Genomic DNA, 47,962 nt, shown 5'->3' with positions numbered 1-47,962 from the left:
GGGGCGTTTGCCGGGGCGGTCGTCGCGGTCGCGGCGGTGGAGCACGGAGCCGGGAAAGATGGTCACGCGGCGGTCGTTGGTTGCCTTGTAGCCGCCGTTTTCGTCGTCGCGGCAGGCGATGTTGCCCAAGAGTCCGGCGAGGATGCTGCGGTGTATGGCCCGGTAGGCGGGGGTGCCGAAGGCGAGTGGGTCGGCGGAGGAGGCGGGTTGTTGCAGGCCGTCGTGGACAGAGGTGAGGCGGAAATCGCGGCGCTGCTCCAGCACGTCGAGGAGTTGCGCGTGGACGTCGCGCCATTCGCGCAGGCGCGTGTAGCTGAGGAAGTGTTCTTTGCAGAAGCGACGGAGGCGCGATTGCGAGAGGCGCTCAAATTCGTCGTGAAAGGCATCCCAAATGTTGAGCAGGGTGAGGAAATCGGAGTCGGGATGGGCAAAGCGGCGGTGGGCGGCGTCGGCTTTTTCGCGGGCGTCGAGCGGACGTTCGCGCGGGTCCTGAATGGAGAGCCCGGCGGCGATGACGAGCACTTCGCGCATGGATTTTTCGATACGCGCCTGAAGGATCATACGCCCGACGGTCGGGTCCACGGGCAGACGGGCGAGTTCGCGCCCGAGCGGAGTGAGCGTGGTGGTGGCGCCAGCGGGGGGGGGGGGGGAGGTGGTGGAGGGTTTTTCGAGCGCGCCGAGTTCGTCGAGCAGCGCGTATCCGGCGCGAATGGACTTGGCCGCCGGCATGTTGATGAAGGGGAAGCGCTCAATGTCGCCGAGACCAAACGCCTTCATGCGCAGGATCACGTCGGCGAGATTGGCGCGCTGGATCTCCGGCTGCGCGAAACGCGGACGCTCGTTGTAATCTTTTTCCGAATACAGGCGGATGCACACGCCTTCGGCCACGCGGCCTGCGCGGCCCTTGCGCTGGTCGGCGCTGGACTGGGCGACGGGTTCGATCGGAAGCCGCCGCGTGCGCGCCTGCGGCGAGTAGCGGCTGACGCGCGCGAGGCCGGTGTCGATTACGAAGCGGATGCCGGGCAGAGTCAGCGAGGTTTCGGCGATGTTGGTGGCAACGATGATCTTTCGCCGGAGCGAGGGGGCGAAGACGCGTTGCTGGTCGGCGTTGGAGAGCCGCCCGAAGAGCGGCACCACCTCGCAGTTGCGCAGTTTGCGGCCTTCGAGGAGTTCGCGTATTTCCCGGATATCGCGTTCGGCGGGCATGAACACGAGAATATCCCCCCCCTCCCCTGCCCTGCCGCCGTCGCTTGCGCGCACGATGCGTTCCACGGCCTCCACCGCGCCATCAATATAGTGCAGCGCCTCGGCGCGCGATTCCGGTTCGTCGCCCTCGGCCGAGTCGTCGCCCAAGCCATCAAGCGGCTCGTAAATAACCTCCACCGGCCAGGTGCGTCCGGAGACTTCAACGATGGGAGCGTCATCAAAGGCCCGGGAGAAGACCTGAGTATCGATCGTGGCCGACGTGATGATGATTTTGAGTTCAGGCCGCTTGAAACGAAGATTGCGCAGATGGCCCAGGAGAAAATCGATGTTGAGCGACCGCTCGTGCGCCTCGTCGAGGATGATCGTGTCGTAGGCACGCAGCATGGGGTCGCTCTGCACCTCGGCCAGCAACATGCCGTCGGTCATGAACTTGATGATTGTGTCGCGTGAGGTGCGGTCATCGAAACGGATCTTGCAGCCAACCTGCCTGCCCCACTCGACATTAAGCTCCTCAGCCACGCGCCGCGAAATCGAGAGCGCCGCCACGCGCCGCGGTTGCGTGCAAGCGATGAGTCCGGCTTGGCCACGCCCTGCGGCGAGGCACATTTTGGGGATTTGCGTCGTCTTTCCCGATCCCGTTTCCCCGGCAAGGATCAACACGGGGCGGCTCGCGATCAGATCGGTTATCTCACTGGCACGCGCGCTGATAGGAAGCTCTGGAGGAAACTCGATTCGAAACGCAGCCACGGGAAAACAGATAAAAATGCGGACATGACTGGCAAAAATCCCGGCATGCAATTAAATAGTGGCATAAAACAAGCACATGTACGACCAAACAAATCTGTGCGCATGAGCACTCCTGATTGCTTAATTGGAAAAATTGAATTTTATAAATAACTTCAGGCGTATGAAAAAATTAAAGTGAATTTTCTGCTTTTTTTTCTTTCCTGACCGCACAACCAAACCTCCGCTAACACCACCATGACTCCAATCATCGACAGCCGTAAGCTGCTCGCCTTTATCACGCTCACCCAAGTCGGAAGCTTCACCGCCGCCGCTCGTGAGCTCAACCTCACTCAATCTGCCATCAGCCATGCAATAGCAGGGTTGGAGCGCGATCTTGGCATCCGCCTGTTCAATCGTTTGGGCCGCACCGTGACCATCACCGAAGCAGGCACCAAGCTAAGGGAACACACTCTCCGTATCGTCGAGGAGATGGGCAGAGCGCGGGAAGCTCTGGCACTGCTCGCGCAGGCGCAAAAGAAATAAGGATGTTCGGACCGACGACGGCCCCCGAACGACAAAAGGGTTAACCCTCCATGCAGCCTGCCATGTGCAGGCTGCAATTTAGTTTGGCATCGTTGCTTTCCGCCCCGTCCCGCCAGATGGCAGAAATTAAAACTCAGGACTTGCCACGCCTCTCCAAGTTCTTTTCGTGAGCGACTCTTCCCACGCCCAGGTGGTGGAATTGGTAGACACGCAGGTCTCAGAAGCCTGTGCCTCACGGTGTGCGGGTTCGAGTCCCGCCTTGGGCACCAATTTGATTGGATCGGATTTGATCGAATCGAATTGGGAACACAAAAAGACCGCCGCAATTACCGGCGGTCTTTTTGTGTATTCCACCGGGATGCATTTTGTCTCATCCACAACCGCATCCTTTCATGAAGTCTTCCAAAACACACATCCACGACCTCATTGTGATCGGCGGTGGCTCGGCGGGATTTAATGCCGCCCGCGTCGCCAGCGGACTCGGCAAAAATGTCGCCATCGTCGATGGCGCGCCCGACCTCGGCGGGCTCTGCATCCTGCGCGGATGCATGCCCTCCAAAACTCTGCTCCACGCCGCCGACGTCCTCCATCACGCCCGGCACGGTGGCAAACTGGGCATCCGCGCCCCCGGTGCCTCCATCGACATGAGGGCGCTCCACCGCTGGAAGAAAAAGGTCATCGGTGAATTTTCCGACTATCGCGTGCAAGCCATGCAATCGGGCCGCTACACACTTCACCGCAGCCATGCCCGGTTCATCGACTCGCACACGCTGAAGCTCGACAACGGTGATTCCCTCCGTGGCCAAAAGATCCTCATCGCCACCGGCTCCCGCGTGAGCGTGCCGCCCATCCCCGGTCTGGACGACACACCGCACTGGACGAGCGACGACGTGCTCGACCTCGATTACGTGCCGGAGAGCGTCATCGTCCTCGGCGGCGGCATCGTGGCGTGCGAACTCGCACAGTTTCTCAATCGCATCGGCAGCAAGGTGACTCTTATTCAGCGCAGCCCCCACCTGCTCCGCGAGCACTCTCCCGAGGCGGCGGATGTCGTTGCCCAAGCCTTCCGCGACGAAGGCATCCGGTTGCATACCGGGACGCGCATTCTCTCCGTGAGCGGCGAGAACGGACGCCAGGTGCGCGTCGTATTTGAGCATCCCCACCTGAACAAAACCCACACCTGTCGCGCCCGCCATCTTTTCAACGCGCTGGGCCGCGAACCCGCCACCGATGGACTCAATCTTGATGCCGCTGGAGTCGCGCTCGACGAGCGGGGGCGCATCCGAGTCAACCGCTGGCAACAGACCACGCAGCCCCACATCTACGCCGGAGGCGACGTGTGCGGGCCACACGAGATCGTCCATCTAGCCGTCGCGCAGGGCGAACTCGCCGCCCGCCACGCCTTCGGTGCCCGTCTGCCAAGCGGCAAGCCGCTCAAACCGATCGACGAATCCCTGCTGCTGGGCGTTGTGTTCACCGACCCTGCGCTCGCCACCATCGGCTGGCAGGAACACCTCTTGCGGAAACGCGGACAGCCTTTTGTCGCGGCTTCGTATCCCTTTAACGACCACGGCAAATCCATCGTCATGGACGCCACTTACGGCCACGTAAAAGTCATTGCCGATCCCGTTCGCGGTCGCCTGCTGGGGGCGGAAATCGTTGGGCGCGACGCAGGCGAATTGATTCACGCCTTCAGCGGTCCGCTCGCCATGCGCGCGACGGTCCACGATCTGTTGCGCGCCCCGTGGTATCATCCCACGCTGGCTGAGATCATCACGTATCCGCTGGAGGAAATCGCGGACCAGCTCAAATCGTGACAGCAAGAGTAAGAAATGGCATCAGCCGTTGTCGCGGAAGCGCCGGGGTTCGATGGCGAGCGCTTTGACTCGCAGGCCCATGGTGCGCTCGGTGATGCCAAGCTGACGGGCGGCGCGGGCCATGACGCCGTGATTGGATTTGAGGGCTTCGACAATCATCTCCCGCTCAACCGAGGCGAGCGTGTCTTGCAGGGTTTGCGGCGAGGCGGTGCCGGATGACTCGGCGGTCTGCAACGTCGGCGGCAAGTGATACCCGTGGATCACGCCGTCCTGCGCGAGCAGCACGGCGCGCTCGATGATGTTCTCCAGTTCACGCACGTTGCCGGGCCAGTGATACGCCATGAGCATGTCGATGGCGGGCGTGCTGATGCGGACCACGCGCTTGCCGTTCTGTCGCGAGTATTTCTCCAAAAAATGATCGGACAACTCCAGCAGGTCGCTGCGACGCTCGCGGAGCGGGGGCACGTAGATGGGAAAGACGTTGATGCGGTAGTAGAGGTCGAGGCGGAATTTGCCCTGTTCGATCATCTCTTCGAGGTTGCGGTTGGTTGCGGTAATGACGCGCACGTTGACCGTGACCGGCTGCGTGCCGCCGACGCGTTCAAAAACGCCCTCCTGCAACACGCGCAGGAGCTTGGCTTGGGTGGCGAGGGAGATTTCGCCGATCTCGTCAAGGAACAGCGTGCCGGTGTGGGCGAGTTCGAAACGGCCTTTGCGCAAGGCGAGCGCGCCGGTGAAGGCACCTTTTTCGTGTCCGAAAAGTTCGCTCTCGATGATGCTCTCGGGGAGCGCGGCGCAGTTGACGCGGACGAAGGGTTTGTTTTTGCGCGCCCCGCCCTGCCAGATGGCTTGCGCGATGCGTTCCTTGCCGACGCCGGTCTCGCCGCGAATGAGGACGGTGGTCTTGCTGTCGGCCACCTGATCGACGTGGTAATAAACCATGCGCATGGAGGAGGATTTGCCGATCATTCCCTCGGGAATGAAGCTGCGTTTGATCTGCTCCTGGAGGCGTTCGTTTTCCTGACGCAGGGTGTCGATCCGCTCCTGCGTCACCTGACGGAAGCGCACGGCAAGGCCGACCTGGCCGGCAACGAGCGCGAGGAAGCGCAGGTCGTTGTCGATGATGACGTCAGGCGCGGGCGAACGGACGAAGCTCAGGGTGCCGAGCACTTCCTCGTCATGCTTGATGGGCACAATGAGCAGGGTCGCGGGGCCGGGGGGGGGGGGGGGGCTGGAAAACCAGTTTTTTTCCCACGCGCTGAAGGATTCGGGCGGCAGGGCGTGGAGGTCGGGAATGCTGCGCGCGCGTTTTTCAGCGAAGGCGCGGCCAATGATGCCCTGACCAACACTACCCGTGTCGGCGGTGCGCGTGGTGCGGGGGGGGGGGGGGAGGCTGGGTTCGGTGTCGAGGGCCTCGATCAAGAGGTTGCCCGTCTCGCGGTTGAGGATGGTGAGCAGGCCGCGCCGCAAGTGTCTGGTGTCGGCGAGTCTGGCAAATATGCGTTGCGCCGCCTGATGCAGTTCATGCCCTTCGCTGAGGGATTGGACGATGTCGTGCAGTAATTCGAGTTCGTTGACGAGGCGGCACGATGGGGGCGAGGGCAGGCCACGCCCGGAACCGGTCGTTTCGGGCGGCATCGCGGCGTCGCTGTTTTCCGCGCAAATCTGGCAATTGGTCACGCCAATCCGTGAGCACGCGATATGCCACGAGGAGAGGACCGGCTGGATTGGCCGGGGTCTGGTGAGAAGAAGACAAAAAGGGCGGAATCGGTTTCCGCTCAATCCATCCCGAACGCCTTGCGCAACTCAGCCAGCGCGTCGTCGGGCATGGGGGCGAGCGGGCCGAGCGGACGGCCCAGCAGCAGGGCCTCGGAAGTCGCTTCGAGCACTTCGAGACGGTCAAAGGCTTCGAGCACGTTGCGACCGATGACCAGCGCGCCCTCGTTTTCGATGAGGACGACAGGGCATTTTTTGAGGTCCATGCAGGCGGCGATTTTCGGCGCGTCCTCGACAATGCGGGCAAAGGGCACCTTGGGCGCTTCGTGGAGCACGATGTAGCTTTCGGGGATGGTGCGCGTGGTGAGCGGCGTTCTGGTCATGCAGAATGCCGATGCGTGCGCGGGCTGCGCGCTGATGATGGCACCGACTTCCGGCAACCGGTCATAAATGAGCGAGTGCAGGTGCGCGACACGGCTGGGACGTTGCCCGGCGGAGCAGGCGTGGCCCTTGGCGCGGACGAGGCCGGCGGGTTCGAGTTCCAGACGGTCGCGGCGGCGCGGGGTGACGAGGAATTCGCCCTTGGCGTCGAGGCGCGCCGAGAAGGCTCCAGCCGTGCTGATGAGCAGGCGTTGCTCGTAGGAGCGGCGGACGAAGGCGCAAATTTGCGAGCGCAGTTCCTTCTCGCGGTTGGTCAGCGGGGCGGGAGGCAGATCCTTCCACTCGGGCACGGTCTCGCGGATAAGGGATTCGGGCGGCAGGTATTGCACGTCGCCGAGACCCGATGCCTTGACCAGCGTCTGCGCGGCAAACTCCAGCGTTTCGAAGCGCTGAAACGCGTCCTGCAAGTCCGAGCCGCCGATGACCACGCCGTGGTTTTCGAGCATCACGCAGTCGGCGCCGGTGGCGAAGGCATCGGCGATGTTTTTGCCCAGTTCCTCGCTGCCGGGGCAGGCGTAGGGGGCGTAAACGATCTTGCCGCACACGTTAAAAACGTGGGTTTGCACGCGGGTGTCGGGGATGAGACGGCAGATGCTGAACGCCACGAGCGCGCCGGGATGCGCGTGGACAATGGCCTTGATGTCGGGCCGGCGCTTGTAGATCTCGCGGTGGAAAGGAAATTCGGAGGACGGCGGGTGCTGGCCTTCGCGTTTGCCGTCGGGGAGCATGCGCACCACGTCGGAGGGCGTGAGGTTGCCCTTGTCCACGCGGGAAGGTGTTATCCAGATGCTCCCATCGGGGTCGATGATGGAGAGGTTGCCACCGGATGTCGTCGTCATGCGGTAGCGATAAATGCGGTGCATCGTCTGCACCAATTCGTTGCGTGGATGAAGCCAGCGGGAGTCCATGACCGGTCATCGATGCAGATTGGCTGCGAGTGGTCAAAGCCGCAGGAACAGCCTGTTGGGAAAAATTGTGGCGCTGAAATCTGAAAGACTGTCTGTGTTCGACAATTAAAAGGTTCCTGTTTCCGCTTTTCAGCTTTTCAGTTTTCAGCTTTTACCAGCAATCACATGTTCTCGCTCAAATCACTGTTCGGAAAAGACGAGAAGTTCTACGATCTTCTTGAGGCCAGCGCCGAGGAGGCGCTTACCAGCACCCGACTCCTTGCCACGTACCTGAAACGCAGCGAATCGTTTACCTCCACGGGCGACCTCGACGATTTTATCCAAAGCCGCCGCAAGGACAAACGCATCACCCAGCAGATCACCGAGGAACTTTGCAAAACCTTCGTCACCCCTCTGGAACGCGAAGACATCGAGGAACTCTCTCGCGCCCTCTACCGCATCCCCAAGATCACCGAAAAACTCGTGGAGCGCCTGTCCATTTATCCCGGCCACTTCCCGCGCGAAGGATTCCAACGTCAGGCCGACCTGCTGGGCCAGGCCGCCGAGGCCGTCGTTTTCATGGTCAAGCGCCTGCGCAAGGGCGACAAACTCGACGGCATCAAGGAGGCCAATGAACGCCTCCAGTACGCCGAGGGTCAGGCCGACAAGGTCATGCTCGGCCTCATCAAAGAACTCTACCACGGCCCCTACGACGCCAAGGAAACCGTCATTCTCCAGGAACTGTTCGAAATGGCCGAAAAGGCCATCGACCGCTGCCGCGACGCCGGCAACGTCGTCGTTCAGATCGTCCTCAAGTATTCCTGAGTCGCAGCCCTCCAGCCCATTTTACCCAATACCGATGACTCTGTTTCTCGTGGTTCTGGTGGCGGCCTTGGTGTTTGAATACATCAACGGCTTTCACGACGCAGCCAACGCCATCGCCACGGTCGTCTCGACCAAGGTGCTCACGCCGCGCCAGGCGATCATGATGGCCGCGTTCTTCAACCTCTTTGGCGCGCTCATGGGCACCGCCGTCGCCACGACCATCGGGCGCGGCCTCGTGGACGCCCACGCCATCACCATGGTCACCGTGTTCGGGGGCCTGTTTGCCGCGATCGTCTGGGGCTTGTTTACCTGGTGGCTCGGCCTGCCCTCCAGTTCCAGCCATGCGCTCGTCGGCGGACTCTGCGGCGCCGCGCTCTCCACGGCCAAGGGCGACTGGAGCGTGCTCAAGTGGTCCCTCTACAACCCCGAGCATCACGCGCAGGAAGGGCTCTGGCCCAAGATCGTAATGCCGATGTTTGCCTCGCCGGTCATCGGGTTCGTTGCCGCCGCGCTGTTCATGCTGTTTCTCTACGCGATCCTCAAAAAAACCTCACCCCGCTTCGTCAACCGGGTGTTCGGCAAACTCCAGCTTGTGAGCGCGGCTTGGATGGGATTCAGCCACGGTTCCAACGACGCGCAAAAAACCATGGGCATCATCGCCCTCGCCCTCTTCACCGGCACGCAGGCCGGCGCCTTCAATAATCTCCCCGACTGGCTCTCCTTTCTGCACACGCCCGAGTTCACGGTGCACAAATGGATCATGATCACCTGCGCCCTCACCATGGCGGCGGGCACGGCGGGCGGCGGCTGGCGCATCATCAAGACGATGGGCCACAAGATGGTGAAACTCCAACCCGTGCACGGCTTCGCCGCCGAGACGACCGCCGCGCTCATCATTCACAGCGCCTCGCATGTGGGCGTGCCGCTCTCGACCACGCACGTCATCTCGACCTCCATCATGGGCGTCGGCGCCACCAAACGCCTCAGCGCCGTCAAGTGGGGCATCGTTTCGCGCATCCTCTGGGCATGGGTGCTCACCCTGCCCGTAACCGGCCTCATCGGCTGGCTCACCTCCGAACTCATGCACAAGTGCGGCCTGTGACAGAATCCACAGGAAACGGCCAAAAACAGGCCAAAATCAATTTTCAGAACAGCGCGACGATCACGCCGAGCGACACTGCCGAGGCCAGCGTGCTGAGCACGATGGTCCCCGCCGCCATCGCCTCGTCGCCGCCGAGTTGTTGCACCATCGTGTAGGACATGATCGCAGTCGGCGCCGCCATATAGACGAGCATCACCGTCAGGTCGTTGCCCTCCACGCCCAGCAGCCGCGCCACGCCGTATCCAAGAAGCGGGCACACCCACGCCTTGCCCAGCGCCGAAAGGACCGACAGCCGCAGGTTGCCGCGCAACGGCAGCGTCACCAGCGCCGAGCCGATGCAGATCAGCGACACCGGCACCACCATGCCCGCGATCAACCTGAGCGTCCCCAGCACCGGCGCCGGGCATGTGAGGCCCGACAGGTAGAACAATCCGCCCGCCACGCTCGCCAAGATGATCGGGTTTTGGACGATCCCCAACACCAGCGCCTTGACCACGCCCCGCCCCATGCCGTGCTGACTCGCCAGCAATGCCGACACCGCCAGCACATTGTAAACGATCATGAGCGGCGCGATGACCAGCATGGCCACCGTCGGCGACACCTGCGGCAACGCCACCAGCACGGGCAGCCCGACAAAGGCTCCGTTGCCGCGAAACACCCCTTGGACAAACGTTCCCTGCGTCGCCCCCGGAATGCGCAACGCCCAGGCTCCCGCCCAGCCCAATCCGGCCATAAGCACCGTTGCGAGAACGAGCGCGAGGAAGAGTCGCACGGGTTCGTTGCCCGAGTGTTCGGCGGAGGCGAGCCCGGAGAAAATCAAGGCGGGCAGTCCCACGAAAAACGCCAGCCGGTTGAGCGCCGGCACCACGCCCGCGCGGAAAAACCCATATTTCTGCAATGCCGCGCCAAGCGCGATAATCAGAAAAATCGGAAGGATTGAGGTCAGGATGGCGTGCATGAGGGAAATGATGAATTATGAACTGATGTTACGCGGACGTCCTTGAAGTGGCGCGGGCGTCTCGCCCGCTGACGGATCGTCAGTAAAGCGTCGCCCGGAAATGCGGGCGGGACGCCCGCGCCACGACGCTCCGCGTAACTTCAATTTGTAATTCAATCCGTCACCTCCACGACCAGTTGCACCTCGGTTGTGGCATTGCGGGGCAGGCCCGACACGCTGACCGCGGCCCGGGCGTGCTTGCCCGCCTCGCCCAGCACGGCCACCAGCAAGTCGCTCGCGCCATTGATCACGGCCGGGCTGTCAGAAAAACCGGATACGCCGTTGACGAAACCGTTAAGCATCACCACGCGCTTGATCTTGGAGAGCGAGCCCGTGGCGGCGTGGATGTTGGCCAGTGTATTCAAAAGGGCGATGCGCGCGGATTCATAACCAGTCTGCACCGTTTGCTCCTGACCCACCTTGCCCGCGTGCGTGATCTGGCCGTCCAGCACGGGCAGCGTGCCGGCGCAGTAGAGCAGATTTCCCGTGCGCACCACGGGCACGTAATTGCCGGCGGGCGCGGGCACCTTGGGAAGTTGCAGGCCGAGTTCAGCGAGTTTTTGTTCAGGAGTCATCCCTCGAACATCGAACATCCGACGCCGAACATCCAACATCGAATTTCTCAATTCCCTGAAAAGCATCATGACAACACCCACGACAGCCCGCTACATCGGACGCCTCGCCCCCTCGCCCACGGGACTGCTGCACCTCGGGCACGCGCGCACCTTTTGGATCGCCGCCAGCCGCGCCCGCGCCGCCGGCGGACGCCTGCTCCTGCGCAATGACGACCTCGACCGCGCCCGCTGCCGCCCCGAGTTTGTCGCCGCCATGATCGAGGACCTGCGCTGGCTCCTCGGCGACGACGCATGGGAGGAGCCGATGATCTCGCAAAGCGAACGCCTGCCCCTCTACCGCGAAGCCCTCGCCCGCCTCCATGCCGCGCGTCTGATATTTCCCTGCCGCCGCTCGCGGCGCGATGTCGCCGAAGCCATCGGCGCGCCCCATGAAGGCGCACACGACGAGCCGCTTTATCCCCGCGAATGGCGTCCCCCTGCCGACGCCCCGCTGCCACCGCTCGACACGCAGGGACTGAAAACCAACTGGCGTTTTCGCGTGCCCGACCCCGACGGCAACGCCGACAACGACGCCCGCATATCATTCGTTGACGGACACGCCGGCCCTCAGCAGGCCGTCGCGGGCCGTGACTTCGGCGACTTCCTTGTGTGGCGCAAGGACGGCCTCCCCAGTTACCAACTCGCCTGCGCCGTGGACGACCTTGCGCTCGGCGTGACGGAGGTGGTGCGCGGTGCCGACCTCATACGTTCCACCTTCCGCCAGCTTCTGCTCATGCGCGCCCTCGCCCCTCGCGACACCTCCCCCCCCCCCCCCTCCCCTGCCCTGCCGCGCTATTATCATTGTCCGCTCATGACCGACGAGACCGGCCAACGTCTCGCCAAGCGCCACGACGCGCTCGCCCTCCGCACGTTGCGCGCAGACGGCACGACGCCGGACGAACTCCGCCACCGGTATTTCGACGAGTAGATCCGTCGCTTCGTTGGCGCAAATAATGCCGCGAGCCACTTGCAATGCCGCAAAAGTGACACATCGGTACGCCCGTCACCCACAGCACGTGCCTCGCACCGCGTCTCATCTACCACGACGCATGCGAACCGCGCCCACCGGAAGAGCCATCCACGGACAGGCACAAGGCAGGTGCGGACAAAGGACAGGCAGGCCAACAGCAAATGAAACGACGACGCAGGAAAATCACCACCAACAAACGACTCATCGCCATCGCAGGCCTCCTCGTGGCGGCGACACTGATCGAGGTGTTTGTCATCGCCCCCCGGCTGGGCGACAACTCGCCCGCCATCGGCATCTGGCGCTCGGTGCTCACCCTGCTGCTGGCCGTGGGCCTGGCGCTCGGCCGGAACCTGACGCGCTTCGTCGTGGCGGGGGTGGCGGCGCTGGCCGGCATCTGGGGCATCATCCATACATCCTATCAAATGCTCGCGGCGAGCACGGCCTCCACGTTCTCGCTCCAAGTATTTCTCTGGATGTTTTTCCTCAGCATCGGCTATCTGCTCATCGCGTGGCACCTCACCTACTCGGACGCCATCAAACGCGAATTTCGGCGTTCCGCGCACTGGCAGCGCAAGCGGGCCTAGCCCGGCCGGAGTCGGGCACCAAGGAAAGGGGGCACTTTCGCCCCCCGCCGCTTGCCTCGGCGGCGCTGCTGTGAAGGTTCCTGCCCATGTCGCAAAAAATTGCCTTCGTCGGAGTCGGTCGCATGGGCGCCAACATGGCGCGCCGCCTCAAGGATTGTGGTTGCACAGTCGCATCGGTGTACGACGCGCACGCCCCTTCCGCCGCCGCCCTCGCCGCCGAGATCGGCGCGATCCACGCCACCACGCTTGCCGCAGTGACGGCCTCGGCCGACGTTATTTTCACCGTGGTCACCGACGATGCCGCGCAACTCGCCGTGTTTGCCGTGGACGGCGATTCGCTGCTGAGCGGCGCGGCGGGCAAAATCTTTGTCAACTGCGCCACGATCACACCCGCCACGCACGTCGAAGTGGAACGCCGCGCCCGCAACGTTGGGGCCGCGACGCTGGAAGGCTGCATGGCCTCCTCGATCCCGCAGGCCCGCAACGGCACCCTCTACCTGATGTGCGGCGGCGACCGGGCAACCTTTGACGTCCTCCAGCCTCTCCTTTCGCACCTCAGCGCCGCTCCCCGCTACATCGGCCACACCGGGCAGGCCGCCCAAGTCAAGGCGCTGGTCAACATGGTCATGAACATCAACACCGTCGGCCTCGCCGAAGGGCTCGGCCTGGGGCACGCCCTCGGACTCGATCTCGACATGCTGCGCGAGGTGTTTGCCCAGACAGGGGCCGGTTCCCAAGTTCTCAAAACCGACGGCGAAGACATGCAGGCACGCTCCCACGATTGTTTTTTCTCCGCCGCCCACGCCGCCAAGGATTCCGGCATCGCCCTCGGTCTGGCCCGCGACGCCGGACTCACACTGCCTCTGGCCACCGCCACCAAGGCGCAATACGACCGCCTCGTCGCCCTCGGTCTCGGCGGGCTGGACAAAAGCGGCGTCGCAGAACTGACCTTTAAAGGCAGGCTGGGCGCGTCCTGACGCCTCCCCTCCCCCCCCCCCCCCCCGGCGTCCAAATGTTAGATTGAAAACCCGCCTGCCCCCGCCAACGTCCGCATCCGTGGACAAAACAGCCAAGGAAGACGCCGCGACTTCATTCGAAACCGCCATGAACCGCCTGGAAACCATCGTCGAGTCGATGGAAACCGGCGACGTGCCTCTGGCCGAGTTGCTCACCCGTTACGAAGAAGGCAGCAAGCTGCTCAAAGTCTGCGAAGCGCGGCTCAAGGATGCCGAACTCAAGATCGAACAACTCAAAAAACAACGGGACGGGTCCCCCCTCCTCGAAGAGTTCCCCCTTGAACGCAATGCCTGACGCCGCCGACACCGCCGCTCACCTGCCACCTGTCGCCAGTCCACCCGCCCACCCTCCGGCTCGTTTCCCGATTCACTTTTCATCGATGCATCCTCCCGCCGAGACCTCGGCCTTCGCCACTCCCGCCGCTCCATCGTCCCCCGCCCGCCCCCGCCTGCTGCCCGGCATCCAGTCCCCCTCCGATGTCAAGGGGCTCGCCTTCGGCCAACTCCCGCAACTGGCGCAGGAAATCCGCGACGAAATCATCGCCGTTACCTCGCGCAACGGCGGCCACGTCGGCCCCAACCTCGGCGTCGTGGAGCTTTGTCTGGCCCTGCATCGCGTGTTCGACACCCCGCGCGATTCCTTCGTGTTCGACGTGGCCCACCAAGGCTACATCCACAAACTGCTCACCGGACGCGGCGGCGAATTTTTCCGTAACCTGCGCCAGACCGGCGGCGCCAGCGGCTTCCTCTCCCGCGCCGAAAGCGAGCACGATGCCTTTGGCGCCGGTCACGCCGGCACCGCCCTGAGCGCCGCCCTCGGCATGGCCACCGCGCGCGACCTGCGCGGCGGCGACGAACACGTCGTGGCCCTGTGCGGCGACGCCGCCTTCACCTGCGGCGTCACTCTGGAGGCGCTCAACAACACCGTCAGTTCCACCAAACGCCTCATTGTCATCCTCAACGACAACGAGTGGTCCATCGCCCGCAATGTCGGCGCCATGGCCCGTTACCTCAACCGCCTCAGCACGCACCCCACCTACAACAAGATCCACGGCGACCTCGAAAAATTCTTCACCAGCCTGCCCGGCGGCCCCGACATGCACCGGCTCTGGATGAAGTGGAAACGCGAGACGAAGGACTTTTTTGTCGAGTCCAGCCTGTTTGAAAAATTCGGCCTCCGCTACCTCGGCCCCATCAACGGCCACAACCTCGAAGAGCTGATCAAAAACCTCGAATTTGCCAAAAGCTGCGACGTGCCCGTGCTCGTCCACGTGCACACCAAGAAAGGACTCGGCCTGGAGGTCGCCATGAAGTCGCCGGAGAAGTTTCACGGCGCCACGCCCTACGACCCCACGACGGGCGCAAACCTGCGTCCGGCAGGTGGCGGACGTCCCGCGTATCAGGAAATTTTCGGGCAGGCGCTGCTGCGCTTCGCCCGCGCCGACAAACGCATCGTGGGCATCACCGGCGCGATGCCCAGCGGCACTGGCCTCTCGTTGCTCGCGACGGAGTTGCCCGGACAATTTTTCGACGTCGGCATCGCCGAGGAACACGCCGTGATCTTCGCCGCCGGCCTCGCCACCAAGGGCATCCGTCCCGTGGTCGCCATCTACTCCACTTTTCTCCAACGCGGCTACGACCAGATCATCCACGACGTGGCCCTGCAAAACCTTCCCGTCACCTTCTGCATGGACCGTGCCGGTCTCTCGCCCAACGACGGCCCCACGCATCACGGATTGTTCGACCTCGCCTGGCTGCGCTGCGTGCCCAACGCCGTGGTCATGCAACCCAAGGACGAGGACGAACTCGTGGACATGCTGCACACGAGCCTGCAACTCAAGGGCCCCGGCTTCATCCGTTACCCGCGCGGAGCGGGCACCGGCGCGACGATCAAGGAAACACCCGCGTTACTGCCCGTCGGTCAGGCCGAGGTGCTGCGCGAAGGCACGCAGATCATGATCTGGGCGCTGGGCAACCGGGTGTCTGACGCGCTCGCCGTGGCCGCCCGCCTGGAGGCCGAGGAAGGCGTGTCGGCAGGCGTGGTCAACGCGCGCTTCGTCAAGCCACTCGACCGCGCCCTGCTGCTCAACCACGCCGGACGTATCCGTCTATTGGTGACAATGGAGGACCATGTGCTCGCGGGCGGTTTTGGCAGCGCGGTGCTGGAGGCGTTGCAAGAGGGCGCCTGCCGCGAGGCGGGGGGGGGGGGCATACCGGCGGTGGAGCGCATCGGCTGGCCCGACCAGTTTATCGAACACGGCAGCAGTGCGGAGTCTCTGCGCGAGGCGCACGGCCTGTCACCCGGAGCGATTTACCAGCGCGTGCTCGACCGCTGGCGCGGGCTCTCGTGAGTAGTTCGGAGCTTTAGAGCAATTTCATTTAAACTGTAGCCATTTGATTCCCGGTAGGGAGGCCTCTCCGAGGCCTCCGAAACCACGCTCCATTCACCTATGAGTTTCGCATCCTCATACCACGCACAACGGAGGCCTCGGAGAGGCCTCCCTACCGTCAAGACAACGCTGTGATTATTTTTTTGCGGCGGGCGTGTATTCGGCGACTTCCCACGTGCTGATCGGCAGGGACTTCACGCTCTTGGGATATCCGCCGTTTTCAGCCGGCAGGCTGACCTGAAGGTAAACCTCGGGCTCGTAATTGTATCCAGATTCGGACGACGGATCACCACCCTCGCGGGTCTTTTCCTTTTTGCGTTCCTTGTAGGTGATGCGGAAGGCGTATTCGCCCTCGGAGGAAGGCGAGTCCTTTTTCTCCCAGACAAGGGTGGCGGTGGAGCCCGGTTCTTCCATCGGCATTTCCATCATCTCGTTGCGCATGGCGGAGAATACATAGGGAGCGGCTTTGTTGACATGGAAGGTGCCGTCGATGTGAACCTCGCCGCCCTTGGTCTCGACCGATTTTACGGTGAGATAAAACGCGTTGCGGTAGATGTATTCGATGGAGGTCAGCAGTTGGAAGACGGCAAACACGGTGAACAACAGGGCCACAATATAGGGAGGCAGGAGGAAGGCGGCGATGGCCTCGTCCTTGTTGCGACGGGCTTTTGTACGGAAATACAGAATACCGATCAGGTAAAAGAGGATGAGCACGATGCCCATCGTCTGGTGCATGTCGCGGGTGACGGGGTGGTTTCGATAAAGCGCGTCCAGCAGCGAGAAGCCGATAAACACAAGGGTGAATGGCGAGAGGTAGAGGATCAGGTTGGTGACGATGGAGAGTTTGGGAAGCCTGGCCCGGACGCTGGCCAGCAGGCTGGCGAGCAGCACGATGCCGGAGCTCCAGAGGAAAGCGTTTTCCCAACGATTTTCGAAAATTTCCAGGACCGAGTAACTGGAAACCTGATCTTTGCTGATGCTGAAGAGGCCTCCAACCAGAATGAGGACGATCCAGACGAGCAGGCCGAGAAGGAGCACGGCAGCCGTCGATTGAGGATTAATCGCTGTCGCCAAAGCGGACAGTTTGTTGCAGCGAGCGGACGCGGGTGCCGGACTCGGAGCAGGTGTGGGAGAAGGTTCTGTTTTCACACAAATGGCAGTATCCGGATTGATGACTGACAGGAAGTGTAAAGTTATGGCATTCCGAAAGCCGGGGCCTGGTCACGCGGTCACCCAAGGAACGGCGGCAGGATGCCGCCGCTCCTTGGAGAACTGCGCGACGTCAGCGCGCAGCATCTGTTACTCGAAGGCGCTGGTCACGGGGCGGCCCCAGAAGCTTTCGGGGACTTCGACCCCGAGTAACCAGAGCGCAGTGGCGGCAGTGTCGTATTGCACAACGGGCGCGGTGATGGTGAAACCGGGCTTCACGCCACGGCCCCAGGCAACCCAAGGGATGATGACGTCGTCGGGGCTGGCCGAGCCGTGGGTGCCGACCGTCTTGCCTTCCTTGTTCTTGGTGTCGTGGCAACCGTGGTCGGCAGTCATGATGATGACGCTCGTATCGGCAATGCCGGCGGCGGTGATGGCATCGCGGATGATCTTGAGCGCGGCGTCGCTGTCTGCGAAGGCCTTCATCTTCTCGGGCGACCAGATGCCGTGGCGGTGTCCCATCGCATCGGGTTCGCCAAAGTGGATGAAGCAGAGGTTGGGTTTCAGACTGGCCACATCCTCGGCAAAAGAGGCCGCTACTCCGAGTGAACTGGTATCGGCGGGCAGGCTGAAGCGGTCGATGTCCCCGCGATATTCGAAGAGGCGGAATTTTTGTTTGGAAACATAGGCGGCGGTCACGAGGCCGCGTCCGCCGGACTTCTTGGCGAGGTTGAAAATCGTTGGGATGGTGAGCTGGGGTTTTGCGGGAGCCCAGATGTCGTTCCACAGGATCTGGTGTTTCTGGATGCCCACGCCGGTCAGCATGGAGGTGTGCGAGGGCAGTGTGATGCTGGGGACGATGGTGCAGGCTTCCCATGTGTGCGCGCCATCGGCGGCCATCTGTTTGAAAAGCGGCATATCCGCTTTTTCGATACCAGCGGGCGAGCCTTGGTCGAAGCTGATGATGAACACGTGCTCCGCGCGTGGTGCGGTGGACTCCGGGGCGGAGGCTGCGGTCAGAGCAACGGCAAACGAAAGGCAGCAGCCGGCGAAGACTGCGAGCAGGGCGTGTGGTTTGGGTTTCATAAAATCTCAACCCTCCGTCATGCGCAGGAAAGCCCGGGTGCGCGGGTCTTGCGGTGCGGAGAAAATTTGTTCGGGCGGGCCTTTTTCGACAACCACGCCATCGGCCATGAACACGACCTGTGTGGCCACGTCGCGGGCGAAAGCCATCTCGTGCGTGACGACCACCATCGTCATGCCTTCGGAGGCGAGGCCGCGCATGACCTTGAGCACTTCCTGCGTCATCGCCGGGTCGAGCGCCGAGGTGGCCTCGTCAAAGAGCATCACGCGAGGCTTCATCGCGAGCGCGCGGGCAATGGCGACCCGCTGCTTTTGTCCGCCGGAAAGCTGGCTGGGATAGGCATGCGCCTTTTCGGCGAGACCGACCTTGGCGAGCAACTCCATCGCCTTCTCCTCCGCCTCGTGCTTGCGCATGTGGCGCACCTTCATGGGCGCGAGCGTGACGTTGTGCAGCACGTTGAGGTGGGGAAACAGGTTGAAGTGCTGGAATACCATGCCCGTCTCGCGGCGCACGTCCTCGACGCGCACGCCGGGCGCGGTCACGCACTGGCCGTCGAGCCACACGGCGCCGACATCGGGCCGGGCCAGGAGGTTGAGGCAGCGCAGCAGGGTCGTCTTGCCCGATCCGCTCGCACCCACGAGGCACACGACCTCGCCTTGGGCGACTTCCAGCGTGACGCCGCGCAGGACCTGGAGCGCGCCGAAGGATTTGTGGATGTTCTCAACGCGGATCATAGACACGTAATTTTTTCTCAAATACAGCCAGCCCGCGTGACGCCGCAAAGGTCAGGCAAAAGTAGATGATCGCGATCGCCAGATACATGGAGAAAAACTCGTAGGACCGTCCGCCCGCCTGCTGCGCCCGGTAGGTGAGGTCGGCCACGGCGATGGCGGACACGAGCGACGAGTCCTTGATGAGCGTCACGAACTCGTTGCCCACGGCGGGCAGGGCGTTGACGAGCGCCTGCGGGAGCACGATGTGACGCATGATCCGGTAGGGCGTCATGCCGAGCGAGCGGCCCGCCTCATACTGGCCGATATCCACGGACTGGATGCCACCGCGAAAAATCTCCCCAAGGTAGGCGCTGGAGTTGACGCCGAGCGCGAGCATGCCGGCGTAGATGGCGTTGGCGCGGGCCAGACCTTCGAGTCCCGGCACGTGCTCGGCGAGCATCGGGAAGAAGGCGAAATACATGATGAAGATCTGCACCAGCATAGGCGTGCCGCGCAGCACCTCGACATAGGCCGTGGCCGGAAGCCGCAGCCAGGCGTGGCTCGAAAGGCGCGTCAGGGCCACGCCCACGCCGAGCGTCACCCCGAGGATGACGCTCACCAAGGTGACGAGCAGCGTGATCTTCACGCCGCCGAGCAGGAAGGGAAGTTCCTCCTGAATAATTTCCCAGTTGATCATTAAAAAAAGGAGTCAGGATGGAAGGGGTCAGGGGGGGCAGGAGAAAAACACTCCTTTACCTCCTGACTTCTGATTCCTCCCATCCTTAACAAATTATGGGAGGTTCTAAAAATTGCACAGAAGGTAACAAAGGTAACGAAGACAATCAATTGAAGTGGAATTTTTGTTTTTTAATAAAATATTAGAAATAAATAGTTTATAACAAATTATGCTCCCTGTTTTCATCTTCGTTTCCTTGGTTATCTTCTGTGCAAAAATGAATTTTTAGAACCTCCCTTACTTTTTGTCCGCTTCGGCCGTGGTCTCGTCGAACCATTTGTTGAGGAGCTGGTCGAGCTTGCCGCTCTCGCGGACGGACTTGAGGCCGGCGTTGAGCTGTTTGTGGAGTTCGGTATTATCCTTGGCGATGGCGATGCCAAATTCCTCTTCGCTCATCGGCTTGGAGCTGATCTTGAGGTCGCTGAAGTTTTTAAGCTTCAGGTAGGCTTGAGCCACGGGCATGTCCACCACCACGACGTCCACGCGGCCGAGCTTCAGTTCGTAAAAGACTTCGGTGTATTTGCGGAATTGTTTCATGTTGGGGTTGTTTTGACCAAGGGCTTTTTCGGCAACGACGCCACCGGTGGTGCCGAGTTGCACGCCCACGCGCTTGTCCTTGATGTCGTCGAGCGTGCTGATGGTTTTGTTTTTCTTGGTCACCACGAGAACCTGGGCGGCGTTGTAGTAGGGATCGGTGAAGAGAACCTTGGCCTTGCGTTCATCGGTGATGGTCATGCCGGCGATGACGACATCGACCTTCTTCTGGTTGAGGGCCTCGCCAAGCGTGTCGAACGCGAAGGCTTCCATTTTCACACCGGCATACCCGGCGGCCTTGGCGACTTCGGTGATGAGATCCACGTCGAAGCCGATGATTTTGTTGGTGCCTTTTTCAACCAGTTCAAACGGAGGAAACTCCGGGTTGGTGCCGACCGTGAGGATTTTGCTGCTTTTCGCATCCTGCGCGAAAGTCGAAGCTGCGGCAAAGGCGGCGATGAAGGCGAGGATGCCGGTGATTTTTTTGATTATGGGAAGCATGGTTGATATTAACGATCCGGGGAACGAAACGAGGGAAAGAGGTGAGGAAAAACCGCCTTCGACCTGCATGGCAACCCTGTTCGCGAAAGGAAACTGGTCTGAACCACCGGCCCCTGACTTCATCCGCCGCGAATCCCCAACTTTGCAGGAGATTTGACCGTAACTCCTTCTATCCAGTGAGGCATGATCAGCATTTCCCGCCGCACGCGGGGCGTGCCCCGCTGGCCGCGCAAGGTCATGCCATGGATCAACTCCACCGCTGCCGCGCCCACCTCGTCCAGATGCTGAGAAATTCCGGTGATGTCGGCGCGTTTGGCCGCATCCCGGTTGAGAAGCACGACTCCTGTTTCGTCCGGCACTTTTTTTCCCAATCCGGCGGCTTCCATCCAGTCGAGGATTTGTTCGTTGTTGCTGACAACCACCTCCGGTTTTTCCCGGCGGCGCCATTTGAGGAATGATCCTGCATCCGGTTGTGGATACAGAAGGGGCGGCACTTCCCGGAAAAAATCCGCGCCGAGATGCCATTCCTTGAGCAGTGATCCGAGCCATTCGTAACGCAGCCGGCATTCCGTATCCAGATATTGCGCCAGCCCGATGCGGGTCACGCCCCGTTCGCGCAATTTCTGGCACACCAGATTCATGGCGGCAAAGGCATCCGTTCCCACCCGGTGCCAGCCCATTTCCGGCAGCAGGTTTCCGATCGTCACCATGGAATACAGCGACCAATCCACTTTGGGCAGCACCGGACGTTCTCCGCAAAAAGGACACACAACCACGCCGCGAATGCCCCGCCCCGCGAGAATCCGGTCAGGATTGGCATGGCCTGCCAAATCCGCCGCCAGCCGGAATTCGCAAGTCGCATAACCCAGGTGCTGCGCGGCCAACTGCAAGCCATCCAGGCAATCCCGCAGCCATTTCGGACGTTTCGCCATCGGTCCCCAGCGGTCATCGATAAGTATCCCAAGATTGGATACGGCCCTTTGCTGGCCGCGGCGGGCCGACAGCGCGGCCAGCATGGGATCGGGTCTGTAGCCCAACGCTTCCGCGATCTTTTCGATGCGCTTCCGTGTGTCCGTCGAGATGCGGATGTCCCCGCGCAAGGCGAGACTGACGGTTCCCTTCGTCACCCCTGCTTGTTGCGCGATATCCTTCATCGTGGGGACGGGGGGGGGGGGGGGGAGGGATTTTGCCATGATTCAACTGGTTTAATTCCCCGGTGGTTTCCGCGCAACGGAAAATCTGTGTCAGTCGGGTGTCTGCTTTTTTGTCATGCGCCTAAACATACACCTTATTCTCAAACGCGTGGAGCGTTGCGGTTTGATCGCCTGTTCCGGCTGGCGCAGGTTCCGCCCAATCCAGCGTGGCGAGGGCAGGCGGATGGATCTGGTGGGAGTGGGCTACTGCAGTTGGGATTACGTGTGCGTTGTTCCGGAGATTCCAATAGACGGGAAAATCCAGATTACCGACAGTCTGGAACAGGGCGGAGGTCCTTCCGCGACGGCCATCGTCGCCGCGCAGCGACTGGGAGCTCGAACGGCTTTTGTCGGCACGGTCGGCGATGATGATTCGGGGAGAAAAATCCTGCGCGAATTTCAGGCAGAGGGCGTGGATGTTGCCGCGGTGGTCACACGCCAGAACGCGAAGTCGGCGGTGAGTTACTGCTGGGCGGCGCGGGAGTCGGGACAGCGCAGCATTGCGTGGATGCATAGCACGGCGAAGCCGCTTTCCGTGACGGAGGTGGATGAGGTCTTGATTTGTTCGGCCCGGGTTCTGCATCTGGACGGGCATCAGACCGGAGCGGCCATCCACGCGGCGCGCGTGGCGCGGGCGGCGGGCGTCACCGTCTGCCTCGATGCGGGAACTCTGGTGCCGGAGATCGATTCGATTCTGGAAAATGTGGACATCGTAATCGCGTCGGAGACGTTTGCCGAAAAATACACCGGCGAAGCTTCCGAGGAAAAACAATTGCGCGCCTTGATGCGTCATGGCGCACGCTGGGCGGTGGTGACGTCGGGCAGCAAGGGGAGCGTCGGTTTCGACGGGAAAAATTGGGTGCGGATGCCCGCCTTCCGCGTGGAGGCGATCGACACCACGGGAGCAGGCGATGTTTATCACGGCGCGTTTCTGCGTCGTTATCTTGACGGGGTTTCTCTCGGCGAGTGCATGCGTTTTGCGTCGGGCGCCGCGGCACTCAAATGCGGTGCTCTCGGCGGACGCACGGGGATTCCCACGCTGGCGGTTTTGGAGGCTTTTTTGAAGAACGCTCAACCTCAACTTCAACCTTATCAGGACAACCATGAACTATCATTTTCCATGCAAAGCTGATGCGGGCTTCTCCCGTGTCTTTAATGTCGGCGAAGCCGAAATGAAGCTGACCGGCTTCGGTTTGCTCAAGCTGGCGGCGGGCGAAAAACATGCGGCAAAAACCGGAACGCTGGAAGTGGCGTTGGTGATTCTCGGCGGACGTTGCGCGGTGCGCGGACCGGGGTTCGATTTTGCTGAAGTCGGCGGGCGGGCGGACGTGTTTTCGGGGCTGGCACACACGGTTTATCTGCCGGGTGGGGTGGACTACGAGGTCGTAGCCACGACGGACGTGGAAATCGCGGTGGCGGAGTCGCCAACGTCGCTTCGCGACGGCGCCGCCGCGTTGATCACACCGGATCAGCTCAAGACCTTTTCCATCGGTCGGGACAACTTTCAGCGACAGGCGTCGATCATGATCGATGAGAAGTTTCCCTCCGAACATTTCTTCATCGGAGAGGCTTGGGTGCCTTCCGGCAACTGGGCGAGTTTCCCGCCGCACCGCCACGATTTCGACAATCTGCCGGATGAGATCGATATGGAGGAAATTTATTTCTTCCGCTTCCAGCCTAAGGGCGGGTTCGGCGTGCAAAAAATCTACACCGACAACCGTGACATCAACGTGGCCTATACGGTGCAGGAAAACGACACGGTGGCGATTCCCCGCGGGTATCATCCGGTCGTCAACGCACCGGGTTACACGATGTATTACCTGTGGGTGATGACCGGCAACACACGCGGTTTCATCAATTTCAAAGACCCGGCGCACAGCTGGATCAAGTAGCCCATTTAGTAACGCATTTCCCCTCCTCCCTCCCCCCCCCCCCCCCTCCATGAGCGTTCAACGACTTCTCGGCATCGACTTCGGCACAGGCGGTTGCAAGGTCAGCGTGATCGGCCTTGACGGCGTGCCGGTGACCTCGTGCTCCGAGGAATATCCGACGCGACATCCGCATCCCGGCTGGGCGGAGCAAAACCCGGCGGATTGGTATCCCGCGCTCGTGCGCTGCTTGAAACGAATTTGGGACGAGGGCCGTGTGCGCCCGGAGGAAATCGTGGCGCTGTCTTTCGATGGCTCCACGCACAACGCGGTGCTGCTCGACGAGGCGGATCGCGTGTTGCGTCCGACGATCATGTGGACGGACCAGCGGAGCGTGGCGGAGTCTGCGTGGCTGGGCGAACATCACGGGAAGGATATTTTCCGTATCGGCTACCAGTGGCCGACCCCCACATGGACATTGCCGCAGATGCTGTGGCTGCACCACCGTGAGCCGGATGTGCTTCGGCGCACGGCGCGGATTCTGTTCGTGAAGGATTATGTGCGGTATCAGGTCACCGGCGTGGCGTTGACGGATTATATTGAGGCGCAGGGAACGCTTTTTTTTGACATGGCCAAGCGTCGCTGGTCGCCGGAATTGTGCGCGCTCGCGAACATCCCGTTGCGCGCCCTGCCGGAACTGGTGACACCGGTTGCGCGGGCCGGGACGGTGACAAGCCGGGCGGCGCAGGAAACGGGATTGATCGCGGGCACACCGGTGATTTGCGGCAGTTCCGATTCGGCGGTGGAGGACTACGCAGCAGGCGCGATTGAACCGGGACAGTGTATCGTAAAACTGGCTACAGCGGGAAACGTCAACGTCATGATCGACCGCGCCGTGCCGGATACGCGCACGCTCACCTACTCACACGTCGTGCCGGGCATGTGGTATTCAGTCACGGCAACCAACGCGGCGGCAACGTGCATGCGCTGGTTCCGGGATCATTTTTGCGCCGGGGAGGCACTGCAGGCGCGTGAACAAAAAATCAGCACTTTTGATCTCATGGGCGAACTGGCGGCGGCGTCTCCTCCGGGAGCACGCGGTGTGTGTTTTCATCCCTATTTGCAGGGGGAACGCTCGCCGTATTGGGATGCCAGCCTGCGGGCGAGTTTCACCGGGCTTTCGCTCTCACACACGAAGGGCGACTTGGTGCGGGCGGTGATGGAGGGCGTGGCATTTTCACTACGCGATTGCCGCCGGGTGCTCGACGACATGAACCTGCCGGTGAACGAAATCCGGCTCATCGGCGGCGGGGCGAAAGACGCGCTCTGGGCACAAATCGTCTGCGACGTTTTTGGCGTGCCGCTTGTCCTGCCGCAAAATTCGGACGCTTCCGCCGGGTCGGCCATGCTGGCGGGCGTGGGAATCGGCATCTTTGCCGACGAACGCTCGGCAGCCGCTCGGTGCGTGCGCGTGAAAGGTCGCCTGACGCCGGACCCGGAGCGGGCCGCGGCCTATTCCTCGGGCTTTGAGCGGTATCGCCGATTACACGACGCGCTGGCTGAAATTTACCATGAACCCTCAACGCATACATCCAAACCCTGATCCAAACATTGTTTTATGAATACGCTTATGAACACTCCCCTGACAGTCGCATCGGAATTGTCGCGTCCGGCTGGAAAGAGCTATGTGGATTCGATGATCCTCAGCGAGCTGGCGGACGCGGTGGGGCCGGACTACGTTTCGAGCCACGCGGCGGACCAGCTCGCCCACTCGATTGATTACTACTGGATTCCTGAAATGTGGCATGACCGCGGACGGGAAAACCCGAAGCCCGATTTCATCGTGCATCCGGGCTCCGCCGAAGAAGTGGCGAAAGTGCTGCGCATCGCCAACAACTACCGCATTCCGGTGACCCCTTGGGGCGGCGGCTCGGGATCGCAGGGCGGCGCACTGCCGATGTTCGGGGGAATCATCCTCGACACCAAGCGCATGAATAAAGTCCTCCGTATCGACACGGAGGCACTGACCGTGACCGTGGAGACTGGCATGAACGCCCAGCACCTGGAATGGGAGGTGGAAAAACGCGGCTTCTCGACGATGCACTTCCCCGCGTCGATCGCCTGCGCGACCATCGGCGGCTTTCTCGCGCACCGGGGCACCGGCGTATTGTCCACGAAGTATGGCAAAATCGAGGACATGGTCATGTCGCTCGAAGTCGTGACGCCGGAGGGCGGGATCATCAACACGCTCCCGGTGCCGCGCCACGCATCGGGCCCGGACCTCACGCAACTTTACCTCGGCAGCGAGGGGACGCTGGGCGTGATCACCAAGGTGACGCTCAAGATTCACCCCATCCCGGAATGCCGCAAATTCCACGCCTTCCTTTTCAAGGACATGCATCGGGCCATGACGGCAGGCGCGAACATCATGCGCAGCCGCCTGCGCCCCTGCGTCATCCGGTTGTATGACGAGCCGGAGACCGCGCGCCTGATCAAGCGCGTGCTCGGCATCGACAAGCAGGGGGCCTACCTGGTGTTTGGCTTCGACGGATTCGAACCCGTGGTCGATCTGGAAATGGCGGAGGCGATTCGCATCTGCAAACAGGAGGATCCCGAGGACCTCGGGGCGGAAATGGGGCAGGCGTGGTGGGATCATCGCTACAAGTTTTTCTATCCCCCCTACATGTTCCACATGCCGCAAGCCTTCGGGACGCTCGACACGGTGGCGACCTTCACCGACATCGAGAACGTGTATTGGGCGATGAAGAAAGTCGTGAACGAGAACTTTCCGGAAGCCGCCTTCATCGGCCACTATTCGCACTGGTACGAATGGGGCTGCATGCTCTACGCCCGCTTCATCGTGGACAAGCCGCCGGAGGACCCCGCCGAGGCGACCGCCTATTACAACCGGATCTGGGACATGGCGATCCGCGCGGCCATCGCCAACGGCGGCGTCATCAACGAACACCACGGAGTCGGCCTCAAACTGGGCCGCCTGATGAAGGAACTCTACGGTCCCGCTTTTAACGTCCTCACCGACATCAAGAAGGTGATGGACCCCAACAACATCATGAATCCCGGCAAAATGGGATTTCGCGGAGTCTGACGATTTATGAATAGCGCCAAATTTATCGAAACCATCCACGCCTGCCGGTTCTGTTTCATGTGCCGGCACCTCTCGGCAGTGGGCAACGTAACCTTCCGTGAAGCCGACACGCCACGCGGACGCGCCCTGATGCTGGACAAGAGTCTGCGTCAGCCGCAACTGCTGGAGAACGCGGATTTTCAATCCACGCTCTATGACGCCGACCTGAGCGCGGCCTGCCGCTTTCACTGCGTGAGTCATTACGACGAAACGGGCCTCCTGCTGGCTGCCCGGCGCGACGTGGCCGAGCGCGGTGCCGTGCCCCAAGCCGTGCGCTCCCTCGCGGAGGAAATCCGCGCGGGCAAACTGGTCTCAAAGGGGCCGGCCCAAGCCGAAACGGTCTATTACGTGGATCGTGACACGGAGCAGCATCAGCCCGAAATCGCGGCCTCGATGGAACGCATTTTCAAGCTCGCCGGGATTCCGGTGCGCGTGATCTCGGGAGCCGACACCGGCAAGGCACTCGCGGTGCTGGGCTTTTGGAAGAAAGCCGGAGAACAGGCGCGCAATCTGGCCGACGCCATCGGCGCGAGCGCGAAGACCGTGGTTGTTTCCAGCCCGGCCGCATGGGATGCGCTGCGCAACGATTTCTCCGCTCACGGAGCCGACATCAAGGCGCAGGTGCTCCATAGCGCCGAGTTTCTGGCGCAGTTGTTGAAACAGAAAAAACTTCCGCTGACGAAAGCCGGAGCCGTATCCGGAGAACAAATACTGTATCCGCTGGCCAGTGACTTCCTCAAGAACTACAACGTGAACAACACGACGGGGTTCGACGCGCATGAAACCCTGGCCCGCGAACTGGGCGTCACGCTGAAACCGTTCGGATTCAACTCGGAAGAATCCTACACCGCGGGTGAAGGCGCGATGGTGCTGGACCGGCTGAACCCCAAACTCGTCGGCAAGCTGGCCGCCTACATAGCCGAACGGGTCAACGACCCCGACAAGGACGTGCTCCTCACGTTTTCCCCCTACACGAGACACGCATTGCCAGGCCATGCGGGACGCCCCCTCCGGGTCGTGACCGTGGAAGAACTCATAAACCAACGACTCAAGGAAAAGGAGTAAAACCATGCCTCTTGTATCCATGAACGAACTGCTGCCGGCGGCTCGCGCCGAGGGCAAGGCGGTGTGTGCATTCAACTTCGCCGACTCGGGAACGGCAGAGGCGGTCGTGGACGCGGCCATCGCGGAAAAACGTCCGCTGATCCTGCAAGTGTATCAGAGGCTCCTCGGCTATCCGCACATCGACGCGCTGATTGCCATGGCGCGAAAACTCGCGGAGAGCAGCCCCGTGCCGATCGCCGTGCATCTCGATCACGGCGCCTCTCTCGACCAAGTCCGAAAAGCCATAGACATAGGTTTCACGTCGGTGATGCTCGACGGTTCAACGCTGTCGTTGAAGGACAACATCGACGTGACGCGGCAGGGCGTCGAACTCGCCCATCGTGCGGGACTTTCCATCGAAGGGGAAATCGGCCACGTCCCCGCCAACGACCGCCAACCCACGCCCTATTCCGATCCCGCGGAAGTGGAACTGTTCGCACGCGAAACGGGGGTGGACGCGCTGGCGGTTGCGGTAGGCACGGCGCACGGATTTTACACGGAACCGCCGAAAGTGAGCGTGGAAGTCGCCGAAGCGGTAAGCCGCCGCATTTCCATTCCGATGGTGCTGCATGGCGGCTCCGACACGCCACGCGACAAAGTGCGTGCCATCGTCCGCTGCGGTTTTGCCAAGGTGAACATCGCAACGGAATTCCAGTATGCGTATGAACAGCAGCTCAAACGCACCCTCGACGAACTGGGCCAAAAATTTCAGGCGGTCGATCTGGTCATGAAACCCGCCATCGCAAAAGCCTCGGCTCATGCGGCGGAAATCATCCGCTACCTTGGAACATGACCGATCACGAATAAGCCTCCCCCCCCCCCCCCCCCTCCGCAACTAGACAACATATGGAACAAGCTACGAAACCCATGAAATCATTGAAAATCGGATACGTGCCGCTGGCGAAAGGCAACTGGGTGACGCCCACCCTGGAAACCTTGCGCCAGGAGGCGCTCGCCGTCGTCAGAAAGACGCATCAGGATTACACGGTGGTGGGCGGCGAAAGTCTCGTCGCCACGGACGCCGAAGCACTGGCCTTGCTCGACCGTTTCAAGGCCGAGGGCGTGGATGTCATAGTTTGCCATTTCATCACCTTTTGCCTTGGCACCATCGTCCCCCTGCTCGCCCAACGCTCGAAACTGCCCGTGGTGTTGTGGTCCATGCCGGAACCGCCGATGGACGGCGGCGCGCTCAAATCGAATTCTTTTTGCGCCGCGAACATGAACGCCCACGCCTTGTGGAAAATCCGGGCCAGATACCTGCACGTTCATGCTCCGCTGGAGCAGGCTGAGTCCGGGTTGCGAAAAGTCCTTGGTCCGATTGCCGCCACCAAGCGTTTGCAACGGACAAAAATCGGGCTCGTCGGTTCGCGCGTGCCGGGCTTTTACACCTCGGACGCCAACGAACTGCTGCTTCGCCGCGAACTTGGCGTGGAGATTGAAAATATCACGATGTTCGAATTGGTGGAGACCGCAAAAAAAATGTCTGAAGCCAAGGTGGGCGAGGCGCTCGAATTGCTGAAGGCGAGTTCAGGCCGCGCTTGCGATCTTTCCGATGACAACTTCCGGAAAGGAGGCGCGCTGTTTGCGGCGTTTCTCGAATTGAAACAGAAATTCGCGGTGGATTCGTTCAGCGTCAAATGCTGGCCGGAGTTCAGCCAGATCTACGGCATCTATGTCTGCGCCATCATGGGGATGCTCAATGATCGCGCCATCATGTCCGGTTGCGAAGGCGATATTTACGGCACGGTGACGATGATAATGCAGAACGAACTGACCGGCGGACTGCCCTTTTTCTGCGATCTGATTTCCATCGATGGCGAGGGCAACACCGGAGTCAACTGGCATTGCGGTGCCGCACCGCGCAGCCTGTGCCGTCCGGGGGCCCAAAGCACCCTGCGACAGTATTTCCGAAATGATGGCAAGGGGATCATCAATGAATTCCCGCTCAAGCCGGGGCGGGTCACGCTGGCGCGCCTCAGCGAGACGCGGGACAACGATGGCTATCGCATGTTGATTACCACGGGCGAGGCGCTCGAAACGGAACAACTCTTGCGCGGCAATCCGCTGCGCGTCCGGTTCGACGTGCCGCTCGACCGCGTGGCAAAAACACTCATCTACGAGGGCTTCGAACATCACTTCTCGGTGATTCACGGCGAGATCGTCGAGGAGTTGTTAAACGTGTGCCGCTTGCTCGACATCGAGCCGGTGCATTTGCGTTGATGTGTCTGCCCGTGCTGGCGTCTCTTTGGGGGGCACAATCAAATGATCAAAGCACCCCTTAAAGACACCATGTTACAGTTTGCCTGCTCAGGAGGCTCAGCCGTTGCCGCTGGCGAGCCTCCGGTCTTCGGACACCCCGATTTCCCCAAGCCCGAAAACTGGCGTGAAGTCACTGCCGGGGAGTTTGCCAAGCTCGACCCTTCGCGCCCTGCGCGAATCGGCGCCAGCCGCCATCCCTGGGCCTCGCCGGAGGAATTTCTCGGACTAGGCGAATGGTTCGCCAGCACCGCCGCCGGACGCGCAGCATGGGGGTGCGAAGCCGCCTTCGCCGCGCAAACCATCAACCAATGGCATTTCTCCAAAACCGGCTTCGGCGCCAACCGCTATACTTACAGCCTGCGCGACCTCACGTGCCTTTCGCTCGCACACCTGTTCACCGGACACGATTTGCTCGGGCAATTTCTTAAAAAACATCTGGCGCACATCGCCGCCCTGCCGCCCGCCTTCTGGCTCCACTCCGAATTGCGCGGCAACAACGCCGGCCTCGAAACCGCCCAGACCGGACTCGCCTTCGCCAACGCCCTCGCCGCGTCGCCCGACCTGTTCTCCGCAAACGAAATCGCCTCGATGGACGCCGCGCTGCGCACCAAGGCGCTCGTTCCCTGCCTCGACTGGCTCAAAACCGACAAAGCCAACAACTGGACCGCCGTCCTCGCCACCGGCACGCTTGTCATGGCGAGCTATCTGGACGACGGCGACGCGCAACAAACCGCCGTCCGCCGCCTGCGCTGGTATCTCGATTCCACGGTCGAGACCGATGGCAGTTATGGCGAGGGGACAGGCTATTTTTATTATCCGATGGACACGCTCTTTTCCGCGGCGCTTGGCATGTCGCCGGAGCAATTAAAAACCGTGTTCTCCGGCGCCCCGCTGGCCAACTCCTCGCGCTGGCTCGCGTATCACTATTTCCTGTTCCGCGATAAAAACGCCGCCCGCTATCAACCGGTGCGCGCCCATTTTCACGACAACTCATATTGGGGGGGGCTCCCTCCCGACGCCGCCTGTCTTTTCGCCTCCCTCTACAATGACGGTCTCGCGCGCTGGCTCGGCGACACATTTGGCAATTCCGCCGAAAACGAAACGGAGACGGAGGGGGGGGGAGGGCTAAGCTGGCAAAGTTTCTTGTTTCTGCAAAAACAGGAAGCAGGAGCAAAACTGCCGCCGACTCAAACCCCCGCCGAACTCGGCCTGCCCACGATCGCCTCATTCGCAAGTGGCGACAATTTTATCCGCTCCGGCTGGGGTGACAACGGCGTGGTTTTTGCACTCAACAACGCGGGCGCGACAAAAACAAATTACAGCCACCATCACGCCTGCCGAAACTCCTTCGTGCTGGCGGCCTTTGGGGAATACCTCGTCGTCTCGCCCGGCTCCGCCTCCTATCGCAGCCCTTTGCATCTCGAATACGACGTGAGCACGCGCGCGCAGAACACCGTTGAAATTGACAACAAAAACCAGTTGCTGCCGCGCCTCCCCCAGACAGAGGCGATGGTGCTAGGCCAACCTGTCGCGGAAACGACATTGCTTGCCGCGGGCAAAACCGCCGACGTCCTCGCCAGCGACGCAACCGGCGCCTACGCACAACCCCACAAGCAAATCGGACGCGTCGTGGTTTACGCACGGGAACCGGGCTATTTCGTGATCTTCGACCGCCTCGAAAGCACGGGCGAAAACCATTCCTACGCATGGCGCCTGCATTTCAACAATCGCGACGGACGCGCCGCGCTTTCGACAACGAAGAGAGAAGGGGGGGCGGAATCGCATTCGTATTTGCTAAAACGTCCGAAAGCCGCGCTCGAATTATTTATCGCGGCGGACGCGCCGCTGGATGCGTCGGTAGGCGAAGGGCACATGCACGGCCAGAGTCGCGATTACAGCCCCGGCGGCGTGAACGAAGGCAGCCTCGGCAGCGCGATCGAGTTGACGGTTCGCAACCGCGAGCCAGCCGCGAATCTCGACATCGTTTCCGTGTTGCGTCCCCTGCCCGTGGCGGCGGCTGACCCGACCCGACCCGCTCCCTTGTCCATTTCGTTTTCCCAAGGAAAACTGCATGTCGGCCAAGACATGTTTTCGCTGAACGACAACACGCTCGTTGTCACAATCGGCGGAGTCACGGAAACGTTTGCGGTGTGGTAGACCGTGGCGGAAACAAACCGCATGGAAACCTCTCTCCCCCTCCCCCCCCTGGAGAGATGTGCCCTTGGTTTCCAATCGCCGTTGCGTCAAGACCGTCTGCCCTCATTTCCTTTCAAACAAGCCTTGCTGAAAAAGGAGGAGTTTGGATAAATCCCGCCTCCATGAAGTCCCTGCTCCTCACCCTTGCCATTCTCGCAATTGCCCTCACCGCAACCGCCCCTCGGCTCACCGCCGCCACCGAAACCCCCGCCACTTCCCCCTCCCCGGAGGCTGCCACTACGGAAGCCCCCCTCGGCAAGAAAAACGTGGTCCTTGTCTTCGAAGGCAAAGACGGAGGCATTCCCATCAAAGTGGACGCCGCCGTGTGCATTGGAGCGGGCTTCAAGCAAAACCGCGACACCTTCAACATCCAACTCCTCACCACCGACGCTGGCGAAGGCCGTTGCCTTGTGGAATATTCCTACACCCGCATCATAAACCGCACCACGGAGAACGGCATCCGCACCTCCGAATCACAAGGAGTGCAAGGCACGATCATCGCTGACATGAACAAGCGCGTGGACCTCGTCAAAGCCGACGCCCTGCAACTCACCCTCACGATCAAGCCCGAATAGGAGTCGGATCGGCCAAGAGAGTCGAAACCCTGACCTCTGACTTTTAGAGCACCACATGCGCATCATTCTTCCGTTTGTCCTTGGCCTTCTTGCCGCCAGCCTCGCCTCTCCCGCCCACGCGGCCAAACCTGCCGCTGTCCCCCCCCCCGCCACGACGGGCGCACATCGCGGCTATATCGTTACCGATGCCGCCACCGGCCGCGTCCTCCTCGAAGAAAATTCCGACGCCCCCAATCCCCCGGCCAGCGTCACCAAACTCATGACCTTCCTTGTCGTGCACGACAAGATCACCGCCCGCCAGCTCTCCTTCGACACCCCTGTTACCATCAGCCTCGAAGCCCAGCGCATGGGCGGCTCCCAAGTTTACCTCGAAACCCAGGAACGTTTTACCGTCGATGACCTCCTCTACGCCCTCATGGTGCAATCGGCCAACGACGCCGCCATTGCCCTCGCCGAAGCCGCCGCCGGCTCCCGCGAAGCGTTTGTCGAACTCATGAACACCCGCGCCCATCAACTCGGCATGACGCACACCACCTGGCGCACACCTCACGGACTGCCCCCCAACACCAGCCTCGGACAGGAGCCCGACCTAGCCTCCCCGCGCGACATCGCCCTGCTCAGCCGCCACCTCCTGCTCAACACCGACATCCTTCGCTACACCTCGACCAAGACCCGCGACTTCCGCCCCGGCCCCAAAGTCCAGGCGATGAAAAACCACAACCACCTCCTCTGGCGGGTCAATGGCTGCGACGGACTCAAGACCGGTTACTACGCCAAGGCCGGCTTTTCCCTGGCCGCCACCGTGCAGCGCAACGACCGCCGCATCATCGTCGTCACGCTCGGCGTGCCCGAACGCAAACAACGCGACGTCCTTGTCGCTTCGCTCATTGAAAAAGGCTTCGCCGCCCTCCCCTCCGACACGCCCCCCTTCCGCGCTCAGTACACGCCCATCCCCCGTCCCGTTGCGCTCACGCCCGCCGACGCTCCCCCGCCATCCGGAGCGGATGCGACCGCAGGTGAGACGCCGGCAATCCGTTTTGTTCTCCCCGGGCAGGGAAAATAAGGAACTGACGTTACGCGGAACGCCCGCTCCGCCCGCTTCAGAAAGCGGAGGACGCCCCCCCCTCCCCCGTCCCCATCGCCTCTGCCAGCAAGCGCCGCAGCAACCCATGCCCCGGCTCATCCTGCGCGCCCGGCCCGTGCGGGTAGTTGTCCTCGTGATACATCACCGATCCCGCCGCCTTGCGCGCCGCCGCGAGAACCCGGCCCTCCGCCACCGGCACCACGCGGTCGAGTATACCATGTGTAATCAAGACCGGCACCTGCGACGGCAACTCGCGCAACACCCGGACCCCGTCCAACGCCTCGCTCGGAAAATAAACCCACACACCGTAAGCGCGTGCCATCCGCGGCACGCTCGCAAACGTGCTCTCCAACACCACCCCCGCCACCGGACGACGCGCGGCCAACTGCGCGGCAAACGCCCCGCCCAGCGAATACCCATGCGCCAGAATCGCTCCCGCCCGCACCTCCGGACGCGCCGCCACCCGGTTATACCAGCGCAACGAATCCTCAATCACATTGTCCGCCGACGGGTTGCCATCCGAACGCCCGTAACCCCGGTATTCGACCATCAGCACGGACACCCCAAAACCATTCCAGATCGACGCCAGATGCGCTCCATCGTCGATCAACTCGCCGTTGCCGTGAAAGTAGATCACCGCCGGAGCCGGAGCCTCCGCTGAAGCTCCCTTGGCCGGACACCACCACGCCTCTACCCGCCCCGATGTTTTGGCATCCATTCCGGCATCAACCGCAGGAATGCTCAACCACCACGTTTCCATCCCATCTGGAGCCGAACGGCCCGCCGCACGTTCACGACCATGCACGGGGAACAACAACTCATCGCGCGTCCCCGCCAGCAACAAACAGTAGCCCAGATAACCCAATACACAGCACAGCCCATAGCCAATAATCCGACGCTTTAGCGCTCTCATGACCAGTCAACCTGCCCCCCCCTCACACCCGATGCAAGGTCACAGCCCCCTATGGAGTGCGGCGATTCATCGCCGCTTTGGACGGCGCGATTCATCGCGTCGCCCTTCCCTTACTCCCCTCCCCCCCCCCCCACGCGACCCGCAAGCTTGCCCCCCGCCGCACGGCTCCATTTCATCCCCCCCTTATGCCGCGCCAGCACCTGCCGCTCGACCGCCAGCTACGCCAAGAAATCCTCTTCGCCCGCGCTCGCGTTTACCGCTTCGGACAACCCACACCGCTCGAAAAACTCACGCTCCCCGGCTCCGAACCCGGCCCCGAAATCTGGGTCAAACGCGAAGACCTCTCCCCCGTCAAAGCCTACAAATGGCGCGGTGCCTGCAACCGCATGGCGGTGCTCACGCCCGAAGAAGCCGCGCGCGGCGTCGTCACCGCCTCCGCCGGCAACCACGCCCAAGGCGTCGCCCTCGCCGCCCGCACCCTCGGCATTCACGCCCGCATCTACATGCCCCGCTCCACCCCGCGCGTGAAACAAAACGCCGTCCTTCACCACGGCGGCGACCACGTGCGCATCATCCTCTCCGGCGACAGCTACGACGAAGCCGTCACCGCCGCCCGCGAAGACGAACGCACCACCCGCGCCGTTTACGTGCACGCCTACGACGACCTCCAAGTCATGGCCGGCCAAGGCACCCTTGCCGACGAAATCGTCCTCTCCGGCCACGGCCCCTTCGACGCCGTTTATCTCCAGATCGGCGGCGGCGGCCTCGCGGCGGCCGTCTCCAACTGGCTCAAACTCTATTGGCCCCACATGGCCGCCATCGGCGTTGAAGCCATCGGCCAGGCCTCCATGCGCGCCGCCCTTGCCGCCGGGCACCCCGTGGCCCTCGACGAAGTGGACATCTTTTGCGACGGCACCGCCGTGCGCAAAGCCGACGAACTCCCCTACCTCATCTGCAAGGACACCCTCGACCGCGTCGAAACCGTGACCAACGCCGAAGTCAGCGCCGCCATCCGTGTATTGTGGGAGACAATACGCTGTATCTCCGAACCCTCCGGCGCCCTCGGCCTCGCCGCCGTCCTCAAAAACCGCGCCGCCCTCGCCGGCCGGCGCGTTCTCATCATCGTTTCCGGCTCCAACATCGACTTCCAGCAACTCGGCCACATCGCCCAGACCGCCGGCTCTGCCAGCACCGCCACCCGTACCCTGCGCATCCGCATCCCCGAAAAACCCGGCTCCATGCTCCGCCTCCTCGACGACGCATTTGCCGGCCTCAACGTCGCCGAATTCCAATACGGCAAACAACACCCCACCGAAGCCTGGCCGATTTTTACCGTCAACGCAGTCAATGTCCGCGCAACTCGCTGCGATTCCCGCCCGCCTTGAGGCCGCCGGTTACACGTGGGAAGACCTCACTGGCGCCGTTGACGTTGCCTTCCGCGCCATTCCTTTGCGCGGCGACTTGTTGAGCTGCCCCATTTTTCTGCGACTCGATTTTTACGAACGTCCCGGTTCCCTGCGCGCCTTTCTCGTCAACCTCGTGCGTGAACACGCCGACATCTGTTATTTCAACTACCGTCAAACTGGCGAACGCATTGGCCGCGCCCTCATCGGACTCGATTTTCAAAGTCCCGCCGCGCGCGACGCCTTTCTTGCCGCGCTTCCTGAACACGGCGAAGGTTACCGTTCCTGCAAACCCGTTGACGAGGCCACCCGCCGCCGCCTCGCGTCCTCTTTGTAGGGAAGTAGCGGGTAGCGAGTAGTGAGTAGCGAGTAGTCGGAAGAAGTGGCAGGGGGCGAAGTGTTGGCCAGTGAATCGAGATTTTGGATACTCACTACTCACTACCCGCTACTCGCTACTTCTTCTGCTTGCGACGCAGGGCGAAGGCCGCGCCGATTGACATGCCAGCGAGGAAGAGTGCCGTTGTCACTGGTTCGGGGACGGACGTGGTGGCAAGGGTGAGATGCAGGATGTTGGTTTGATCGGCGATCAGGTCGAAGGTAGCAGTCAATCCGTCAGCCAGTCCGATTACGCGGAAGGCATTGCTGACATCCAAGGTGGAACCGATGATGCCCACATCACCAGCAATGGTCAGCAGGTCGAGCGAGGTGTATGGGGTGGCGAGGTTGTAACCTGAGAGGTCGAGGACGACTTGGTTGCCCGCGTTGATGTCGGTAAACGTGAGATCACCGGTGATGACGATTTTGTCGCCCACTTCGAATTGGAGGATCGAGCCACCTTCGAGCACGAGGTTTTCGAAAGTGAGCGTGCCGGGGCTGTTGCCGGGGGCGATGGTCGCTCCGGCGTTGAGTGTAATGCTGCCGTTGATACGTCCTACACCTTTGAGGGTCGCGCCGGAAGCGATGTCGAGGGTGTGCAGCGAGGAACCAAGGATGCCGTTGATGACGAGTTCGCCAGCTTCGTGCGAGGTGTGGCCGTGATAAGCGGAGGAGTCGCTGTTGATAACGAGCGTGCCCGCGCCTTTTTTGACGAGTGTGTTATAGGCGTGCGCTCCGGTTTCGGATGTGCTGGCAATGCTGTCATCGGGTGTCGGATTGCCGTCCGAAGCGGCGACACCGATGCGAACGGTGTTGCCCGTTGCGATGTTGAACGTGGTTTTGGCCATGCCGTTGCTGGCGCTGCCGTTCATGTAAAGAAAACCGCCGCTGGCAGGTTCCGTGGTGGGGAAGGTGCGGTTGTTTTCGGCGGCAAGAAGGTTAATGAGATTGGGGTTGGTGATATCGTAGCGGAGCGTGATGTCGGCAGCATCGTTGTAGATGGCTCCGCCTTGCGCAGCGCTGTTGGTGGTAAACCTGGCATTGGCCAAATCGAGTCTGGCGCCGCGTCCGGCGTAAATGGCACCGCCTTTGCCATAGCGTGTCCGGTTGCTTGCGAGATGAAAGTTGTCGCCGCCTTCAACGGTAAATTTTGAACCGGTGGCGACGTGGAGCGCGGCTCCGTCAATGTCTCCGTTGTCCCCGGTGATGCGATTGCCCCGGATGCGGAGGGCCGTCTTTTCGGCGAGCGTGATGCCGCCGGCGTAGGCGTGATCGGCATCGCCGATGACCAATCGTTGATAGATTCCGCCAACGTCGCCCGCATCAGGGCAGGCAAACTCGATGGTGCGCGGGAGATTCGTCGGGTTGAGGATGGCGAGGCGAGTGGGAGCGGCGGCATCGGTGGCGACGTCGCCTTGGAAGCTGAGTTTATTCAAGAAACTGCCGAGGTGTGCGGGGGCCATGATGGCGAGGGTGCCGCCACGAAGGTCGGTGCCATTGGCAAAATTATTGCTGTCTGTGCCGTCGATGGCGAGGTTGGCGAGCGTGAGGGTGCCGGTGCCGGTTTTAATGAGTTTGCCGGTGGCGTCGGCGGAGATGGTTCCGGCGGCGAAGGTGGCGGTGTCGTTCGTGATTTTGAGCGGTCCGCCAGTAAGTGTGTAGTTGCCGGAGCCTGACACGATGAGTTCAGAGGCGGTGACGCCTTCGGCGGCGATGGTGATGTCGCGGTTGCCCGCAGTGTCGGTGCTGTCGAGTTGGACGCGGTCGCCGTTGATGAAGCGTTGCGCAGCGGGGAGCGCATCGGTGGCGGGGATGCGCCAGTTGGTTTTTGCGTCGGCGGCCCAGGTGGCGTCGGTCGCGCCCGTCCAGATCAGCGCAGGGGAGTTGGCCACGGACAGGGTGACGTGGAGGTCGTTGCGGAAGGTGGTGTCGGGACCGATGCTGGTGTGGCTGAAGGTGCCGGTGATGCGTCCGCCGGCGGCGAGGTCGGAGAGGGTGAAATAATTGTTGATGTCGGCGGATGTGGCGAGGCCACGAATCGTGCCTCGGACGATCTGGTAGGTGCCGACGCCGGAGGCGTTGTTGATTTCGATGATGTTGGGGTTGTCGGCGGGCGCAGGGGTGGCGGGGCCGGAGCCGGGGACGGGGACACTGGTCAGCCGGATGTTGCTTTTGAGGAGGTCGGCGGTGTTGTTGGCAAAGAGGTCGTAGGCGAGGGTGACGCCGCCGTTGCCGAGATAGAGAAAGGAGATGTCCAGCGTGGCGGCAGAGGTGTCGCCGGTGTGTCCGATCTGGATGCGCGCACCGTTTTGCGCCACGATGGGGAAATTGGCGCTTTGGCCACCAATTGTTCCGTGCCCGCCGAGGGTCGCGCCGGAGGCGATGTTCAATGCGCCGCCTGCATTGCTGGTGCCGGGCATGACGGTGTTGCCGTTGAGGAGGAGGGTGCCTGCGTTGATGTTGATGGTGCGGACTTGGAGTTTTGAGAAGAGGTTGAGGGTGCCTGCACCGTCTTTGTTGAAGATGGTCTGGTTGATACCGGAGATGCCGTCCTTGGTGGGAGTGGCCGCGCTGCCGATAGTAACGGTTTTGTTTTGGGCAACGTTGAGGGTGGTGATGGCGGGGCCTCCTTCGATGGGCGTAGGGACGCCTGTGAGGTCGCCGGTGCCGCCGCGCATGGAGATGAAGCCGGTGCTCAGGCTCGTTATCATGCCGTCCTCATTGCTTTGGTTGCCGGTGATGACGGCGTCTTGCGTGTAGTTGAGGGTGAGGTTGGCGCGGTCGTTGTAGATCGCGCCGCCGCTGATGGCGGCGGTGTTGTTGGTAAAAATGGCGTTGGTGAGGGTGACGTTGGAATCGCGTCCGGCGTGGAGCGCGCCGCCGTTTTGGGCGCGGTTGTTGGAGAGGACGAAGGTGCCGCCGCCGTCGGCGACGAAGCGCGAGCCTTCGCCGACTTGCACGGCCCCGCCTGCGTCGGGCGTGGCTCCATAGGTGGCGTTGTCGATGGTGAGAGTTTTGCCTTCGGCGATGGTGAAACCGCCGGACGCGGTTTCCGTCCAGGTGGAGCTTGCCGTGTCGTAGGTGCCGATGACGAGGCGCTGGGTCTGGCTGCTGCTGGTGCCGCTGAAGGTGACGTCGCTGTCTTTGATGGCGATGCGCGGGGCGGCGGAGTCGGGCGCGGTGGCGTCGCCGCGGAAAGTGAGGCGCGAGAGCACTGTGCCGAGCGTGTTGGAGTTGTTGTTTGTCGCGGCGATTTGCACGATGCCGTTATCGATGACATAGGTTCCGTTGAATCGGTTGGAGGGCGCATAGGGGCCATTGAGAACGAGGGTGCCTGCGCCGGTTTTGACAAAGAGGTCTTGGGCTCTGCCGCTGTTAATCACTCCATACGAGGGAAGCATAACGGTCACGTTGGCATCCACATCCATGGTGGTTTTGGAGGGGGTGACTGGAGGCGGCCCTGAACTCGGCGTGCTAACGAGAGGAAAGTCTAGGGACATGGGTCTGATTGTCATGTCCGTGGTGTAACGGAGCGTGAGGTCACCGCCGTAGTTGGTGATTGGGGGGGTGGCAGCGGTGAGTTGCAGGTTGGTGAGCGTGGCGATGGCACCGTCGAAGATACGCAGATCGGCGAGCCTGAGCGTACCGCTGCCGGTGCTGGTAAAGCGTGAGCCGGAGCCGATGAAGAGCGCCCTTGCCTGGAATGTTTTCCCGTCCGCGATGGCGAGGTGTCCGGCATAGGACCGCGTCCAGCTCGTGTTGACGGAGGGGGGAATGTCGCCGGCGCCCGGATAATCGCCGATGGTGAGATAACCGAGAAGCGCGAGGTTGTCGGTCAGGTTGCTCAGGTCGAGGGTGGCAGGCGAAGTGTCGTGCATCGCGGGGGCGCCGAGAAAGTGAATCTGGCTGGCGTCGGTGATACCGGCGGCGTTGAGGTCGGCGAGGTATTTGGTTTCGCCGGGATTGATGGTGAGCGACGGCGTTGTTTCGTCGGCGAGGCCGAGGCTGGCGGAAAAACCGGTGCTCAACAAAGCCAGAGCGCCGCCAATCAGGCGGCGCGCAAAAGCCGGATAACGGCAGGGAGAAACAACAAACGCATTCATCGTATTACGGGGAGAGGAGGGTTGATTGGGCGGGCGAGAAATAGCACTACACTGGCAAAAGCAGGAGCGAACGATCAAGGCACTGAAGCAAAACTACAAAGCATACTGCAACTTGCTGGCTAAATGTTTGCCCAGTATCAATTGTCGTTTTTAGGCAAAAGCATGCATTATGCAATTATGACTACTTGTGATATTCAATATATACGCAACTGATGCCTCCCTCCTCCCCCTCTCTCCTCAGTCCCTTACGCACCCATCTGCACGCGCCGGGCATTTCTTCTTGGCAACAAGCGGACAATTAACTGGCTTGTTGCATTTTCCACCTGACCCGCGTCTCCATGAATTTCCGCCTCCGTTCCCTTGTCCTGCTGCTACTCCTCGCCACCAGCCCCGCCTCAATTTCCACCGCTGCCCCTCCCCCCCCCCCCCCCCCTGCCGCCGACACCATCATTGCCTACCCCGAAACCAAGTTTCCCGAACTCGCCCGAATCCTCGACCAAGCCCAAAACCGCGCCCCCCAACTCATCATCAAGGCAATCGAGCAGGAAGAATCCACCGCCCGCCTCCAGCAGGCCAAGGCCGCCTACTACCCCCGGCTCGATTTCAACGGCAACTTCGGGTATCGGAAAACCTACTACAACGACGACAGCAACGAAGACATCGACAACCTCGGCATCACCTTCAACGCCTCCATCCGCCGCCCCATTTACTACTGGGGCGCGATCGAAGCCCGCATCCGCCAGGCCCGCCTCGACTACAACAACGAGGAACTCGAACGCACCCTCACCCTCCGCCGCATCAAACGCTCCATCCGCGCCGACTACCTCTCCCTCCTCGTCAACCAAGTCTCCCTGCGCAACGCCCGCCACCGCCGCCAGACCCTCGAAAACCGCACGGCCCAAATCCGCGCCGACCACGCCGCAGGCATCCGCAGCGCCGTCGACACCGAACAACACACCCTCAATCTCACCGAAGCCCTCATGAACATCGATGCGCTCGAAGCCGAACAAGACCGCATCCTTGCCAGCTTCAAACGCGACATCGGCTGGCAATCCCCCCTTGCCCTGGACACCCTCCCCCCCCCCTCCCCACCGACACCATCCTTGCCTGGCTCGCCTACGAACGCGGCGACACCACCAACGACTGGATTGGCAACACCGGCGAAGTCCTCAAACGCCGCAACACCATCGAACGCGAAAAAGCCGAACTCGTCCGCATCACCGCCAACCAACGCCCCCTCATCAGCCTCACCGCCAGCGCTGGCTACGGACAATCCAACACCTCCAAGCAAGACAACGTGGACACCTTCACCCTCTTCTTCGGCGTCAGCGCCAACTGGAACATCTTTGACGGCTTTGAGACCAGCCAGCGCAAACGCGAATCCAACCTCCGCCGTCGCCGCATCGAGACCGCCCTCAACACCTACGAAGCCGAACTCCGCGCCCAATCCGACTCCGTTCTCAACAACCTCAGCTTTCAGGCCCGCCGCCTCGCCATCCAACAACGCCGTTACGAACTCACCACCGACGCCTTTGCGCGCAGCCAGCGCGACCGCGCCGAAGGTCAGCTCTCCGACACCGCCTTTCGCGAACGCCAGCAAGACATCTACGACCGCGAACTCGACATCCTCCGCGCCCGCACCTCTCTCCTCATGGGCCTCGCCGACTACCTCGACCTAACCGCCACCGCCCTCCCCACCGGCAACGCTCCGACCGATCCTGCCGTCACCCGCTGAAAAGAACGGAAAACATTTAACACTTAACGTCTAACATTTAACATTAAATGGAATAACCGCACTCAATTTATTAAATGTTCAGTGTTTAATGTTAAACGTTAAACGTTCTCCCGCCTCCTCCCGATTCGTCCCGATTTCTCCAACGCCACTCCATTTTCACGCATGAAACGCCTCCCTCTCCTTCTTCTCCTCCTTGCCGCGATTGGCGCCGGACTCTGGTTCTGGCTCGGACGCCGTCACACCGTCACTGTTGCCACCATCAAACGCGACACCGCCGTTGATGCCGTCCCCGCCATCGTCAACATCCGCCCCGCCTTCAACGTCACCATCAACGCCGAAGTCGCCGGACTCGTCCTCAACTCCAACCTCAAACCCGGCAAAATCATCAAAGAAGGCGAACTCCTCATCGAAATCGACCCCACCCTCCTCTCCATTGAAGTCCAACGCCTCGCCAACCAAATCGAGACCACCAAAACCCAGAACGCCCTCAACCTCGACCAACAAATCTCCCTCGAACGCCGCAAAGAAGACCTCGAAATCTACGAACGCCAATTCCGCGAAGGCACCTATCCCGAAAAAGAAATCGTCCGCCGCCGCCGCGACCTCGACCTCTTCGTCGAACAACAGAAAAAAGACCAAATCAACCGCGACCAACAACTCCGCGAACTCGAAACCCAACTCGAACTCCGCAAACGCGACCTCTCCAAAACCAAACTCCTCGCCACCACCACCGGCACCGTCACTGACATCTACGTTTATCCCGGCGAACTCGTCTCCAACCGCAGCGCCGTCGTTCGCCTCTTCAGCGACGAACTCATCGTCGAAGCCCGCGTCAACGAAGAAGACTTTTCCGGCATCAAACCCGGCCTCGAAGCCTACGTCCGCCTCCTTACCTATGGCGACACCCTCTATCCCGCCACCGTCGAACAAGTCCTCCCCAACGCCGACACCGAGACCCAGCAATACCGCCTCTTTCTCGCCATGATCAAGTTTGACCCAGCCAAACTCATCCCCGGCCTCACAGGCGAAGCCAGCATCATCCGCTCCCGTCGCGCCAACGCCCTGGTCGTTCCCCGCCAAGCCGTATTCAACAGCACCGCCTTCCGACTCGAAAACGGCACCGCCCGCCTTGTCCCCGTGAAAACCGGATTTCGCGGCCTCAACCAAATCGAAATCCTCGACGGCCTCTCTGAAGGCGACCAAATCATCACCTCCGGCTTCGACACCCTCAAAGACGGCGACCGCGTGAACACCAAACCCTGAAACCCAAACCGTCTTTTTTTAACCACTAATGCACACTAATAGACACTAATAAGGCAGGCAGCCCATTCCCCCCCCCCCCCTGACCCTCCTCATCCCCTCATCATTAGTGCCCATTAGTGTTCATTAGTGGTTTAAAAAAACAGCGCCTAAAGAATCAGTGGTTAAAACAAACACACCTTGAGCACCAACCTCAGCATAGCCCTCCGCTTCCTCGGCGCCCGCAAACGCGCGATGCTCATGAGCCTTGCCGGCATCATCTTTGGCGTTGCGTTTTTTATTCTCACGCAAGCCCAGACCGCCGGATTCGAAGCCTACTTCATCAAAACCATTCTCGGCGTAAACGGCATGGTGCGCATCGAAGACCGCCTCCAATCCACCCTGCGCACCATCGACGCCGACCCTGACAGCTCCTTCACCGTCACCGTCGAAGGCAGCGTCAAATACATCCCCGGCATCCAATACCCCAACCGCCTCCTCGACGCCCTCCAACGCATCCCTGAAGTCACCGGTGCCTCGCCCGTCATACGCGGCAACGCCACCCTCAAAGCCAACTTCCGCGAATACGACTGCAAACCCTACGGCATCGACCTCACCACCTTCGTCGGCGTATCCGATATTGAAGGACAAATCGTTGACGGCAGCATGCAAACCTTTGCCGAGAACCCCTACGGACTCCTCCTCGGAGCCCGCATTGCCCAACGCCTCAACCTCCACACCGGCGACTCCATCCTCCTCGAAAGCGCGCACACCCGCATGCGCTTCCGCATCTCTGCCATTTACGAAACCGGCATCGACCAAGTGGACCGCGAACGCGTCTTCATTCACCTCACAGCCTCGCGCAGCCTGCTGGCCCGCCCCGACGGAGCCTCCTTCATCCAAGTCAACCTCGACGACCCCGCCCGCGCCCCCTTCCTCTCGCAACGCATCGGCCACATCATCTCGCATTACACCATGCCCTGGCAGGAACGCGAAAAAACCTGGCTCCAAGTCTTCAGCGTCCTGCGCATCTCCTCTGCGCTCACCATCTCCACGATCATTCTCATATCGGGCCTCGGCATGTTCAACACGCTCGTCATGATCGTCATCGATAAAACCCGTGAAATCGCCATCCTGCGCTCCATGGGTTACACGCGGCAGGACATCACGCGCATCTTCATGATGCAGGGCGGCATTGTCCTCGCCTGCGGCATTGCGCTCGGCTGGCTTGCTGCCGCCGCTGGCACCTACGGACTCTCCCGCATCCCGATCCGCATCCGAGGCATCTTTGCCAGCGACCACTTCGTCGTCAGTTGGGACGTCTGGCACTACCTCTGGGCTGGCCTCATCGCCACCGTTGTCGTGCTTGTTGCCAGTTATTTCCCCGCCCGCCGCGCCGCCCGACTCGAACCCGGCACCGTCATCCGCGGCTCGGGCGACTGAAGAAAAAATTCCACGATGCCCATACTCACCGCCGAAAATCTCCACCGCACCCTGGGCGAAGGCGCTGCCAGCGTTCACGCCCTGCGCGGCGTCAGCCTGCAAATCGAACCCGGCCGCACCTACGCCATCGCCGGCCATTCCGGTTCCGGCAAATCCACGCTCCTTTACCTCCTCGGCCTCCTTGATCTCCCCGACCAAGGCAAAATCACCATTGATGACCGCGACACTCACGGCCTGACCGACATCGAACGCACCGCCCTGCGCAATTCGCACATGGGCTTCGTGTTTCAATTTCACTTTTTGCTCAAAGAATTCACCACGCTGGAGAACGTCATGCTCCCCATGCGCAAGCTCGGCAAACTCAGCGAACGCGACATGCGAGACAAAGCCGCCGACCTGCTCACCCGCGTAGGTCTCGCCGACAAAACCGCCCGCCTCGGCAACCAATTATCCGGTGGCGAACAACAACGCGTCGCCATCGCCCGCTCCCTCGCCAACGACCCCGTCCTCGTCCTTGCCGACGAACCCACAGGCAACCTCGACCAAACCAACGCGGGCAAAATCTTCGACCTCCTGGCCGAACTCACGCACACCCGAGGCAACGCGCTCCTGATGGTCAGCCACAACCCTGAACTTGCCGCCCGTTGCGACCACGTTTTCCACATGAAAGACGGCCTCATCGACCGCGGCGCGTGACCTCAAAATTTGCTCCACACCGGAACTGTTGCCCTGGCAAGCTGGACAGCCCGACGAAACCTTGCTCACTCATACGAATATGAGCACTGCAACACTCCGAAAACCCATTCGGGCGAAGTCCAAGCTGCAACAACGCAAGCATCCCGTTCACCGACTCAAACTCGATTTGAGCAAACCCATCCAAGGACAGGGAATCGGAACTGCAACCACCACTGCTGATTACGACCCCAGTGCACCAGCCTATTCAGCGGATGAGTGGGGATTGGCAGACAAATGAAATACGTTCTGGATACCCACGCCATCCATTGGAACATATCGGAACCCGATAAACTGGGTGAATTGGCTGGTCCCATACTGCTAAGAGCAAGACACACTGCACTCGTCATCTCGGATGTTTCGCTATCCGAGTTAGCGCGACACCTCGTTGCGGGAAACATAGCCGTAAACGAAAATCACGAGACATGGTTGGAAACCGTTGCACGCGGCCATGTCGTAATACCGGTGTCAGCTCGCATCGCCTTACTGGCTGCCTCTTACGCGTTCACCTTTGTGCACAAAGATCCATATGACCGTCACATTCTGGCGACGGCTCATATGTTGAAACTCCCTCTAATTACAGTTGATGCCACGCTGACCAAGGCCGCCGCTGAAATTGGCGTCAAAGTTATCTGGTAGCCCCCCCCCCCCCTGCACTCATGCGCCCGCCCGCTCTCCTTGCCCTCCGACTCCTTGCCCTTACTGGCCTCCTCCTGAGCCTCTGGGCGCTCCTCGCCAACCTCGCGCAAAGCTACGACACCTTCAACCCCAGCTACGCCGCCTACTACTGGAAACAACAACTCCTCCGCCCCACCCTTGGCCTAGCCCTATCGCTGCTCGTCCTCCTGCTCGCCCGCCCCCTCTCCCGCTGGATATCCCGTGAGTAACGCCAGCCGGAAACTCTCCCGCATCCTCTGCCTCCTGGTCACAACCCTCTGGCCACTGACCTCCGCGAACGCCAACGACAACGCGCCTGCCGACGCCGCCCTCCTCGACACCTACACCCTCCAAGGCATCACCGCCACCCAACCCCGCCTCTCCAACGGCGGTTACGACTGGGACTGGCGCGGACCCAACAAGGACCCCGAATGGGCCTGGTTCTTCAACCGCCACGCCATCTTCCAAAACCTCCTCGACGCGTATCGAAAAACCGGAGACACCCGTTACCGCGACCACCTCCTTGCCACGCTCAACGACTGGATTGCCGCCCATCCCCCCCCCCGCGCCATCAGCTTCTCCGCCGCCTGGCGCCCCCTCGAAGCCGCCCGCCGCGTCATGGAAAGCTGGATACCCACCTGGCGCCAACTCCGCGACGACCCCGCCGCCTTCCCGCCCGAACGCCGCGCACGCTTTCTCCAAAGCCTCCACGACCACGGTAATCACCTCCGCCACCATCACGCCTTTGCGGGCAACCACCTCATCACCGAGATGCTCGCCCTCGCCGAACTCTCCCTCACCCTCCCCGACCTCCCCGACGCCCTCGAATGGCGCGATTACGCCCTCACCCGCCTCGCTCGCGCCTACGACGAACAAGTTTACCCCGACGGTGCCCACAAAGAACTCTCCACCCACTACCAACGCGTCGTGGCCCTCAACTACCAACAACTCCTCACCCTCCTGCGCACCTCCGGCCAGACCGACCTCGCCCGCGCTTGGGAACCCCGCGTCCGCCGCCTCTGGGAATACTTCGCTGCCGTCATGAAACCCGACGGCACCAATCCCCTCAACAACGACTCCGACACCGAAGCCGTTGCCACCCTCCTCCGCGCCTATTCCCCTGACACCCTGCCCCCCACCCACAGCACCCACCTCCCCTACGCCGGCCAAACCATCTTCCGCAGCCGCCTCTCCCCTCTCCACCTCTGGGCCTTCTTCGACACCGGTCCCCGCGGCACCGACCACGACCACGCCGACCGCCTGCACTTTTCCCTATCCATCGACCGCAACGACTTCCTCGTGGACAACGGACGCTACACCTACACCCCCGGCCCCTTCCGCGACTACTTCGCCGGCCCCTCCGCGCACAACGTCGTTTTGCTCAACA

General features: G+C 61.6%; 43 protein-coding genes and 1 tRNA gene. 31 read left to right on the top strand and 13 right to left on the bottom strand.

Annotated elements, in window-relative coordinates; all coding sequences use genetic code 11:
* The coding region (hrpA, locus tag OBACDRAFT_RS21345) for an ATP-dependent RNA helicase HrpA (RefSeq protein WP_232767529.1) at window positions 1–1,893 on the bottom strand (1,893 nt) is incomplete at its 3' end.
* Here hrpA and OBACDRAFT_RS30250 point away from each other — a divergent pair.
* From OBACDRAFT_RS30250 to OBACDRAFT_RS21330, 4 genes are all read left to right on the top strand, one after another.
* Window positions 1,786–2,103 carry a hypothetical protein gene (locus OBACDRAFT_RS30250; RefSeq protein WP_232767532.1) on the top strand — a complete coding sequence of 106 codons (318 nt, stop codon included), beginning with the start codon at window positions 1,786–1,788 and terminating at the stop codon, window positions 2,101–2,103. The two genes, hrpA and OBACDRAFT_RS30250, sit on opposite strands and share 108 nt — an antisense overlap.
* Window positions 2,104–2,187: 84 nt before the next feature.
* Window positions 2,188–2,475 (top strand): LysR family transcriptional regulator, encoded by a 288-nt coding sequence (locus OBACDRAFT_RS21340; protein WP_043588928.1) that lies wholly within the window; start codon window positions 2,188–2,190, stop codon window positions 2,473–2,475.
* Window positions 2,476–2,659: 184 nt separating this feature from the next.
* A tRNA-Leu gene (locus OBACDRAFT_RS21335) sits at window positions 2,660–2,744 on the top strand.
* A gap of 123 nt (window positions 2,745–2,867) precedes the next feature.
* Window positions 2,868–4,292, top strand: coding sequence for a dihydrolipoyl dehydrogenase family protein (locus OBACDRAFT_RS21330; protein WP_043588927.1), 1,425 nt, complete (start codon window positions 2,868–2,870; stop codon window positions 4,290–4,292).
* 21 nt (window positions 4,293–4,313) lie between these two features.
* Here the strand turns inward: OBACDRAFT_RS21330 and OBACDRAFT_RS21325 are convergent, their stop codons facing one another.
* Together OBACDRAFT_RS21325 and OBACDRAFT_RS21320 are read right to left on the bottom strand one after the other, a co-directional pair.
* Complete coding sequence (locus OBACDRAFT_RS21325; protein ID WP_232767523.1) at window positions 4,314–5,972, bottom strand: sigma-54-dependent Fis family transcriptional regulator; 1,659 nt, start codon at window positions 5,970–5,972, stop codon at window positions 4,314–4,316.
* Window positions 5,973–6,070: 98 nt separating this feature from the next.
* The gene (locus tag OBACDRAFT_RS21320; RefSeq protein WP_043588926.1) at window positions 6,071–7,357 is read right to left on the bottom strand and encodes a class II aldolase/adducin family protein; all 1,287 of its coding nucleotides are present in this window, start codon (window positions 7,355–7,357) and stop codon (window positions 6,071–6,073) included.
* Between the two features lie 165 nt (window positions 7,358–7,522).
* On the opposite strand from OBACDRAFT_RS21320, the gene OBACDRAFT_RS21315 reads away from it, so the two are divergent.
* Together OBACDRAFT_RS21315 and OBACDRAFT_RS21310 are read left to right on the top strand one after the other, a co-directional pair.
* Window positions 7,523–8,161: a DUF47 domain-containing protein gene (locus tag OBACDRAFT_RS21315; RefSeq protein ID WP_043588925.1), complete on the top strand. Its 639-nt coding sequence runs from the start codon at window positions 7,523–7,525 to the stop codon at window positions 8,159–8,161.
* Window positions 8,162–8,195: 34 nt separating this feature from the next.
* Window positions 8,196–9,263 (top strand): inorganic phosphate transporter, encoded by a 1,068-nt coding sequence (locus OBACDRAFT_RS21310; RefSeq protein WP_043588924.1) that lies wholly within the window; start codon window positions 8,196–8,198, stop codon window positions 9,261–9,263.
* A 43-nt stretch (window positions 9,264–9,306) separates the two neighbouring features.
* Here OBACDRAFT_RS21310 and OBACDRAFT_RS21305 read toward each other — a convergent pair whose 3' ends face one another.
* Together OBACDRAFT_RS21305 and OBACDRAFT_RS21300 are read right to left on the bottom strand one after the other, a co-directional pair.
* Complete coding sequence (locus OBACDRAFT_RS21305; RefSeq protein ID WP_043588923.1) at window positions 9,307–10,221, bottom strand: AEC family transporter; 915 nt, start codon at window positions 10,219–10,221, stop codon at window positions 9,307–9,309.
* A 152-nt stretch (window positions 10,222–10,373) separates the two neighbouring features.
* The gene (locus tag OBACDRAFT_RS21300) at window positions 10,374–10,835 is read right to left on the bottom strand and encodes a RidA family protein (protein WP_043588940.1); all 462 of its coding nucleotides are present in this window, start codon (window positions 10,833–10,835) and stop codon (window positions 10,374–10,376) included.
* 67 nt (window positions 10,836–10,902) lie between these two features.
* Here OBACDRAFT_RS21300 and OBACDRAFT_RS21295 point away from each other — a divergent pair, with 67 nt between their 5' ends.
* The 5 genes from OBACDRAFT_RS21295 to dxs all read left to right on the top strand — a co-directional run bounded on the left by OBACDRAFT_RS21295 (window position 10,903) and on the right by dxs (window position 15,795).
* Entirely contained in the window at window positions 10,903–11,802 is a 900-nt protein-coding gene (locus OBACDRAFT_RS21295) for a glutamyl-Q tRNA(Asp) synthetase (RefSeq protein ID WP_043588922.1), read from the top strand.
* A gap of 203 nt (window positions 11,803–12,005) precedes the next feature.
* Window positions 12,006–12,428 carry a hypothetical protein gene (locus OBACDRAFT_RS21290; RefSeq protein ID WP_043588921.1) on the top strand — a complete coding sequence of 141 codons (423 nt, stop codon included), beginning with the start codon at window positions 12,006–12,008 and terminating at the stop codon, window positions 12,426–12,428.
* Between the two features lie 86 nt (window positions 12,429–12,514).
* Window positions 12,515–13,405 (top strand): NAD(P)-dependent oxidoreductase, encoded by an 891-nt coding sequence (locus OBACDRAFT_RS21285; protein ID WP_081722251.1) that lies wholly within the window; start codon window positions 12,515–12,517, stop codon window positions 13,403–13,405.
* Between the two features lie 79 nt (window positions 13,406–13,484).
* Entirely contained in the window at window positions 13,485–13,739 is a 255-nt protein-coding gene (gene xseB / locus OBACDRAFT_RS21280; RefSeq protein WP_043588920.1) for an exodeoxyribonuclease VII small subunit, read from the top strand.
* Window positions 13,740–13,824: 85 nt separating this feature from the next.
* A complete protein-coding gene (dxs, locus tag OBACDRAFT_RS21275) occupies window positions 13,825–15,795 on the top strand; it encodes a 1-deoxy-D-xylulose-5-phosphate synthase (RefSeq protein WP_081722250.1) in 1,971 nt (656 codons plus the stop codon).
* Window positions 15,796–15,969: 174 nt separating this feature from the next.
* Here dxs and OBACDRAFT_RS21270 read toward each other — a convergent pair whose 3' ends face one another.
* The 6 genes from OBACDRAFT_RS21270 to OBACDRAFT_RS21245 all read right to left on the bottom strand — a co-directional run bounded on the left by OBACDRAFT_RS21270 (window position 15,970) and on the right by OBACDRAFT_RS21245 (window position 21,705).
* Window positions 15,970–16,908: a hypothetical protein gene (locus tag OBACDRAFT_RS21270; protein ID WP_232767517.1), complete on the bottom strand. Its 939-nt coding sequence runs from the start codon at window positions 16,906–16,908 to the stop codon at window positions 15,970–15,972.
* A 225-nt stretch (window positions 16,909–17,133) separates the two neighbouring features.
* Window positions 17,134–18,069 carry an alkaline phosphatase family protein gene (locus OBACDRAFT_RS21265; protein WP_043588918.1) on the bottom strand — a complete coding sequence of 312 codons (936 nt, stop codon included), beginning with the start codon at window positions 18,067–18,069 and terminating at the stop codon, window positions 17,134–17,136.
* Between the two features lie 6 nt (window positions 18,070–18,075).
* Window positions 18,076–18,801, bottom strand: coding sequence for an amino acid ABC transporter ATP-binding protein (locus OBACDRAFT_RS21260; RefSeq protein ID WP_043588917.1), 726 nt, complete (start codon window positions 18,799–18,801; stop codon window positions 18,076–18,078).
* Window positions 18,788–19,477: an amino acid ABC transporter permease gene (locus OBACDRAFT_RS21255; RefSeq protein ID WP_052362349.1), complete on the bottom strand. Its 690-nt coding sequence runs from the start codon at window positions 19,475–19,477 to the stop codon at window positions 18,788–18,790. The genes OBACDRAFT_RS21260 and OBACDRAFT_RS21255 overlap by 14 nt, the downstream gene beginning before the upstream one ends.
* 276 nt (window positions 19,478–19,753) lie before the next feature.
* On the bottom strand, window positions 19,754–20,551 hold the full coding sequence (locus OBACDRAFT_RS27065; protein ID WP_043588916.1) for a basic amino acid ABC transporter substrate-binding protein: 798 nt from the start codon (window positions 20,549–20,551) through the stop codon (window positions 19,754–19,756).
* A 119-nt stretch (window positions 20,552–20,670) separates the two neighbouring features.
* Window positions 20,671–21,705, bottom strand: a complete 1,035-nt coding sequence (locus OBACDRAFT_RS21245) for a LacI family DNA-binding transcriptional regulator (protein WP_052362348.1) — start codon at window positions 21,703–21,705, stop codon at window positions 20,671–20,673.
* Between the two features lie 115 nt (window positions 21,706–21,820).
* Between OBACDRAFT_RS21245 and OBACDRAFT_RS21240 the strand changes: the two genes are divergently transcribed.
* The 10 genes from OBACDRAFT_RS21240 (at window position 21,821) to OBACDRAFT_RS21195 (ending at window position 33,954) form a co-directional block, all read left to right on the top strand.
* Window positions 21,821–22,876, top strand: a complete 1,056-nt coding sequence (locus OBACDRAFT_RS21240; protein ID WP_052362347.1) for a carbohydrate kinase family protein — start codon at window positions 21,821–21,823, stop codon at window positions 22,874–22,876.
* A gap of 40 nt (window positions 22,877–22,916) precedes the next feature.
* Window positions 22,917–23,636 (top strand): 5-deoxy-glucuronate isomerase, encoded by a 720-nt coding sequence (iolB, locus tag OBACDRAFT_RS21235; RefSeq protein ID WP_157837234.1) that lies wholly within the window; start codon window positions 22,917–22,919, stop codon window positions 23,634–23,636.
* A 49-nt stretch (window positions 23,637–23,685) separates the two neighbouring features.
* Entirely contained in the window at window positions 23,686–25,215 is a 1,530-nt protein-coding gene (gene xylB, locus OBACDRAFT_RS21230; RefSeq protein WP_043588914.1) for a xylulokinase, read from the top strand.
* 27 nt (window positions 25,216–25,242) lie between these two features.
* Window positions 25,243–26,718 carry an FAD-binding oxidoreductase gene (locus OBACDRAFT_RS21225; protein WP_052362345.1) on the top strand — a complete coding sequence of 492 codons (1,476 nt, stop codon included), beginning with the start codon at window positions 25,243–25,245 and terminating at the stop codon, window positions 26,716–26,718.
* 57 nt (window positions 26,719–26,775) lie between these two features.
* Entirely contained in the window at window positions 26,776–27,822 is a 1,047-nt protein-coding gene (locus OBACDRAFT_RS21220) for a (Fe-S)-binding protein (protein WP_198529963.1), read from the top strand.
* Between the two features lie 4 nt (window positions 27,823–27,826).
* Window positions 27,827–28,654 (top strand): class II fructose-bisphosphate aldolase, encoded by an 828-nt coding sequence (locus tag OBACDRAFT_RS21215; protein ID WP_043588911.1) that lies wholly within the window; start codon window positions 27,827–27,829, stop codon window positions 28,652–28,654.
* 74 nt (window positions 28,655–28,728) lie between these two features.
* Complete coding sequence (locus tag OBACDRAFT_RS21210; protein WP_043588910.1) at window positions 28,729–30,081, top strand: L-fucose/L-arabinose isomerase family protein; 1,353 nt, start codon at window positions 28,729–28,731, stop codon at window positions 30,079–30,081.
* Window positions 30,082–30,123: 42 nt separating this feature from the next.
* The gene (locus tag OBACDRAFT_RS21205) at window positions 30,124–32,277 is read left to right on the top strand and encodes a heparinase II/III domain-containing protein (protein WP_052362343.1); all 2,154 of its coding nucleotides are present in this window, start codon (window positions 30,124–30,126) and stop codon (window positions 32,275–32,277) included.
* 161 nt (window positions 32,278–32,438) lie between these two features.
* Complete coding sequence (locus OBACDRAFT_RS21200) at window positions 32,439–32,891, top strand: hypothetical protein (protein WP_043588909.1); 453 nt, start codon at window positions 32,439–32,441, stop codon at window positions 32,889–32,891.
* Between the two features lie 55 nt (window positions 32,892–32,946).
* A complete protein-coding gene (locus tag OBACDRAFT_RS21195; RefSeq protein WP_081722247.1) occupies window positions 32,947–33,954 on the top strand; it encodes a D-alanyl-D-alanine carboxypeptidase family protein in 1,008 nt (335 codons plus the stop codon).
* Between the two features lie 37 nt (window positions 33,955–33,991).
* On the opposite strand, the gene OBACDRAFT_RS21190 is transcribed toward OBACDRAFT_RS21195, so the two are convergent.
* Window positions 33,992–34,888, bottom strand: coding sequence for an alpha/beta hydrolase (locus tag OBACDRAFT_RS21190; RefSeq protein WP_052362342.1), 897 nt, complete (start codon window positions 34,886–34,888; stop codon window positions 33,992–33,994).
* A gap of 185 nt (window positions 34,889–35,073) precedes the next feature.
* Here OBACDRAFT_RS21190 and OBACDRAFT_RS21185 point away from each other — a divergent pair, with 185 nt between their 5' ends.
* Window positions 35,074–36,273, top strand: coding sequence for a pyridoxal-phosphate dependent enzyme (locus tag OBACDRAFT_RS21185; protein ID WP_232767515.1), 1,200 nt, complete (start codon window positions 35,074–35,076; stop codon window positions 36,271–36,273).
* On the top strand, window positions 36,236–36,628 hold the full coding sequence (locus tag OBACDRAFT_RS30245; protein WP_043588908.1) for an ACT domain-containing protein: 393 nt from the start codon (window positions 36,236–36,238) through the stop codon (window positions 36,626–36,628). The genes OBACDRAFT_RS21185 and OBACDRAFT_RS30245 overlap by 38 nt, the downstream gene beginning before the upstream one ends.
* Before the next feature lie 115 nt (window positions 36,629–36,743).
* On the opposite strand, the gene OBACDRAFT_RS21175 is transcribed toward OBACDRAFT_RS30245, so the two are convergent.
* Window positions 36,744–40,769: a beta strand repeat-containing protein gene (locus tag OBACDRAFT_RS21175; protein ID WP_052362341.1), complete on the bottom strand. Its 4,026-nt coding sequence runs from the start codon at window positions 40,767–40,769 to the stop codon at window positions 36,744–36,746.
* Between the two features lie 338 nt (window positions 40,770–41,107).
* Here OBACDRAFT_RS21175 and OBACDRAFT_RS31355 point away from each other — a divergent pair, with 338 nt between their 5' ends.
* The 8 genes from OBACDRAFT_RS31355 to OBACDRAFT_RS21130 all read left to right on the top strand — a co-directional run.
* A complete protein-coding gene (locus OBACDRAFT_RS31355) occupies window positions 41,108–42,448 on the top strand; it encodes a TolC family protein (RefSeq protein ID WP_486606338.1) in 1,341 nt (446 codons plus the stop codon).
* A 218-nt stretch (window positions 42,449–42,666) separates the two neighbouring features.
* Window positions 42,667–43,767, top strand: a complete 1,101-nt coding sequence (locus tag OBACDRAFT_RS21155) for an efflux RND transporter periplasmic adaptor subunit (RefSeq protein WP_043588904.1) — start codon at window positions 42,667–42,669, stop codon at window positions 43,765–43,767.
* 177 nt (window positions 43,768–43,944) lie between these two features.
* Window positions 43,945–45,186, top strand: a complete 1,242-nt coding sequence (locus OBACDRAFT_RS21150) for an ABC transporter permease (RefSeq protein WP_043588903.1) — start codon at window positions 43,945–43,947, stop codon at window positions 45,184–45,186.
* A 15-nt stretch (window positions 45,187–45,201) separates the two neighbouring features.
* Window positions 45,202–45,882 (top strand): ABC transporter ATP-binding protein, encoded by a 681-nt coding sequence (locus OBACDRAFT_RS21145; protein ID WP_043588902.1) that lies wholly within the window; start codon window positions 45,202–45,204, stop codon window positions 45,880–45,882.
* A gap of 79 nt (window positions 45,883–45,961) precedes the next feature.
* Complete coding sequence (locus OBACDRAFT_RS28690; RefSeq protein ID WP_157837233.1) at window positions 45,962–46,159, top strand: hypothetical protein; 198 nt, start codon at window positions 45,962–45,964, stop codon at window positions 46,157–46,159.
* Window positions 46,156–46,557, top strand: coding sequence for a type II toxin-antitoxin system VapC family toxin (locus OBACDRAFT_RS21140; RefSeq protein WP_052362338.1), 402 nt, complete (start codon window positions 46,156–46,158; stop codon window positions 46,555–46,557). The genes OBACDRAFT_RS28690 and OBACDRAFT_RS21140 overlap by 4 nt, the downstream gene beginning before the upstream one ends.
* A 20-nt stretch (window positions 46,558–46,577) precedes the next feature.
* Window positions 46,578–46,805, top strand: a complete 228-nt coding sequence (locus OBACDRAFT_RS21135; RefSeq protein WP_043588901.1) for a hypothetical protein — start codon at window positions 46,578–46,580, stop codon at window positions 46,803–46,805.
* A partial coding sequence (locus OBACDRAFT_RS21130; RefSeq protein WP_232767513.1) for a heparinase II/III family protein occupies window positions 46,798–47,962 on the top strand: 1,165 nt, incomplete at its 3' end. The genes OBACDRAFT_RS21135 and OBACDRAFT_RS21130, both read left to right, overlap by 8 nt.

The sequence above is a fragment of the Geminisphaera colitermitum TAV2 genome, assembly GCF_000171235.2.
Classification (GTDB): domain Bacteria; phylum Verrucomicrobiota; class Verrucomicrobiia; order Opitutales; family Opitutaceae; genus Geminisphaera; species Geminisphaera colitermitum.
This window is presented reverse-complemented; position numbering and strand designations above follow the sequence as displayed.

Coding starts and splice junctions, on each gene's coding strand:
- OBACDRAFT_RS21265 (WP_043588918.1), bottom strand. CDS start 18,069: ATGAAACCCAAACCACACGCCCTGCTCGCAGTCTTCGCCGGCTGCTGC.
- OBACDRAFT_RS21340 (WP_043588928.1), top strand. CDS start 2,188: ATGACTCCAATCATCGACAGCCGTAAGCTGCTCGCCTTTATCACGCTC.
- OBACDRAFT_RS21305 (WP_043588923.1), bottom strand. CDS start 10,221: ATGCACGCCATCCTGACCTCAATCCTTCCGATTTTTCTGATTATCGCG.
- OBACDRAFT_RS21260 (WP_043588917.1), bottom strand. CDS start 18,801: ATGATCCGCGTTGAGAACATCCACAAATCCTTCGGCGCGCTCCAGGTC.
- OBACDRAFT_RS21315 (WP_043588925.1), top strand. CDS start 7,523: ATGTTCTCGCTCAAATCACTGTTCGGAAAAGACGAGAAGTTCTACGAT.
- OBACDRAFT_RS21225 (WP_052362345.1), top strand. CDS start 25,243: ATGAACACTCCCCTGACAGTCGCATCGGAATTGTCGCGTCCGGCTGGA.
- OBACDRAFT_RS30245 (WP_043588908.1), top strand. CDS start 36,236: ATGTCCGCGCAACTCGCTGCGATTCCCGCCCGCCTTGAGGCCGCCGGT.
- OBACDRAFT_RS21245 (WP_052362348.1), bottom strand. CDS start 21,705: ATGAAGGATATCGCGCAACAAGCAGGGGTGACGAAGGGAACCGTCAGT.
- OBACDRAFT_RS21240 (WP_052362347.1), top strand. CDS start 21,821: ATGCGCCTAAACATACACCTTATTCTCAAACGCGTGGAGCGTTGCGGT.
- OBACDRAFT_RS31355 (WP_486606338.1), top strand. CDS start 41,108: ATGAATTTCCGCCTCCGTTCCCTTGTCCTGCTGCTACTCCTCGCCACC.
- xylB (WP_043588914.1), top strand. CDS start 23,686: ATGAGCGTTCAACGACTTCTCGGCATCGACTTCGGCACAGGCGGTTGC.
- OBACDRAFT_RS21215 (WP_043588911.1), top strand. CDS start 27,827: ATGCCTCTTGTATCCATGAACGAACTGCTGCCGGCGGCTCGCGCCGAG.
- OBACDRAFT_RS21220 (WP_198529963.1), top strand. CDS start 26,776: ATGTGCCGGCACCTCTCGGCAGTGGGCAACGTAACCTTCCGTGAAGCC.
- OBACDRAFT_RS27065 (WP_043588916.1), bottom strand. CDS start 20,551: ATGCTTCCCATAATCAAAAAAATCACCGGCATCCTCGCCTTCATCGCC.
- OBACDRAFT_RS21330 (WP_043588927.1), top strand. CDS start 2,868: ATGAAGTCTTCCAAAACACACATCCACGACCTCATTGTGATCGGCGGT.
- OBACDRAFT_RS21300 (WP_043588940.1), bottom strand. CDS start 10,835: ATGACTCCTGAACAAAAACTCGCTGAACTCGGCCTGCAACTTCCCAAG.
- OBACDRAFT_RS21140 (WP_052362338.1), top strand. CDS start 46,156: ATGAAATACGTTCTGGATACCCACGCCATCCATTGGAACATATCGGAA.
- OBACDRAFT_RS21145 (WP_043588902.1), top strand. CDS start 45,202: ATGCCCATACTCACCGCCGAAAATCTCCACCGCACCCTGGGCGAAGGC.
- dxs (WP_081722250.1), top strand. CDS start 13,825: ATGCATCCTCCCGCCGAGACCTCGGCCTTCGCCACTCCCGCCGCTCCA.
- OBACDRAFT_RS21290 (WP_043588921.1), top strand. CDS start 12,006: ATGAAACGACGACGCAGGAAAATCACCACCAACAAACGACTCATCGCC.
- OBACDRAFT_RS21155 (WP_043588904.1), top strand. CDS start 42,667: ATGAAACGCCTCCCTCTCCTTCTTCTCCTCCTTGCCGCGATTGGCGCC.
- OBACDRAFT_RS21205 (WP_052362343.1), top strand. CDS start 30,124: ATGATCAAAGCACCCCTTAAAGACACCATGTTACAGTTTGCCTGCTCA.
- OBACDRAFT_RS21320 (WP_043588926.1), bottom strand. CDS start 7,357: ATGGACTCCCGCTGGCTTCATCCACGCAACGAATTGGTGCAGACGATG.
- OBACDRAFT_RS21200 (WP_043588909.1), top strand. CDS start 32,439: ATGAAGTCCCTGCTCCTCACCCTTGCCATTCTCGCAATTGCCCTCACC.
- OBACDRAFT_RS28690 (WP_157837233.1), top strand. CDS start 45,962: ATGAGCACTGCAACACTCCGAAAACCCATTCGGGCGAAGTCCAAGCTG.
- OBACDRAFT_RS21295 (WP_043588922.1), top strand. CDS start 10,903: ATGACAACACCCACGACAGCCCGCTACATCGGACGCCTCGCCCCCTCG.
- OBACDRAFT_RS21285 (WP_081722251.1), top strand. CDS start 12,515: ATGTCGCAAAAAATTGCCTTCGTCGGAGTCGGTCGCATGGGCGCCAAC.
- OBACDRAFT_RS21255 (WP_052362349.1), bottom strand. CDS start 19,477: ATGATCAACTGGGAAATTATTCAGGAGGAACTTCCCTTCCTGCTCGGC.
- OBACDRAFT_RS21185 (WP_232767515.1), top strand. CDS start 35,074: ATGCCGCGCCAGCACCTGCCGCTCGACCGCCAGCTACGCCAAGAAATC.
- OBACDRAFT_RS21195 (WP_081722247.1), top strand. CDS start 32,947: ATGCGCATCATTCTTCCGTTTGTCCTTGGCCTTCTTGCCGCCAGCCTC.
- OBACDRAFT_RS21210 (WP_043588910.1), top strand. CDS start 28,729: ATGAAATCATTGAAAATCGGATACGTGCCGCTGGCGAAAGGCAACTGG.
- OBACDRAFT_RS21310 (WP_043588924.1), top strand. CDS start 8,196: ATGACTCTGTTTCTCGTGGTTCTGGTGGCGGCCTTGGTGTTTGAATAC.
- OBACDRAFT_RS21190 (WP_052362342.1), bottom strand. CDS start 34,888: ATGAGAGCGCTAAAGCGTCGGATTATTGGCTATGGGCTGTGCTGTGTA.
- OBACDRAFT_RS21135 (WP_043588901.1), top strand. CDS start 46,578: ATGCGCCCGCCCGCTCTCCTTGCCCTCCGACTCCTTGCCCTTACTGGC.
- OBACDRAFT_RS21175 (WP_052362341.1), bottom strand. CDS start 40,769: ATGAATGCGTTTGTTGTTTCTCCCTGCCGTTATCCGGCTTTTGCGCGC.
- iolB (WP_157837234.1), top strand. CDS start 22,917: ATGAAGCTGACCGGCTTCGGTTTGCTCAAGCTGGCGGCGGGCGAAAAA.